General features: G+C 52.5%; 48 protein-coding genes (1 of these 48 running past the window's edge). 20 read left to right on the plus strand and 28 right to left on the minus strand.

The window, feature by feature from the left end; translation table 11 throughout:
• Positions 1–411: 411 nt before the first annotated feature.
• Positions 412–975, minus strand: coding sequence for a D-glycero-beta-D-manno-heptose 1,7-bisphosphate 7-phosphatase (gene gmhB, locus NXT09_RS06455; RefSeq protein ID WP_268579199.1), 564 nt, complete (start codon positions 973–975; stop codon positions 412–414).
• A gap of 180 nt (positions 976–1,155) precedes the next feature.
• Here gmhB and metN point away from each other — a divergent pair, with 180 nt between their 5' ends.
• The 6 genes from metN (at position 1,156) to proS (ending at position 6,819) form a co-directional block, all read left to right on the plus strand.
• Positions 1,156–2,187: a methionine ABC transporter ATP-binding protein MetN gene (metN, locus tag NXT09_RS06460; RefSeq protein WP_268579200.1), complete on the plus strand. Its 1,032-nt coding sequence runs from the start codon at positions 1,156–1,158 to the stop codon at positions 2,185–2,187.
• A complete protein-coding gene (locus tag NXT09_RS06465; RefSeq protein WP_205551377.1) occupies positions 2,180–2,833 on the plus strand; it encodes a methionine ABC transporter permease MetI in 654 nt (217 codons plus the stop codon). Before metN ends, NXT09_RS06465 begins: the two co-directional genes overlap by 8 nt.
• 64 nt (positions 2,834–2,897) lie before the next feature.
• Complete coding sequence (locus NXT09_RS06470) at positions 2,898–3,713, plus strand: MetQ/NlpA family lipoprotein (protein WP_039272834.1); 816 nt, start codon at positions 2,898–2,900, stop codon at positions 3,711–3,713.
• 118 nt (positions 3,714–3,831) lie between these two features.
• Positions 3,832–4,242, plus strand: a complete 411-nt coding sequence (rcsF, locus tag NXT09_RS06475) for an envelope stress sensor lipoprotein RcsF (protein WP_039361185.1) — start codon at positions 3,832–3,834, stop codon at positions 4,240–4,242.
• Positions 4,239–4,955: a tRNA (N6-threonylcarbamoyladenosine(37)-N6)-methyltransferase TrmO gene (gene tsaA / locus NXT09_RS06480; protein WP_268579201.1), complete on the plus strand. Its 717-nt coding sequence runs from the start codon at positions 4,239–4,241 to the stop codon at positions 4,953–4,955. The genes rcsF and tsaA overlap by 4 nt, the downstream gene beginning before the upstream one ends.
• A 145-nt stretch (positions 4,956–5,100) precedes the next feature.
• Positions 5,101–6,819, plus strand: coding sequence for a proline--tRNA ligase (proS, locus tag NXT09_RS06485; protein ID WP_268579202.1), 1,719 nt, complete (start codon positions 5,101–5,103; stop codon positions 6,817–6,819).
• A gap of 105 nt (positions 6,820–6,924) precedes the next feature.
• Here the strand turns inward: proS and rpoS are convergent, their stop codons facing one another.
• From rpoS to ftsB, 7 genes are all read right to left on the minus strand, one after another.
• Positions 6,925–7,917, minus strand: a complete 993-nt coding sequence (gene rpoS / locus NXT09_RS06490; protein WP_010299820.1) for an RNA polymerase sigma factor RpoS — start codon at positions 7,915–7,917, stop codon at positions 6,925–6,927.
• A gap of 53 nt (positions 7,918–7,970) precedes the next feature.
• Positions 7,971–8,993: a murein hydrolase activator NlpD gene (gene nlpD / locus NXT09_RS06495; protein ID WP_205551381.1), complete on the minus strand. Its 1,023-nt coding sequence runs from the start codon at positions 8,991–8,993 to the stop codon at positions 7,971–7,973.
• A gap of 483 nt (positions 8,994–9,476) precedes the next feature.
• Positions 9,477–10,103 (minus strand): protein-L-isoaspartate(D-aspartate) O-methyltransferase, encoded by a 627-nt coding sequence (locus tag NXT09_RS06500; protein WP_039470279.1) that lies wholly within the window; start codon positions 10,101–10,103, stop codon positions 9,477–9,479.
• A 139-nt stretch (positions 10,104–10,242) separates the two neighbouring features.
• Positions 10,243–11,289, minus strand: coding sequence for a tRNA pseudouridine(13) synthase TruD (gene truD, locus NXT09_RS06505; protein ID WP_268579405.1), 1,047 nt, complete (start codon positions 11,287–11,289; stop codon positions 10,243–10,245).
• Positions 11,290–11,378: 89 nt separating this feature from the next.
• Positions 11,379–11,876, minus strand: a complete 498-nt coding sequence (gene ispF / locus NXT09_RS06510) for a 2-C-methyl-D-erythritol 2,4-cyclodiphosphate synthase (RefSeq protein WP_005973491.1) — start codon at positions 11,874–11,876, stop codon at positions 11,379–11,381.
• A gap of 53 nt (positions 11,877–11,929) precedes the next feature.
• Positions 11,930–12,643, minus strand: a complete 714-nt coding sequence (gene ispD, locus NXT09_RS06515; RefSeq protein WP_010681586.1) for a 2-C-methyl-D-erythritol 4-phosphate cytidylyltransferase — start codon at positions 12,641–12,643, stop codon at positions 11,930–11,932.
• A gap of 3 nt (positions 12,644–12,646) precedes the next feature.
• Positions 12,647–12,982, minus strand: a complete 336-nt coding sequence (gene ftsB, locus NXT09_RS06520; RefSeq protein WP_010299850.1) for a cell division protein FtsB — start codon at positions 12,980–12,982, stop codon at positions 12,647–12,649.
• Between the two features lie 331 nt (positions 12,983–13,313).
• On the opposite strand from ftsB, the gene NXT09_RS06525 reads away from it, so the two are divergent.
• From NXT09_RS06525 to NXT09_RS06535, 3 genes are all read left to right on the plus strand, one after another.
• On the plus strand, positions 13,314–14,099 hold the full coding sequence (locus NXT09_RS06525) for a basic amino acid ABC transporter substrate-binding protein (protein WP_268579203.1): 786 nt from the start codon (positions 13,314–13,316) through the stop codon (positions 14,097–14,099).
• Between the two features lie 133 nt (positions 14,100–14,232).
• Complete coding sequence (locus NXT09_RS06530) at positions 14,233–14,997, plus strand: amino acid ABC transporter permease (RefSeq protein WP_014916460.1); 765 nt, start codon at positions 14,233–14,235, stop codon at positions 14,995–14,997.
• Positions 14,984–15,706: an amino acid ABC transporter ATP-binding protein gene (locus tag NXT09_RS06535; protein WP_205551822.1), complete on the plus strand. Its 723-nt coding sequence runs from the start codon at positions 14,984–14,986 to the stop codon at positions 15,704–15,706. The genes NXT09_RS06530 and NXT09_RS06535 overlap by 14 nt, the downstream gene beginning before the upstream one ends.
• 51 nt (positions 15,707–15,757) lie before the next feature.
• Here NXT09_RS06535 and NXT09_RS06540 read toward each other — a convergent pair whose 3' ends face one another.
• The 5 genes from NXT09_RS06540 to cysG form a co-directional block, all read right to left on the minus strand.
• A complete protein-coding gene (locus tag NXT09_RS06540; RefSeq protein WP_029368162.1) occupies positions 15,758–16,093 on the minus strand; it encodes a DUF3561 family protein in 336 nt (111 codons plus the stop codon).
• Between the two features lie 55 nt (positions 16,094–16,148).
• On the minus strand, positions 16,149–16,829 hold the full coding sequence (cysC, locus tag NXT09_RS06545; protein WP_268579204.1) for an adenylyl-sulfate kinase: 681 nt from the start codon (positions 16,827–16,829) through the stop codon (positions 16,149–16,151).
• Positions 16,768–18,195 (minus strand): sulfate adenylyltransferase subunit CysN, encoded by a 1,428-nt coding sequence (gene cysN, locus NXT09_RS06550; protein WP_039285240.1) that lies wholly within the window; start codon positions 18,193–18,195, stop codon positions 16,768–16,770. Before cysN ends, cysC begins: the two co-directional genes overlap by 62 nt.
• A gap of 74 nt (positions 18,196–18,269) precedes the next feature.
• A complete protein-coding gene (gene cysD / locus NXT09_RS06555; protein WP_205551390.1) occupies positions 18,270–19,178 on the minus strand; it encodes a sulfate adenylyltransferase subunit CysD in 909 nt (302 codons plus the stop codon).
• A gap of 9 nt (positions 19,179–19,187) precedes the next feature.
• The gene (gene cysG / locus NXT09_RS06560; RefSeq protein ID WP_268579205.1) at positions 19,188–20,630 is read right to left on the minus strand and encodes a siroheme synthase CysG; all 1,443 of its coding nucleotides are present in this window, start codon (positions 20,628–20,630) and stop codon (positions 19,188–19,190) included.
• Positions 20,631–21,055: 425 nt separating this feature from the next.
• Between cysG and NXT09_RS06565 the strand changes: the two genes are divergently transcribed.
• The 3 genes from NXT09_RS06565 (at position 21,056) to adhP (ending at position 24,902) form a co-directional block, all read left to right on the plus strand.
• Complete coding sequence (locus NXT09_RS06565; RefSeq protein ID WP_268579206.1) at positions 21,056–22,435, plus strand: aldehyde dehydrogenase family protein; 1,380 nt, start codon at positions 21,056–21,058, stop codon at positions 22,433–22,435.
• Between the two features lie 241 nt (positions 22,436–22,676).
• Entirely contained in the window at positions 22,677–23,711 is a 1,035-nt protein-coding gene (gene eutR, locus NXT09_RS06570) for an HTH-type transcriptional regulator EutR (protein WP_268579207.1), read from the plus strand.
• A 153-nt stretch (positions 23,712–23,864) separates the two neighbouring features.
• Positions 23,865–24,902: an alcohol dehydrogenase AdhP gene (gene adhP, locus NXT09_RS06575; RefSeq protein WP_268579208.1), complete on the plus strand. Its 1,038-nt coding sequence runs from the start codon at positions 23,865–23,867 to the stop codon at positions 24,900–24,902.
• A gap of 164 nt (positions 24,903–25,066) precedes the next feature.
• Here the strand turns inward: adhP and NXT09_RS06580 are convergent, their stop codons facing one another.
• The 4 genes from NXT09_RS06580 to NXT09_RS06595 all read right to left on the minus strand — a co-directional run bounded on the left by NXT09_RS06580 (position 25,067) and on the right by NXT09_RS06595 (position 31,390).
• Positions 25,067–25,801 carry a phosphoadenylyl-sulfate reductase gene (locus tag NXT09_RS06580; protein WP_268579209.1) on the minus strand — a complete coding sequence of 245 codons (735 nt, stop codon included), beginning with the start codon at positions 25,799–25,801 and terminating at the stop codon, positions 25,067–25,069.
• A 12-nt stretch (positions 25,802–25,813) separates the two neighbouring features.
• Positions 25,814–27,547 (minus strand): assimilatory sulfite reductase (NADPH) hemoprotein subunit, encoded by a 1,734-nt coding sequence (gene cysI / locus NXT09_RS06585; RefSeq protein WP_205551403.1) that lies wholly within the window; start codon positions 27,545–27,547, stop codon positions 25,814–25,816.
• A complete protein-coding gene (cysJ, locus tag NXT09_RS06590) occupies positions 27,547–29,376 on the minus strand; it encodes an NADPH-dependent assimilatory sulfite reductase flavoprotein subunit (protein WP_268579210.1) in 1,830 nt (609 codons plus the stop codon). Before cysJ ends, cysI begins: the two co-directional genes overlap by 1 nt.
• A 289-nt stretch (positions 29,377–29,665) precedes the next feature.
• Positions 29,666–31,390 carry a PilZ domain-containing protein gene (locus NXT09_RS06595; RefSeq protein ID WP_268579211.1) on the minus strand — a complete coding sequence of 575 codons (1,725 nt, stop codon included), beginning with the start codon at positions 31,388–31,390 and terminating at the stop codon, positions 29,666–29,668.
• A gap of 543 nt (positions 31,391–31,933) precedes the next feature.
• Here NXT09_RS06595 and NXT09_RS06600 point away from each other — a divergent pair.
• Both NXT09_RS06600 and NXT09_RS06605 read left to right on the plus strand, forming a co-directional pair.
• The gene (locus NXT09_RS06600) at positions 31,934–32,674 is read left to right on the plus strand and encodes an EAL domain-containing protein (RefSeq protein WP_268579212.1); all 741 of its coding nucleotides are present in this window, start codon (positions 31,934–31,936) and stop codon (positions 32,672–32,674) included.
• A gap of 214 nt (positions 32,675–32,888) precedes the next feature.
• Positions 32,889–34,568 carry a hypothetical protein gene (locus NXT09_RS06605; protein WP_268579406.1) on the plus strand — a complete coding sequence of 560 codons (1,680 nt, stop codon included), beginning with the start codon at positions 32,889–32,891 and terminating at the stop codon, positions 34,566–34,568.
• 55 nt (positions 34,569–34,623) lie between these two features.
• Here the strand turns inward: NXT09_RS06605 and NXT09_RS06610 are convergent, their stop codons facing one another.
• On the minus strand, positions 34,624–35,916 hold the full coding sequence (locus NXT09_RS06610; protein ID WP_268579213.1) for an ABC transporter substrate-binding protein: 1,293 nt from the start codon (positions 35,914–35,916) through the stop codon (positions 34,624–34,626).
• A gap of 574 nt (positions 35,917–36,490) precedes the next feature.
• On the opposite strand from NXT09_RS06610, the gene NXT09_RS06615 reads away from it, so the two are divergent.
• Both NXT09_RS06615 and queD read left to right on the plus strand, forming a co-directional pair.
• A complete protein-coding gene (locus NXT09_RS06615; RefSeq protein ID WP_268579214.1) occupies positions 36,491–37,825 on the plus strand; it encodes a glycoside hydrolase family 28 protein in 1,335 nt (444 codons plus the stop codon).
• 82 nt (positions 37,826–37,907) lie between these two features.
• The gene (queD, locus tag NXT09_RS06620) at positions 37,908–38,270 is read left to right on the plus strand and encodes a 6-carboxytetrahydropterin synthase QueD (RefSeq protein ID WP_010309068.1); all 363 of its coding nucleotides are present in this window, start codon (positions 37,908–37,910) and stop codon (positions 38,268–38,270) included.
• An 84-nt stretch (positions 38,271–38,354) separates the two neighbouring features.
• Here queD and queE read toward each other — a convergent pair whose 3' ends face one another.
• Positions 38,355–39,026, minus strand: coding sequence for a 7-carboxy-7-deazaguanine synthase QueE (gene queE, locus NXT09_RS06625; protein ID WP_095701958.1), 672 nt, complete (start codon positions 39,024–39,026; stop codon positions 38,355–38,357).
• A 203-nt stretch (positions 39,027–39,229) separates the two neighbouring features.
• Between queE and NXT09_RS06630 the strand changes: the two genes are divergently transcribed.
• Both NXT09_RS06630 and NXT09_RS06635 read left to right on the plus strand, forming a co-directional pair.
• A complete protein-coding gene (locus NXT09_RS06630; RefSeq protein ID WP_268579215.1) occupies positions 39,230–40,213 on the plus strand; it encodes an MBL fold metallo-hydrolase in 984 nt (327 codons plus the stop codon).
• An 8-nt stretch (positions 40,214–40,221) separates the two neighbouring features.
• The gene (locus NXT09_RS06635) at positions 40,222–40,968 is read left to right on the plus strand and encodes an SDR family oxidoreductase (protein WP_268579216.1); all 747 of its coding nucleotides are present in this window, start codon (positions 40,222–40,224) and stop codon (positions 40,966–40,968) included.
• Positions 40,969–41,339: 371 nt separating this feature from the next.
• Here NXT09_RS06635 and bglB read toward each other — a convergent pair whose 3' ends face one another.
• The 3 genes from bglB to NXT09_RS06650 all read right to left on the minus strand — a co-directional run bounded on the left by bglB (position 41,340) and on the right by NXT09_RS06650 (position 45,274).
• The gene (gene bglB, locus NXT09_RS06640) at positions 41,340–42,479 is read right to left on the minus strand and encodes a beta-galactosidase BglB (protein ID WP_205551418.1); all 1,140 of its coding nucleotides are present in this window, start codon (positions 42,477–42,479) and stop codon (positions 41,340–41,342) included.
• 43 nt (positions 42,480–42,522) lie between these two features.
• A complete protein-coding gene (locus NXT09_RS06645; protein WP_039530748.1) occupies positions 42,523–44,082 on the minus strand; it encodes an MFS transporter in 1,560 nt (519 codons plus the stop codon).
• 301 nt (positions 44,083–44,383) lie between these two features.
• On the minus strand, positions 44,384–45,274 hold the full coding sequence (locus tag NXT09_RS06650; RefSeq protein WP_039486189.1) for a LysR family transcriptional regulator: 891 nt from the start codon (positions 45,272–45,274) through the stop codon (positions 44,384–44,386).
• A gap of 169 nt (positions 45,275–45,443) precedes the next feature.
• Between NXT09_RS06650 and NXT09_RS06655 the strand changes: the two genes are divergently transcribed.
• The gene (locus NXT09_RS06655) at positions 45,444–46,862 is read left to right on the plus strand and encodes a coniferyl aldehyde dehydrogenase (protein ID WP_268579217.1); all 1,419 of its coding nucleotides are present in this window, start codon (positions 45,444–45,446) and stop codon (positions 46,860–46,862) included.
• Positions 46,863–46,908: 46 nt separating this feature from the next.
• Positions 46,909–47,586 (plus strand): type 1 glutamine amidotransferase domain-containing protein, encoded by a 678-nt coding sequence (locus tag NXT09_RS06660; protein WP_268579218.1) that lies wholly within the window; start codon positions 46,909–46,911, stop codon positions 47,584–47,586.
• A 354-nt stretch (positions 47,587–47,940) separates the two neighbouring features.
• On the opposite strand, the gene NXT09_RS06665 is transcribed toward NXT09_RS06660, so the two are convergent.
• From NXT09_RS06665 to relA, 6 genes are all read right to left on the minus strand, one after another.
• The gene (locus tag NXT09_RS06665) at positions 47,941–49,017 is read right to left on the minus strand and encodes an ABC transporter substrate-binding protein (RefSeq protein WP_268579219.1); all 1,077 of its coding nucleotides are present in this window, start codon (positions 49,015–49,017) and stop codon (positions 47,941–47,943) included.
• A gap of 5 nt (positions 49,018–49,022) precedes the next feature.
• Positions 49,023–51,218: a TonB-dependent receptor gene (locus NXT09_RS06670; RefSeq protein ID WP_268579220.1), complete on the minus strand. Its 2,196-nt coding sequence runs from the start codon at positions 51,216–51,218 to the stop codon at positions 49,023–49,025.
• A gap of 380 nt (positions 51,219–51,598) precedes the next feature.
• Positions 51,599–52,894: a phosphopyruvate hydratase gene (gene eno, locus NXT09_RS06675; protein ID WP_010305823.1), complete on the minus strand. Its 1,296-nt coding sequence runs from the start codon at positions 52,892–52,894 to the stop codon at positions 51,599–51,601.
• 98 nt (positions 52,895–52,992) lie between these two features.
• Positions 52,993–54,630 carry a glutamine hydrolyzing CTP synthase gene (pyrG, locus tag NXT09_RS06680; protein ID WP_010305827.1) on the minus strand — a complete coding sequence of 546 codons (1,638 nt, stop codon included), beginning with the start codon at positions 54,628–54,630 and terminating at the stop codon, positions 52,993–52,995.
• 226 nt (positions 54,631–54,856) lie between these two features.
• A complete protein-coding gene (gene mazG, locus NXT09_RS06685) occupies positions 54,857–55,669 on the minus strand; it encodes a nucleoside triphosphate pyrophosphohydrolase (RefSeq protein ID WP_268579221.1) in 813 nt (270 codons plus the stop codon).
• Positions 55,670–56,129: 460 nt separating this feature from the next.
• A protein-coding gene (gene relA, locus NXT09_RS06690; protein WP_240583672.1) for a GTP diphosphokinase crosses the window boundary here: on the minus strand, positions 56,130–57,671 show its 3' portion. Its footprint extends 693 nt past the window's final position; 1,542 of the gene's 2,235 nt are visible here — the last part of the coding sequence; its start codon lies beyond the right edge, outside the window — the gene reads right to left on this strand; its stop codon occupies positions 56,130–56,132.

The following is a 57,671-nucleotide window of genomic DNA, read 5'->3' on the forward strand; positions in this document are numbered from 1 at the left end:
AATCTGAGCCATGATCAAACTCTTCAATTTAAGATTTGTTTGATTTGCTGAACTCGTCAGCGATGCTCAAAGAATTAGTAACTGTTTATTCGTAATGAATTTACTGTTGTTCACTCTTCAAGACTTTTTATATCGTTAAGATACGGTCTTGTGAGTGCCCACACAGATTGTCTGATTAAATTGTTAAAGAGCAGTGCGTTGTGGCCTTAACCACTTCGCGAGGTGGCGTATATTACGCTTTTCACCTTCAGAGTCAACGCTTATTTTAACGTGTTTTCTCTTCCTTTATCGACCCGGTTGTGTGTTCACAGCGCCGTGTCGATGGAGGCGCATTATAGGGAGCCGATTCAGAAGCGCAAGCAAATCTCGTAAACTTTTTTCTGTTTGCGCATCTTTCATGCGTTCCGCTTGTTAACTGCGCGTTTTTATCCATTTTGGCAGGTCTGCGAGGCTTTCCAGCACACCATCGGCCAGTGCCTCGCCGTGTTCAGTGACGGGTTTACCGGTACGAACCAGCAGTTTTTTTCCTATACCAGCGCCAATCGCAGCCTGAATATCCTCTAATTTGTCTCCCACCATATAAGAAGCTGCCATATCAATGTTCAACTCACGCTGTGCGGAAAGCAGCATGCCCGGCTCAGGCTTACGGCAATCACAGCTCTGGCGATACTCATCTTCCCCAGCTTCAGGGTGATGCGGACAAAAATAGATGCCATCCAGATCAACACCACGATCGGCCAGTGACCAGTCCATCCACTCCGTCAGTTGCATAAACTGATCTTCTGTAAACTTACCGCGGGCGATGCCGGACTGATTCGTCACCACAACCAGCGCGAACCCCATGCTTTTCAACTCACGCATGGCATCAATGACGCCATCAATAAATTGAAAATGGTCAATGTCATGAACATAACCGTGATCGACATTGATCGTGCCGTCACGATCAAGAAAAACTGCTGGAACGCTTTGTGCCACTGACTTTGCTCCTGAATGCCTAAATTACACAGTAGTATCGCATGTTTTCACGCATAGGGAGAATGCAGAGCCATGACAATCCCGATTGACTTAGACGTCTAGACGCCCTAACATCCGTTTCATATTCTGTTAATACAGAAACTGATTTATCCAGCCATAGGCACTCACGATAAAAAACATATGATTGAACTTTCTAATATTACTAAGGTTTTTCAGCAAAACGGGCGAACAATTACCGCGCTTGCTGATGTCAGCCTTCATGTTCCCACCGGGCAAATTTATGGCGTTATCGGCGCATCGGGCGCAGGTAAAAGTACACTAATCCGCTGCGTCAATTTATTGGAACGTCCGACAGAAGGGAAAGTTCTGGTTGATGGGCAAGAGCTGACCCAGCTATCAGATAGCCAGCTGACGCGCGCACGCCGTCAAATCGGCATGATTTTCCAACACTTCAACCTGCTCGCTTCGCGCACCGTTTTTGGCAACATTTCACTACCGCTGGAATTGGATAACACGCCGAAAGCCGACATCACTAAACGAGTCAATGAGTTGTTGGAGTTGGTTGGACTGGCAGATAAGCATGATGTCTACCCAGCCAATTTGTCCGGCGGACAAAAGCAGCGTGTCGCTATTGCCCGTGCGCTGGCTAGCAATCCTAAAGTTCTGCTGTGTGACGAAGCAACCAGCGCGTTGGATCCTGCAACAACCCGTTCGATTCTTGAGTTACTGAAAGACATCAATCGCCGCCTTGGTCTAACCATCCTTCTTATTACCCATGAGATGGATGTAGTGAAACGCATTTGCGATCAGGTTGCGGTGATCAGCGACGGACGTCTCATCGAGCAGGACACCGTAAGCGAAGTCTTCTCACACCCGAAAACGCCGCTGGCGCAGAAATTCATTCAGTCAACGTTACACCTGGACATCCCTGACGATTACCTCGCCCGTCTGTCCCCTGACTCTCTCCCGGATACCACGCCATTATTACGGATGGAGTTTACGGGTAAATCGGTGGATGCTCCGCTGCTGTCCGAGGTTGCTCGACGCTTTAACGTCAACAACAACATTATCAGTGCCCAGATGGATTATGCCGGTGGCGTCAAGTTCGGCATCATGCTGGCAGAAATGCACGGCAACGATGCGGATATCCAAGCCGCAATCCAATTCCTGCAGGAAAGTCACGTTACAATTGAGGTTCTGGGTTATGTCTGAAGCAATGATGTGGTTAATGGCTAAGGGAGTATGGGAAACCATCGCGATGACGTTCGTTTCTGGTTTCTTTGGCTTTGTGCTTGGCTTACCCGTGGGCGTATTGTTGTATACCACGCGTCCGGGGCAAATCATCGCCAACCCAAAACTCTACCGGACCGTTTCTGCACTGGTAAACATCTTCCGCTCGATTCCGTTCATTATTTTGCTGGTGTGGATGATTCCTTTTACCCGCATCATTGTCGGAACCTCGATTGGTCTGCAAGCGGCTATCGTTCCTCTCACCGTCGGTGCCGCACCGTTTATTGCTCGCATGGTGGAAAATGCGCTGCTTGAAATTCCTACCGGCCTGATCGAAGCTGCCCGTGCGATGGGCGCAACGCCAATGCAAATCATCAGAAAAATATTACTGCCGGAAGCATTACCGGGACTCATTAATGCCGCAACTATCACGCTAATCACACTCGTAGGCTATTCTGCTATGGGTGGAGCCGTGGGCGCAGGCGGCTTAGGTCAAATTGGTTATCAGTATGGTTATATTGGTTATAACGCGACGGTCATGAATACGGTATTAATATTACTGGTTGTTTTGGTTTACCTGATTCAATTCTGCGGCGACAGGGCAGTAAAAGCTGTCACACACAAGTAGTCATCACAATACGCATTTGCCATACAGGCATCTGCCAAGAGAATAATTAATTAGGGGTAAGGATATGGCGATTAAACTGAAATCTATTGCGACCATTGGCGCACTTATTGGTGCTCTGGCGCTAGCGGGATGTGGTCAGGAAGAAAAGAATCCTAATCATATTAAAGTCGGCGTTATTGTTGGTGCAGAGCAGCAAGTGGCGGAAATTGCGCAGAAAGTGGCGAAAGACAAATACGGCCTGGACGTTGAATTGGTCACATTCAACGACTACGTTTTGCCAAATGAAGCCCTGAGCAAAGGCGACATCGACCTGAATGCCTTCCAGCACAAACCTTATCTGGATCAGCAGATCAAAGATCGTGGTTATAAGCTGGTTTCTGTCGGCAACAGCTTTGTTTACCCAATCGCGGGTTACTCCAAAAAAATCAAATCGCTGAATGAGCTGCAAGATGGTGCTCAAGTTGCACTGCCAAACGACCCGACCAACCTGGGCCGTTCTCTGCTGCTGCTGCAAAAAGTCGGCTTGATTAAACTGAAAGACAACGTTGGTCTGCTGCCAACCGTACTGGATGTGACCGAAAACCCGAAAAATATCAAACTGGTTGAGCTGGAAGCACCACAGCTGCCACGTTCTTTAGATGACGCACAAATCGCGCTGGCTGTAATCAACACCACTTACGCTAGCCAGATTAACCTGACGCCGACCAAAGACGGCCTGTTTGTTGAAGAGAAAGACTCTCCGTATGTAAACCTGCTGGTTTCACGCGAAGACAACAAAGACGCTGAAAACGTGAAGAAATTCGTTCAGGCTTATCAATCTGATGAAGTGAATGACGCAGCAAATAAAATCTTTAATGGCGGCGCAGTGAAAGGCTGGTAATCCCACCCTAACGCGTTTAATTAAAAGATATCTGTAAGACGGGCTACGGCCCGTCTTGTTATTTATGCAATTGCTTGCTTCAATACCCGCTCTTTGAGAAAAAGCAGAGGAATCCTTAATGCGTGCTGTTCCCTTTATATTGTTGGCCATGTCGCTAACAGGCTGTTCTTTATTTCAGAAGCCACCGGCACCGACACCTCAACCCGCTATTGAAACCAAAACTGTAGAACCTGCGCCTAAACCGAAGCCTGTGGCTCGCCCAACGCCAGCGGTGTTATATAAAAGTGCAGAAGAATTAGTCGGTAAACCTTTCCGTGATATGGGCGAAGTTTCAGGCTCCTCGTGTCAGGTTAGCGCTCAGGACTCTCCCCCTAACGCGGCAAATGCGCGTAAAAGAATGCAAAACCGCGCAACGGCAATGAAAGCGAATGCGGTTTTACTGCATGAATGCCAAACCGTCAGCGGCGTAGCGGGTTGCTACAGCCAGGTCGTTTGCCAAGGCACTGCGCTGAAAGTTTCTGCACAATGAGTCAATTTGTTTTCAATCAGATCGGGATTATCCGCTCACCGTATAAAGAAAAGTTTGCCATTCCGCGGCAGCCGGGTCTGATTGAAGACGGAGGCGGAGAGCTTCAGCTATTACCGCCGTACAATCAGGCGGACTGTGTGCGGGGGTTGGAAGACTTCAGCCATATTTGGATATTGTTCATCTTTCATCAAACGATGGAAGGCGGGTGGCGTCCGACAGTTCGACCACCGCGTCTGGGAGGAAACACACGTACGGGCGTTTTCGCTACACGTTCCACCTTCCGTCCCAATCCTGTTGGCATGTCGCTGGTTGAATTAAAAGGGATCCGAACAAAAGGCGATGCGATCACGCTCGACTTAGGCAGTCTTGATCTGGTCGATGGCACACCGGTCGTCGATATCAAACCTTATCTACCCTTTGCAGAAAGCCATCCTCAGGCGCGAGCGGGCTTTGCCCAAATGGCACCCGATGCCGCGATGCCAGTCACTTTTTCCCCCCTTGCAGAAAGCCAGATTGCAGAACACCAAAAGAAATATCCCCAGTTAAAACGCTTTATCTCGCAGGTATTGGCACAGGATCCGCGTCCTGCCTACCGTAAAGGGGAAAGCACTACACGGGAATACGCCGTTTTACTATTGGAATTCAATGTGCGCTGGCGCGTATGCGAAGAACAAACCGAAGTGTTAAGTCTCGACCCGTCGCACACGTGTTAATACACGAACCGCAGCAATATATTCTAAAATTGTCCCTGCTCTCTTTTGACACGTCGCCCACGCTGGTAAACTAAGCCACTTTTTATGTGCCTTCGGCTGCGCGGCAGCCCTATGCTATTTGTCGTTCTAACGGAACTAAAACCCCATGCGTACTAGCCAATACATGCTCTCCACACTCAAGGAGACGCCAGCCGATGCAGAAGTCATCAGCCATCAGTTGATGCTCCGGGCAGGAATGATTCGTAAACTGGCCTCAGGCCTTTACACCTGGTTGCCAACCGGTTTACGTGTTTTGAGAAAAGTTGAAAATATCGTGCGCGAAGAGATGAACAACGCTGGCGCGATTGAAGTTTCCATGCCCGTTGTTCAGCCTGCCGATTTATGGGTGGAAAGTGGACGTTGGGATCAATATGGCCCGGAACTGCTGCGCTTTGTCGATCGTGGTGAGCGCCCATTTGTGCTCGGCCCAACACATGAAGAGGTCATTACTGACCTGATTCGTAATGAAATCAGCTCTTATAAGCAGCTGCCGCTGAATTTCTTCCAGATTCAAACCAAATTCCGCGATGAAGTGCGCCCGCGTTTTGGCGTGATGCGTTCACGTGAATTCCTGATGAAAGACGCCTACTCTTTCCATACTTCACAGGAATCGTTGCAGGTTACCTACGACGCGATGTACGCCGCTTACAGCCAGATTTTCAGCCGTATGGATCTGGATTTCAGAGCCGTTCAGGCGGATACCGGTTCTATCGGCGGTAACGCATCCCATGAGTTTCAGGTACTGGCGACCAGCGGTGAAGACGATATCGTTTTCTCAACGGAATCCGACTACGCAGCAAACATTGAACTGGCAGAAGCGGTTGCGCCGAAGTTAGGCCGCGCTGAAGCGACAGAAGAGTTGCGTCTGGTTGATACGCCAAATGCCAAGACCATCGCCGAGCTGGTTGAGCAGTTTAAGCTGCCGGTAGAAAAAACCGTGAAGACGCTGCTGGTTAAAGCAACGGAAGAAAGCGGCCATAAACTGGTTGCGCTGCTGGTTCGTGGCGATCACGAACTGAACGAAATCAAAGCAGAGAAAATTGCTCAGGTTGCCAGCCCGCTGACATTCGCAACGGAAGAAGAAATTCGTGCCACCATCGGCGCAGGCCCAGGTTCACTTGGCCCGGTCAAGCTGACGATCCCTGTTGTTGTCGATCGTACCGTTGCGGCGATGAGCGATTTCAGCGCTGGCGCGAACATTGATGGCAAACACTATTTTGGTATCAACTGGGAACGTGACGTTACGCTGCCGCAGGTTGCAGATATCCGTAACGTAGTTGAAGGCGACATCAGTCCAGACGGCAAAGGCACACTGCAAATTAAACGCGGTATCGAAGTGGGCCATATTTTCCAACTGGGCAGCAAGTATTCTGAAGCGCTGAAAGCGACAGTTCAAGGTGAAGACGGCCGCAACCAGACGCTGACGATGGGTTGCTACGGTATTGGTGTGACGCGCGTTGTCGCAGCGGCGATTGAACAGAATCATGACGAACGCGGCATCATCTGGCCAGATGCGATTGCACCTTTCCACGTTGCTATTCTGCCAATGAACATGCACAAGTCTTTCCGCGTGAAGGAAGTGGCTGAGGATATCTACCAGCAGTTGCGCGCTAAAGGTATTGAAGTTCTGCTTGATGACCGTAAAGAGCGTCCAGGCGTGATGTTCGCCGATATGGAGTTGATTGGCGTGCCGCATACCATCGTCATTGGCGATCGCAATCTGGATAGCGAAGAGATTGAATATAAGAACCGTCGGGTCGGTGAAAAGCAAATGATTAAAACCAGCGAAATCGTCGATTTCCTGCTGGCGAATATCGTCCGCTAATCGCCGTCGGACCGCCCTTTCACGCGAAAGGGCGAATACGGACATAAAAAAATGGTGGGTTTCCCCACCATTTTTTATTTCAAGACATCAGTAACGCGTCACGAATTATTCACGAAACAGTTCTTCAATGCTCAACCCCTGAACCTGCAAAATTTCCCGCAGGCGACGTAAGCCTTCAACCTGAATCTGGCGAACACGTTCACGCGTTAAACCGATTTCACGACCCACATCTTCCAGCGTAGCCGCTTCGTACCCTAGCAGGCCGAAACGACGCGCCAACACCTCACGCTGTTTGGCATTAAGCTCAAACAACCATTTAACGATATTCTGCTTCATATCGTTATCCTGAGTGGTGTCTTCAGGTCCGTTATCTTTTTCGTCTGCCAGAATATCCAGCAGCGCTTTTTCCGAATCACCACCCAGCGGGGTATCGACGGAAGTAATACGTTCATTCAGACGCAGCATGCGGTTGACGTCATCAACGGGCTTATCAAGCTGTTCGGCAATTTCTTCCGCACTCGGCTCGTGATCCAGTTTATGAGACAGTTCGCGCGCGGTGCGCAGATAAACGTTAAGTTCTTTGACAATATGAATCGGCAAACGGATGGTTCGGGTTTGATTCATGATCGCCCGTTCTATCGTTTGTCGAATCCACCAGGTTGCATAGGTTGAAAAACGGAATCCTCTTTCTGGATCGAATTTTTCAACCGCACGGATCAGGCCAAGGTTCCCCTCTTCAATCAGGTCCAGCAGCGCCAGACCACGATTGTTGTAACGGCGGGCAATTTTCACCACCAGCCGCAGGTTACTCTCGATCATCCGGCGGCGCGATGGGACATCGCCACGCAACGCGCGTCGGGCAAAATAAACTTCTTCTTCTGCGGTTAAAAGCGGCGAATAGCCGATCTCTCCTAAATAGAGCTGTGTTGCGTCAAGGACACGCTGTGGGACCCCTTGCGATAATAGCTCGTCTTCCGCCGAGTCATTATCATTGGTATCTTCCTCTGCCAGCGCTTTATCGTCAAAAACGTCAAGTCCATTTTCTTCGAAATCGGTATCTTCATGTAACTCGTTAACTTTCAGCGTACTTTGGCTCATAAGTGGCTCCTACCCGTGATCCCTTGGCAGAATACCGAAATACTCTGCCCGATTTATCGCTGCGGCAGAAAACGCAGCGGGTTTACGGATTTCCCCTTGTAACGAATTTCAAAGTGCAAGCGAACTGAGCTGGTGCCCGTACTGCCCATCGTAGCGATTTTTTGTCCTGCCGTGACGTCTTGTTGCTCACGGACTAGCATCGTATCGTTATGGGCATAGGCACTGAGGTAGTCATCATTATGTTTGATGATTATCAGATTTCCGTAACCACGTAGCGCATTACCCGCGTACACCACGCGCCCACTGGCGGTTGCGGTGATCGGTTGCCCACGTGAGCCGGCGATATCAATCCCTTTATTTCCCCCCTCGGAAGCGGAGAAACTATCTATGACTTTCCCATCGGTAGGCCAACGCCAACTGCCGACAGCAGCCGTATTGCTGCTGGCAACAGCCGCTGGTGCGGAAACAGGAGCGGTTGTTGGTGCCCCTGTTGTAGGTAACATCTTACCTACATTCTGTTTACCCTGATTACCAGAATACGCATTAGTTGACTGAGAATCAACCGATGTAGTTTGTATTTGCGCACTTGATGGTGGCGTTGGTACACCACTTCGGGTGGCATCAGTTGTTGCCAGCATTCCACCACCGCTCATCAGGCCGCCGCCCGAAGCGTTGTTACCAGAGCCGCTGCCTAAGCTCAGTGATTGCCCCACATTCAGGCTATACGGCTCAGGAATATTGTTGCGCTGCGCCAGATCCCGGTAGTCATTACCGGTAATCCACGCGATATAAAACAGGGTATCGCCCCGTTTAACAGTGTAGGAATTGCCGCCGCTGTAGCTGCCTTTCGGAATATTGCCGTAGCTGCGGTTGTAAACAATGCGTCCATCGGACGTTGTTGCAACGCTTTCACCCGCCGTTGAAATGCGTGATGGTGGCGCAGATAACATTCCCCCTCGGTTGCCCGTATTTCCGTCAACGCTGCTAATCGGTGCGGATTTGGAATTATTGTTGGTACATCCCGCCAATCCTAAGACAATCACCGTACAAGCAGCAATGTGACGCAAATTCATCATTCGGCTTCCCATGCGCCTTACTCCCCTATAACTATAGCGTTCAAAAAAGTAACTATATCCGTCATACTTCAAGCTGCATGTACGTTGGCTTCTCTTACTCACCCCAGTCACTTACTGATGTAAGCTCCTGAGGGTTCGTGCGCTTGCCGCCTGCCTGCAACTCGAATTATTTAGGCTATATAACATTCAAAAAACAGTAATGCTCAGAACTCAATTCGGACATCTCTGCCTCGCATCTGCTCTCGCTTAACTGGCCGTGGCTCAACTGCCCGTAGCGTAAGTGATTGTAGCGTAACCGGTATCCGGTGATTTATTCGTTAGTTGGAACGAGAAAGATCGCTACTTCACCATCGCTGGCGCATAAGCAAAACGAGAAAGGCACCACGATGATTAGATGCTAACAATATCAACAAGTTCGCACTATAAAACAGTTGTGTTGAAATTTTAAAGACTTAACAACAAATGCATACCAACGCCACGGTATCAGGCTAATTCCCCTTTGACCAGCGGAACAAACCGAACAGCTTCAACCGTTTGAATAATAAATTCGCCAGCATGGCGTTGAACAACTTGTAAGTATTGTGACTGTTCACCGACGGGCAACACCATCACCCCGCCTTCATCAAGCTGTTCCATCAGCGCTCGGGGAATTTCCGGCGGTGCAGCAGTCACGATGATGGCATCAAACGGCCCGCGCGATGCCCAGCCCTGCCACCCATCGCCATGACGGGTAGAAACATTATGCAGATCAAGCTGCTTTAAGCGACGTTTAGCCTGCCATTGCAGCCCTTTGATGCGCTCAACCGAGCAAACGTGCCGCACCAAATGCGCGAGAATTGCCGTTTGATAACCCGACCCAGTGCCAATCTCCAGCACGCGGGATTCGGGCGTCAGGCTGAGCAGTTCCGTCATCTTCGCAACGATATAGGGCTGCGAAATCGTCTGGCCGGAACCAATAGGCAGAGCGGTATTTTCATACGCTTTATGCTCGAAAGCCTCATCAACAAAACGTTCTCTGGGTACGGCTTCTATCGCCTTCAGCAGACGCTCGTCCTGAATGCCCTGTTGGCGCAGCTGCGCCAACAACGTTTCTATACGCTTGTTTACCATTCCCCGCCGACCTCAGCTCTGGTTAACCTCGTCACCAATACAGCAATTTTCCCGCACAGGGGTAAACCAGCCGCCGCTATTGCACGGCTGCCGGCATTATTCTCTTCAACCATTTTCTGCAAAAACGTAGCGCAGTACATCAGGCACCGAGATCGGTATCCTGTTGTGAATGCAGCAATTCACGCACCACGCTGGTCGCAAAACTGCCCGCAGGTAGCCAGAATTTCACTTCCACAGTCGCATCGTCCTGCCATTCCCAGTGCATCTGCTGCGGATACAGCAACACCGCACGCCGGGCAGGTTCGACCCGCTCACGCTTAATCAAAGACCACAGCGTGTCTTGTCCGACCAAAGCCTGTTCTTCAAATACCCGTGCGTCGTCCTGCGTACCCAGTTCACCATCACCAGGCAGCGGCGCAGTAATCTGGAGTTCGCCCGCATCAAGGCGCGCCTGTAAAACGTCTAATTCGTCAGACTTAGCAACAAACCAGCTGCCACGCCCGGTTAGCTGCAATGCATCACCACACAAAACAGTTTTCGCCTGCTGCCCCGCGAGTCGTGCACTGGCAACCTGATTAAACATCGCACTGCGGCTGGCGGAAAGATAAAAACTCCGCTTACTGCGTTCTTTTACCCGAATCTCGTTATTTGCCCAAAGACGAGCCTGCTCAAGATTATTTCCGTTACGCCCGAAACGCTGGCTGCCGAAATAATTAGGCGCGCCGTTCGCGGCAATCAGCGCCAAACGAGCGTCGACCTCGTTTCGGTCGCTGACCTGACGCAGCACCAACGTAAAATGGTTACCCCGCAGCGTGCCGATCCGCAGCTTGCGACGATGGCGAGTCACCTCAAGCACATCACAGCCTTCAAGCGCCAGCAAGGAGAAATCTGGCGTCTCTTTTCCCGGCATGTGCAGGCAGAACCACTGTTCGGTGACAGCATGACGATCTTTCAGGCCCGCATAGCTGACGGCACGCAGCGGTAGACGAACAAATTTCGCCAGCATCTCGGCCACAAATTGCGTATTGCAACCGCGCTTGCGCACGCGCACCAATACTTGCTCACCGTCACCATCTGGCTGAAACCCCAGATCTTCCACCACCAGAAAATCTTCAGCAGTGGATTTCAATGAACCCGTAGCCTGTGGTTCACCGTGCAACCAGACGAGTTGTTCGCTATTTTCCATCATTATCCTACAACGTGCATGACCGGATGACGCACGGCCACAACATTGTTTTTATACTGTTAATTTTCTATGACTGATAAGACAATCGCTTACCACGCAACAATTTCGCCCGTTTCTTTTTTCACCAGCAGGGCAACGGCTTCGCAGGCAATGCCTTCGCCGCGACCAGTAAAGCCTAACTGTTCTGTCGTGGTCGCTTTCACATTGACGTCGTCCATATGACACTGCAAATCTTCCGCCAGATTCACGCGCATTTGCGGGATATGCGGTGCCATTTTCGGTGCCTGCGCAATAATCGTGACGTCCAGATTGCCTAACTGGTAGCCTTTTTCATTGATACGACGCCAGGCTTCACGCAGCAGGCCACGGCTGTCCGCGCCTTTAAAGGCCGGATCGGTATCAGGGAACAGCTTACCAATGTCACCCAGCGCGGCGGCTCCTAAAAGCGCATCGGTTACCGCATGCAGCACCACATCCCCATCGGAATGGGCCAGCAGGCCTTGAGTATAAGGAATTCGCACGCCACCGATCACCAGCGGACCTTCTCCACCGAACTTATGGACATCAAAACCGTGACCGATACGCATCGCGCGTTCTCCTTATCTGTATTTAACGAATAAATTTAGCGAATAAAATGAGGTTACTGCAAACTGGTTAAATAGAATTCGGCTAATGCCAAATCCTCTGGACGAGTGACTTTGATATTATCCGAGCGTCCGCTGATAATTTGCGGGCGATAGCCACAGTATTCCAACGCGGAGGCTTCATCTGTGACGGCAACGCCATCCTGAAGCGCCCGTTGCAGGCACTGTTTCAACAGCGCCGCAGGAAAAAGCTGCGGCGTCAGCGCATGCCATAAATCGTTACGTTCTACCGTGCGATCGATAAACCCGTCCGTGCCACGCTTCATGGTATCACGAACCGGCGCGGCCAGAATTCCACCAACGTCACTCTGCTCGACAATCGCCAGCAGGCGCGTCAGATCGTCCTGATGCAGACACGGACGCGCCGCGTCATGCACTAACGCCCATGCACTATCGGCAACGGCAGACAGCCCAGCCAGCACGGAATCCGCACGCTGCTGCCCGCCCGTCACGGCACAAATACGGGGATCGTTGGCAATCGCCAGGGTATGAAAGAAGGCGTCATCAGGACTGATAACGACGACGACACGCTGCACGCGTGAATGGCGTAAAAGCGCGTCGATAGTATGTTCAAGAATGGTTTTATGGCCGGTCGCATCATTGCCAATCGTCAGATACTGCTTAGGACGATCGTTTTGCATCCGGCTGCCGTTACCCGCGGCGGGCAAAACGGCAACAATGTCAGGCGGGGAAAGACGTGGTGTCTGCATGCGTCAACGTTGTGTGTTGTTGGATGAAGCGTTATTAGATGACGTCGTATTCGCGTTACGATGGTTCGATTCTGGCACCAGACGATAGAAGCTTTCACCGGGTTTAATCATACCCAGCTCATTACGTGCGCGCTCTTCAATCGCTTCCTGTCCGCCATTGAGGTCGTCAATTTCAGCAAACAGCTGTTCGTTACGGTCTTTTAATTTGGCATTGTTCCCCTGCTGGACAACAACATCATCTTTCACCCGCACATAATCATGAATGCCATTCTTGCCCAGCCACAGTGAGTACTGAAGCCAGCCAAGCAATATCAATAATAACAGCGTAAGCTTTCCCATCCCGCCCCCTGAAAAACCGCCTAATCATCCCATAACTTTTGTTTCGACTCCACTGTGTCCGGCAGTGGGAGGCAATATTCACTCTGCCGCGTGCCCAAATGGGGATATTTCGGGCAGAAGAGCACGCCAAACGCGTACCCCCGACACACTCACGTCGTCCATTCATCCTCTCGTACTTTCTATTCGTCAGAAGATGCAAGAACATCGCGTCCGCCTGGCTAAAACCGTCCATAGGAAAAACGTCAGTTGAACCATTAATGCTATCTGTGTATTTTTATGCATACAAAGTGCATAAAAAAAGAAAATTTTACATTTAAACCAGGAGAAAACCATGTTCAAAAAATTGTTATTCGTTGGTGCGCTCTTCACCACCGCACTATCCACTACCGTATTCCCCACCAGCGTCTTCGCTGCGGAACCCACTTACGTTGTTGGCTCTGGCGGAACCTATCGTCCCTTTGAATTTGAAAACGCGCAGAAAGAGCTGGAAGGCTTTGATATTGATATTATTAAAGCGATCGCCAAGGCGGAGAATTTTAATATCAAGCTGATCAATACGCCGTGGGAAGGGATCTTCGCGACCCTTAACTCCGGCGACCGCGACATTATCATTTCCGGTATCACGATTACCGACAAACGTAAGCAAATGGTCGATTTCTCCGCACCGTATTTCCCAGCCGAGCAGTCCATCGTGGTGCCTAAAGGCTCAACGATCGACTCGATTGCTGCGCTGAAAGATCACAAAGTCGGTGTCGTGAACTCCAGTACCGCCGATATCGTGGTCTCCGATGTATTAGGCAAAAACAGTACATCGATTAAGCGCTTTGATAACACCCCGTTAATGTTACAAGAGCTGTATGAAGATGGTGTGGGCGCAGCGGTTGGCGACGTAGGCGTGGTGAAGTTTTACATTAAGACTCACCCTGAAAAACAGTTCAATCTGGTTTCCGATGCCAAATTCGAACGCCAGTATTTCGGGATCGCTGTCGCGAAAGGCAACGATCAGCTGCGCGCGAAGATTAACTCTGGGCTGAAAAAAATCGTTGCTGATGGCACCTACGCCAAGATCTATCAAACCTGGTTTGATAACAACGTTCCGACCTTACCCGCAGAATAACGCCTGCAAGATACTGCGCACCTCTCCAGGCCTCCACCGCCTCACACGAGACGTCGCATCAACCGGACAGCTAGCCTGTCCGGTTTAATTTAGAATAATCATTACGTTAGCCTATTCAAAAAAGGAAACGATCTTGACGGGATTTCGTTGGGAGATCATTCAGGAATATGCCCCGCTGTTTATGGAAGGCACCTGGATGACCATCAAATGTACCATTATCTGTGTCATTCTTGGCACCTGCTGGGGATTAACACTCGGATTAGGCCGCTTAGCGCAGGCGCCGCACGGGCCGTGGAAATATATCCTGCACTACGGCGTGCAATGGCCAGTACGCATCTACATCAGCGCCTTCCGCGGCACGCCGCTGTTTGTACAAATCATGGTGGTGCACTTCGCGCTGGTGCCGCTATTCATCAACCCACGTGATGGATTGCTGGTGACCAGCAATATTATGTCGGTCGATTTTGCCCGCACGCTACGCTCAGATTACGGCGCGTTCCTCTCTTGCGTCGTGGCGATTACGCTGAATGCGGGTGCCTATGTCTCCGAGATATTCCGCGCCGGTATTCAGTCGATCGATCGCGGTCAGATGGAAGCGTCACGCTCTCTCGGAATGAGCTATGGCCGCACTATGCGGAAAGTCATTCTGCCGCAGGCTTTTCGCCGCATGCTGCCGCCGCTGGGCAACAACGCCATCGCGATTGTGAAAGATTCATCGCTGGCTTCGGCAATCGGATTGGCGGATCTCGCCTATGCCGCACGTACGGTGTCAGGGGCTTACGCCACGTACTGGGAACCCTACCTGACGATCTCTATCGTTTATTGGGTTATTACTTTCCTGCTTTCGCTGCTGGTGCGGCACATGGAAACGAGGTTTGGCAAAAGTGATTCACGTTAAAAACCTGCAAAAACAGTTTGGTGATACGCATGTCCTGCGCGGTATTTCTTGCGACATCGCGCCTCAGGAAGTGCTCTGCCTGATTGGTCCATCCGGTTCAGGAAAAAGTACCTTTCTGCGCTGCATCAACGCACTGGAGACGCTATCGGCAGGCGAGATTACGGTCAACGGTTTTGCCATTCACGATCAGAAAACCAATATCAATCGCGTGCGCGAAAGCGTGGGGATGGTGTTCCAGCGCTTTAATCTGTTTCCGCACATGACGGTGTTGGAAAACATAATTATGGCACCGATGGATGTGAAAAAATTGCCGCGCGCACAGGCCGTTGAACGGGCTAAAGCGTTGCTCAGCAAGGTCGGCCTGCTGGATAAAATCGATGCCTGGCCGAATAGCCTGTCCGGCGGACAGCAGCAGCGTGTCGCGATTGCCCGCGCGTTAGCGATGGAACCCGCGATCATGTTGTTCGATGAACCGACATCCGCGTTGGACCCGGAGCTGGTTGGCGAAGTGTTAGCAGTCATGAAAACGCTGGCGAATGAAGGCATGACGATGGTCATCGTGACCCATGAAATGGCATTTGCCAGAGAAGTGGCCGATAGAGTGATCTTTATCGATCAGGGGATTATTCAGGAACAGGGAACGCCAGACGCAATCTTTACTCATCCGAGTAACCCGCGCACGCAGGCTTTCCTGAGCAAGATACTGTAAATACGGTAGACCTGGGCTGTCAGCGTCTTCCTCGCTGGCAGCCTTTTTCTTTTACCACCCCGTCAGAAAAGAAAATACCAGCCAAAACAGGCAGACCACCGTCAGCCCTGTCGCAAAAAGCGTATAAAAAAGATAGCCTCTCAGCAGGAAGCTAAACCCGACACCAACCAGCACTGAAAACGGCATCAGCGCCAGAAAAAACGGCCAGGTGTAGAGCATGAAGAAAAACGTGGTATTAGAGCCGTATACCAGAAAAGGGATAGTAAAGGCCAACCAATAAAAGGAGAACCCCGTTACCGCACCCATAAACAGGTAGGAAACGCCGTCATCTTCTTCTTGTTGCGCTGGCCGAGTCTTGCTAATCGTTAACTGCGTGGCATTTTGCATAATCTTTCCCATTCGTCCCCTCATCACCCTCTAGCGCGGTGAAAAAAGCGGGATATCAGAGCTTGATAATAGCTCTCTTGCCGAGCAGATCTAACAATTGGTCTGTCAAATTTGTTACTAATTGTTCGCCATCCAGATGACTATCTGGCGCCTCTGGCGCTTCATACGCCGAGTCGATCCCGGTGAAATTACGCAGCTCTCCGGCACGGGCTTTTTTATACAGCCCCTTAGGATCGCGCGCTTCACAGGTCGCTAACGGCGTATCCACGAAGACTTCGATGAACTGCCCTTCGCCCAGTAAATCCTGCACCATTTTACGCTCGGCGCGGTGCGGCGAGATAAACGCGGTCAGGACCACCAAACCGGCATCTACCATCAGTTTGGCGACTTCGCCCACGCGGCGGATGTTTTCGCGCCGATCGTCGTCGGTGAAGCCTAAATCGCGGCACAACCCGTGCCGCACATTGTCGCCATCCAGCAGATAGGTGCTGACGCCACGTTGATGTAGCGCCTGCTCCAGCGTCCCCGCCAGCGTGGATTTACCGGATCCAGACAACCCGGTAAACCAGATAACGACGCCCTGATGACCATGCAACTTCTCGCGCGACTCTCGGGTGACATCGTGCGCATGCCAGACGACGTTATCGTCAGTCGGTTCATCGCGTAAAGACACGTTACTTGCCTCCCAGCAGATCGCGCGCACCCCAATGTGGGAAGTGGCGACGTACCAGCGCATTCAGTTCCAGCTCAAACGCGCTGTGTGCGCCCGGCTCCTGATACACCTGCTCGATAGGCTCCCGCACCAGACCAGCACCGACCGTGACATTGCTCAGACGGTCGATAAAGATCATCCCGCCCGTCACCGCGTTATGCTGATAGTTATCCAACACCAGCGGCTCATCAAAAATCAGCTCAACCGAACCGATACCATTCAGCGGCAGGTTCTCCGCTACGCGCTGCGTCAGCGTATTGATCTCAACCTGATACTGAATATTCTCGACCCGAGCGCGCGTTTTCTTACCACCAATCTTGATGTCGTAGCTCTGTCCCGGCACCAGCGGCTGCTCCGCCATCCAGACGACATCCACCAGCGCATGCTGCACCGCTTTCAGCGATTCGCTACTGTCGATCAGCAGATCACCACGGCTGATATCCACCTCATCCGCCAGCACCAGCGTAATTGCTTCACCCGCCTGCGCCTGCGGTAAATCGCCGTCAAAGGTCACAATACGGCTGACGGTGGATTCTACGCCGGATGGCAGCACTTTAACCCGTTGCCCAACGCGGATGATGCCGGATGCCAGCGTGCCCGCGTAGCCACGGAAATCCAGATTCGGGCGATTCACATACTGCACCGGGAAGCGCATCGGCTGCTCCAGCGTACGCTGTGCCACATTGACCGTTTCCAGCACGTCCAGCAGCGTCGGCCCGGTATACCAGCCCATCGTCGTACTTGGCGTTGCGACATTGTCGCCATCCAGCGCGGAAATCGGCACAAAGGTGATATTCAGGTCGGCAGGCAGCTGCTGAGCAAAATCCAGATAATCCTGCTTAAACTGCTCAAACACCGTTTGCTGATAATCCACTAAATCCATTTTGTTCACCGCCACCACCAGATCGCGAATCCCCAGCAGGGTCGCAATGAAGCTGTGACGACGGGTTTGATCCAGGACGCCTTTGCGAGCGTCAATCAACAGAATTGCCAGTTCGCAGGTTGATGCGCCGGTCGCCATGTTGCGGGTGTACTGCTCGTGTCCCGGCGTATCGGCGATGATGAATTTGCGTTTTTCCGTGGAAAAATAGCGGTAGGCCACGTCAATCGTGATGCCCTGCTCACGCTCGGCCTGAAGCCCATCGACCAGCAGAGCCAGATCCAGCTTTTCGCCCTGCGTACCCAGACGCTTGCTGTCATTGTGCAGGGTACTAAGCTGATCTTCATAAATCTGACGCGTGTCGTGCAGCAAACGGCCAATCAGCGTACTTTTTCCATCGTCGACGCTACCGCAGGTCAGGAAACGCAACAGCGTTTTATCCTGCTGCGCGTGTAAATACGCTTCCACACCGCCCTGCTCGGCGATCTGCTGTGCAATCGCATTGTTGATGACGACTGCATCTTTCTCAGCCGCATTGTCTGCCGCTGTGTCTTTTAAAGAAATTTGGCTCATTCGACGATTCCTCAGAAATACCCTTGACGCTTTTTCAGCTCCATTGAACCGGCCTGGTCGCGGTCAATTACCCTTCCCTGACGCTCACTGGTCGTGGAAACCAGCATCTCTTCGATGATTTCCGGCAGTGTCTGCGCATGCGAGGCGACCGCGCCCGTCAGCGGCCAGCAGCCCAACGTGCGGAAGCGCACCATGCGCTGTTCGATCACTTCACCGGGTTGCAGATCGATGCGATCGTCATCCACCATCAGCAACATGCCATCACGTTCCACCACCGGACGCGGGGCAGCCAGATACAGCGGAACAATATCGATGTTTTCCAGATAGATGTATTGCCAGATATCCAGCTCGGTCCAGTTAGAGAGCGGGAAAACGCGGATGCTCTCGCCTTTGTTAATCTGGCCGTTGTAGTTATGCCACAGCTCTGGGCGCTGATTCTTCGGATCCCAGCGGTGGAAACGGTCGCGGAAGGAGTAAATACGCTCTTTAGCACGCGATTTCTCTTCATCGCGGCGCGCCCCGCCAAACGCGGCATCAAAACCGTATTTATCCAGCGCCTGCTTCAGCCCTTCCGTTTTCATGATGTCGGTGTGCTTGGCGCTGCCGTGCACAAAGGGGTTAATCCCCAGCGCTTCACCCTGCGGGTTGCGGTGCACCAGCAGTTCACAGCCGTAGGCCTTCGCCGTCCGGTCGCGGAATTCGTACATTTCACGAAATTTCCAGCCGGTATCAACGTGCAGCAGCGGGAAAGGCAGCGATCCTGGATAGAACGCCTTGCGCGCCAGATGCAGCATCACCGAAGAGTCTTTGCCGATGGAGTACATCATCACCGGATTACTGAACTCGGCCGCCACTTCGCGGATGATGTGAATGCTTTCGGCTTCAAGCTGCCGTAAATGCGTGAGTCGTTTCTCGTCCATACCCTTTCCTTAAGCCAAGTTTACTACCGCTGGGCGGCTGTCTTGCGGCACCGTCGGCGTTGTCTGACCAAACCAGGCAATCTGATGGTGCAAATCCACCACCTCGCCAATCACCAGCAGCGCCGGTGTCGGCGCTTGCCGTGCCAAATGTTCTAACTGTTGCAGCGTGCCAATTTGCACCTGCTGATCGTGTCGGGTACCGCGACTGATCACGGCAACAGGCGTCTGCGATGAACGACCATGCGCGATTAGCTGCTGCGAAATTTCCGCAGCCTTCATCGTTCCCATGTAAATCGCCAGCGTCTGACGGCCACGCGCCAGCGTTGACCAGTCCAACTCGTCGCCATCCGGGCGACAGTGTCCGGTAATAAAAAGTACGCTCTGCGCGTAGTCACGGTGCGTTAACGGGATTCCCGCATACGCCGTGACGCCCGCCGCAGCCGTCACGCCGGGCACCACCTGAAACGTGATGCCAGCCTGCGCCACCGCTTGCAGCTCTTCACCGCCGCGGCCAAAAATAAAGGGGTCACCGCCTTTCAGGCGCACGACCCGTTTTCCTTCCTGCGCCAGCTTCACCAGTAGCTGATTAATCTCATCCTGTGGCAACGAATGCGCGCTGGCGCGTTTGCCAACGCAGATACGTTCGGCGTCGCGGCGCACCAAATCCAGCACCTCGGGGCTGACCAGATGGTCATACAGCACCACGTCCGCCTGCTGCATCACCTGTAACCCACGCAGTGTCAGCAGTCCGGCATCGCCGGGGCCTGCGCCAACCAGTGCGACTTCACCGCGTGCGGCCGCTGGCTGCTGCTGTTCCTCTTGCTGATGCACCAGCTGCTGTTGCAATTCCTCTTCAGCCTGTGCCAGTTGACCTGCGGACACCAGCGACGCAAAGCGTCCGACAAACAGCCGCTCCCAAAAGCGACGGCGTGCCGGCATCGAATGCAGTCGGGTTTTAATTCTGTCGCGCCAGCTTCCGGCGATGTCCGCCATCGTGCCCAGGCTAGCGGGCAGTAAGGATTCCAGCTTTTCACGCAGCAGACGCGCCAGCACCGGTGCCTGTCCACCCGAGGAAATGGCCACCACCAGCGGAGAGCGATCGACAATCGAGGGGAAAATAAACGAGCACTTCGGCTGATCGTCCACCACGTTCACCAGCAAATGACGCTGATTCGCCGCCTCAAATACCGCGGCATTCAGCTCGGCGTCGTCCGTGGCCGCAATCACCAAAAACACGCCGGATAACAGTTCCGGTGTAAAAGAGTGCGCCAGCCATTCCACCTGCCCGGCCTGATGCTGCGCCGCCAACGGTTCCGCCAGCGCCTGCGCGACAATTTTTATCTCCGCACCCGCGCGTTGCAGCAGATCGATTTTGCGCGTAGCAACCTCGCCGCCGCCAACAACCAGTACCGGACGCTGACGAAGATCGGCAAATAAAGGGAGATAGTTCACAGTCGCCTTAACTAAGCAAAAAAATAGATAATGCGACTATACGGTGCGGACAGAACACTTATGAAATGCCGAATTGGAATGACAAGTTCCGTAATGGAATAACAGTAAAATAAATCCGACTACTCACACATCCTCGTCAGCTATCGACCTTACACCGACATTTGTTCAAAAGAGTTTATGACGCATGTCAAAGTTGCGGACAGTTTGCCGATTTTTGATATTTGCTTTTCCAGATTCATTGCAACATGCCAGTAGCCCCGCGGGTAGCAAAAAGCCATTAACGAGAAGAGGTTCACACGATTCGTTCAAGCGTTGACTGAACAGAATGGATCAAGATTCCTCGTGGTATGGACGCGAATCTGTTGTGGTCATGCCACGACAAACGTCAAGCCAAATTAGCTTATTAATAGAAGAGGATTGCGCGTATGGAACAATCAACACTCGAGCTCAACGCCCCGGCACGCCCTATTACTGACTTTGATGCACAATATGGGATCTTTGCCTCTCTGGACGATGCCGTCTCTGCCGCAACGCACGCGCAAAAGCGGCTGGATAACGTCATTGTGCGGCAAAACGTTATTGCGGCCATCCGTCAGGCTGGCGAACGCTATGCGCAGGTTCTGGCCGAAATGGCCGTGGAAGAAACCGGCATGGGGCGCGTGGCGGATAAATATGCCAAAAATGTTTCACAGGCACGTAGTACGCCCGGAACCGAGAGCCTGTCGGCAAAAGTCGTAACAGGGGACAACGGCCTCACGCTGATTGAAAACGCACCATGGGGCGTCGTGGCATCCGTCACGCCGTCAACCAATCCGGCCGCCACCGTTATCAATAACACCATAAGTATGATTGCCGCAGGCAACAGTATCGTTTTTGCTCCACATCCCTCGGCAAAGAAAGTATCGCTCTACACGATCAGCCTGTTGAATAAAGCCATTGTTGCCGCAGGTGGCCCAGAGAACCTGTTAGTGACGGTGGCTGAGCCTAATATTGAAACTGCACAGCGGCTATTCCGGCACCCCGGTATCAGCCTGCTGGTTGTTACCGGCGGCGAAGCCGTCGTGGAAGCAGCCCGCAAACATACAGACAAACGTTTGATTGCTGCTGGTGCGGGAAATCCACCGGTAGTTGTTGATGAGACGGCAAATATCGAACGTGCCGCACGTGATATTGTTCGTGGCGCATCGTTTGATAACAACATTATCTGTGTCGATGAGAAAGTGGCAATCGTGGTCAACAGCATCGCCGATGAGTTATTGTCGGAAATGCAATACCACCAGGCTGTATTACTCACTCGCCAACAAACCGAGCAACTTCAGTCATTGTTACTCACCGATATTGATGAGCATGGGAACGGTCGTCCACATCGCGATTGGGTAGGACGCGACGCGGCAAAAATTGCGGCAGCCATTGGCCTGGATGTTAGCGAACACACTCGCCTGCTACTGGCGGAAACGGACGCGAATCACCCGTTCGCCGTAACCGAAATGATGATGCCGGTTCTGCCCATTGTTCGTGTGCGGGATGTAGAGGAAGCCATCGAGCTTGCCATCCATCTGGAAGGCGGACGTCGTCATACCGCCGCCATGCACTCGACAAATATTAATAACCTGCACAAGATGGCGAATGCGATCAACACCAGCATCTTTGTGAAAAATGGCCCCTGTATTGCGGGATTAGGATTGGGCGGCGAAGGGTGTACGTCGATGACCATTTCCACGCCGACGGGCGAAGGTGTGACATCTGCACGCACTTTTGTGCGAATTCGACGCTGTGTGATGGTTGATATGTTCAGGATCGTTTAATTTTATCAGAACCATACCCTAAATAATTCGAGTTGCCGCGGCCCTTAAGGGCGAGGCCCACGATAGGCCGAGTATTTAAAGGCAGCCAACGCACAAGCAGCTTGAAGTATGACGGGTATACAGCCATCGCCGTGAATAACAGGCAGGAGCGCGTTATAGCGACGATGGCTTGCAAACATGCTGGGTATCACAATGTTGGATGTCACCATAGAGTAAAGCTTTTTCTGGGAGGAAAATGCCTATGAGAACCGAGAATACCCCACCACTGCATCAGCTTGATGCCAGGGTCACTCCTCCAGAAAAACGATTGTCTTCTCAGGAGCAGTACATCCATCAGTATTCCACACAGGATGTTTATGCCCAGTCCTGTACGATCACAGCCTGGCAGCAGTTGTACGATCAGGTTTCACCCGGCCATTTCCGCGGCGAACTTCAGGAATTGCTGTTAGATGGCATTCAGCTTTGTCACGAATACACGAACCTCGCGCTCCGCCAATCTTGTATGGTATGGCCCGGTTCATTCTGGTTCGGCGTCCCTTCGACACAAGAGAGTATGGGATTTATTGATGCCCAACCGCTGGATGAATACAGCATCGCGGTTAGCCCCGGCGGCAAAGAGTTTGAATTAAGCACACCCGACGAGTTTTCCATTTTGGGCGTTGTTATCTCACACGATGTGCTTAATCAGTATATTGGCGCACTTAGCGATCCAGAATGGCTGACTCAGAGGTTGAATCAGGGCGCAACGCTGCAAATAGAACACGACAAAAAAGCCACGCTGTGTTCATTTATTCGTCAGGCTCTCTGGTATAGCTGCCATTTTCCCCACGTGATGAAAACACGTAATGCAGAAAAAGTGCTGAAACATAACCTACTGACTACGCTCATTTCCTTTCTGGAAAACGTTCAATCGCCCTCTGAATATGCGCAAAGTCATCACCATCGCAAATTGATTTCTTTTGTACGTGAGTATGTGTTGAGCCAGACATCAGAGCCTGTCACCGTGCTCGATCTCTGCCGCCAGTTACACGTCAGTCGCCGAACATTACAGAACGCCTTCCACAACGTGGTAGGCATTGGTCCCAATGCCTGGCTAAAAATCATCCGTCTCAACGCGGTTCGTCGCGAACTCATCAGCCCAATATCGCCGCAGCGTACGGTTCAAGATGCCGCCATGCAATGGGGATTCTGGCACCTGGGCCAGTTTGCCAGAGATTATCAAAAGCTCTTTAACGAGAAGCCATCGTTAACGCTACGACGGCGCTTACAACACTAGCTACTTATCTTTTCTCTATCCGTATAACGAGTCTTTCTGTGATGCCATCCAGCATCACAAGGTCAAACTCGTCTTAATTTTTCGCCGTCGCCTCACAAGAGGCATGTTTCATCGTCAGCTTATTGATATGTGAAATACAAACAGGAGTCAGTTATGAAAGCAGTTGTCGCCGGTAAAGGTGGAAAAGCCGAAATTATTGAAAAAGCATTACGCGAACCCGGACACGGCGAAGCGTTGCTCGCCATGGAATACTGCGGTGTCTGTCATACGGATCTACACGTCAAAAATGGCGATTATGGTGATAAAACGGGGGTCATTCTCGGCCATGAAGGCATTGGCATCGTTAAAGCCATTGGGCCCGGTGTCACCTCACTCAAACCGGGCGATCGTGCCAGCGTGGCCTGGTTCTATCAAGGATGTGGATACTGTGAATACTGTGTCGGCGGCAATGAAACGCTATGCCGTGGCGTCAAAAATGCCGGTTATACCGTCGATGGCGGTATGGCTGAGGAATGTATTGTCGTCGCAGATTATGCGGTCAAGGTTCCCGATGGATTGGATCCGGCTGCGGCCAGCAGTATTACCTGCGCGGGTGTAACAACCTACAAAGCGGTCAAAGTTTCCACCGTTAAACCCGGCCAGTGGATTGTTATTTATGGCCTCGGCGGGTTAGGGAATCTGGCATTGCAATACGCAAAAAATGTCTTTAACGCCAACGTTATCGCCGTGGATGTTAACGATGCACAACTGGCCTTTGCAAAAGAGATGGGTGCAGATTTAGTCATCAACCCAGCGAAAGAAAACGCGGCGGATATTATTCAGGAAAAAGTGGGCGGTGCGCATGCTGCCGTCGTCACTGCCGTCGCGCGGGCGGCGTTTAATTCTGCCATTGATGCGGTACGCGCTGGTGCGCGGGTGGTTGCCATCGGCCTGCCTCCCGAAAGCATGGATCTGTACATTCCGCGTCTGGTGCTCGATGGCATTCAGGTCATCGGTTCACTGGTAGGGACACGTCAGGATTTACAGGAAGCGTTCCAGTTTGCTCAGGAAGGGAAAGTCGTCCCTAAAGTGACGCTACGCCCAATGACCGACGTCAACGCCATTTTTGAAGAAATGGAGCAAGGAAAAATCAAAGGCCGGATGGTCATTGATTTACGTAGCAGTAGCCTGGCGGCGTTAAATCACAGTTAACCCAGCTCTCAATAACTTACATTCAGGGCAGTGCATTGGCGCATCCAACTATGCATAACCCATTTTATGCATAACCCATTTGCTGTATGTGACCGCGATTCAGGGCGCGCAGCACAACCCTTAACCCCAGAAGTAAAAAACCGGGCGATGCCCGGTTTTCTGTTTTACCCTTCGTGCAGCCCGCATTCGCGTTTCAGGCCGAAGAAACGAGTTTCTTCTTCGGCCATACCCGGCTCCCATTTGCGGGTGGTGTGCGTATCGCCAACTGACAGATAGCCCTGTTCCCACAGCGGGTGGTAGCTCAGGCCGTTTTCTTTCAGGTACTGGTACACCGTTCGGTTATCCCAGTCGATAATCGGCAGGAATTTGAAGACGCCGCGCTGAATCGCCAGCACCGGTAATTCGCCCCGACTACCGGACTGCTCACGACGCAGGCCAGCAAACCATGTTTTCGCCTTTAACTCGCTCAGCGCCCGATTCATCGGCTCGACTTTATTCAGCAGGTTGTAGCGCTCAATGCCTTCCACACCCTGCTCCCACAGCTTGCCGTAGCGCGCCTCTTGCCAGGCCGGGGATTCCGCAGCGCGATACACTTGCAGATTCAGCGTCAACTGTTCCGTCAGTGCATCAATAAACTGATAGGTTTCAGGAAACAGATAGCCCGTATCCGTGAGGATAACCGGAATATCCGGCCGCTGTTGCGTCACCAGATGCAGCGATACCGCCGCCTGAATACCGAAACTGGACGACAACACATAGTCGCCCGGCAGATTCTCCAGCGCCCAGCTCACTCTTTCCTGCGCCGATAGCTGTTCAAGCTGACCATTCACGACAGTCAATTCTGCCGCCTGTTCCGCTTTCGGTAACGCGTTGAGCGCCTCAAGATTAAATTCGGCCATCAGGCTCTCCTGTCAGTCATAAAAATCGCGAGCGGGATCCAGCACCGGTTTAATGATGTTGGTACGAATCACGAAATCCCCAAAGCCTTCATTCCGCTGGCGATCTTGCGCCCACAGCCCGATAAGCCGATCCATTTCTGCAAGGATCTCGGTTTCATTAATGTTCTCGCGATACATACGCGGAATGCGTGTCCCCTCGCGATTCCCACCAAGGTGCAGGTTATAACGCCCCACCGCTTTGCCCACCAGACCGATTTCCGCCAGCATCGCGCGGCCGCAGCCGTTCGGGCAACCCGTCACGCGCAGAACAATGTGCTCATCGCCCACACCGTGCTGCTGCATGATGTCTTCCACTTTCGTGACAAACTCTGGCAGGAAACGCTCGGCTTCCGCCATCGCCAGCGGACAGGTCGGGAACGACACACAGGCCATCGAATTCTTGCGCTGCTCGCTGACGCCGTCATCAATCAGGCCGTGCTCACGCGCCAGCGCATCAATCTTCGCTTTACTACGCGCAGGAACGCCCGCGATGATCAAATTCTGGTTCGCCGTTAAGCGGAAATCCCCTTTGTGGATCTTGGCAATTTCAGCCAGACCGGTTTTCAGCGGACGGCCCGGATAATCCAGAACACGACCGTTTTCGATAAACAGCGTCAGATGCCATTTATTGTCGATGCCTTTTACCCAGCCGATGCGATCGCCACGTCCGGTGAATTCATAAGGGCGCACCGCTTCAAATTTCACACCGGCACGCGCTTCTACTTCCTGTTTGAAGTTGTCTACACCTACGCGCTCCAGCGTGTATTTGGTTTTCGCGTTTTTACGGTTGGTCCGGTTACCCCAATCGCGCTGCGTGGTCACCACCGCTTCCGCGATTGCCAGCGTATGTTCAATGGAAATGTAGCCCAGCTCACTGGCGGTACGCGGGTAAGTTTCTTTGTCGCCGTGCGCGATAGAGAGCCCGCCGCCCACCAGCACGTTGAAGCCCACCAGACGGCCGTTATCGGCAATCGCAACGAAGTTGAGATCGTTCGCATGCAGATCGATATCATTCTGCGGCGGGATCACGACCGTGGTTTTGAACTTACGCGGCAGATACGTTGAACCTAAAATCGGTTCTTCATCCGTCGTGGCGACTTTCTCCTGATCCATCCAGATCTCAGCATAGGCACGCGTGCGCGGCAGCAGATGCTCAGAAATCTTTTTCGCCCACTCATACGCCTGCTGATGCAGTTCGGATTCTATCGGGTTGGACGTACACAGCACGTTACGGTTCATGTCATTCGCCGTCGCCAGCGCGTCCAGCCCGATGCTATTCAGCATCTGGTGTACCGGTTTCACGTTCGATTTGAGAATACCGTGATACTGGAACGTCTGGCGGTTCGTGATGCGAATGCTGCCGTAGATCGTATTTTCAGTCGCAAATTTGTCTATCCGCAGCCACTGCTCTGGCGTCATCACGCCACCGGGCAGACGGCAGCGCAGCAGCATCGCATGGCGCGGCTCCAGTTTCTGCTCGGCACGTTCGGCGCGAATATCGCGGTCATCCTGCTGATACATACCGTGGAAGCGGATCAGCAGAAAGTTATCGCCCCTGAAGCCACCGGTCAGACCATCGTTCAGGTCTTCAGCAATCGTACCGCGCAGAAAGTTACTTTCTGTCTTCATGCGCTCTGCGTCAGCGAGTTTCCCTTCTACGACCAAGGGACCGGGGTGTTTTTCACTGAAAACGTATTTTTCACTCATTAGTACACATCTCGCTGATAACGGCGCTCAAGGCGCAGATCGCTTAAAAACTCATCGGCCTGTTCACTGTCCATGCCGCCATGCTCAACTATCACGTCCAGCAGTGCCCGCTCGACGTCTTTCGCCATACGGTTGGCATCCCCACACACGTACAGGTGCGCGCCATCCTGAATCCAGCGCCAGACTTCCGCGCCTTTTTCCCGCAGTTTGTCCTGCACGTAAACTTTATGCGCCTGATCGCGCGACCAGGCCAGATCGATGTTGGTCAGCAGGCCATCTTTGACGTAGCGCTGCCATTCAACCTGATACAGAAAATCTTCCGTAAAGTGTGGATTACCAAAGAACAGCCAGTTTTTCCCCTCGGCCCCATCGGCATCACGTTGCTGCATAAAGGCGCGGAACGGCGCGATTCCGGTGCCCGGCCCGATCATGATGACCGGTGCGTCGGAATTCGCAGGCAGACGGAAGTTATCGTTATGTTCTATGAAGACGCGGATTTCATCGTCCTCACTCAGCCTGTCGGCCAGATAGCTGGAAGCACCACCGGCGCGCTCGCGGCCTTCGTATTCGTAGCGCACCACACCAACGGTGATGTGCACTTCGCTTTCGACTTCCGCCTGCGAGGAGGCAATAGAATAAAGACGCGGCGTCAGCGGACGCAGCAGACCCAGCAGTTGTTCCGCCGTCAGCTCAGTCGGCGCTTGTCGCACCATATCCACCAGCGGTGTGCGCTGTGCGAACTGTTGAAGCGCAGGCTTATCGGCCAGCAGCGACAACAGCGTTTCATTACGCGACAGTGCTGCATATTTCTCGACAATCGGTGCCGTGTTCTGCGTCAGCTCAAAGTGGCTTTTCAGCGCCTGCGATAATGGCAGCGTCTTGCCGTCAACGCTGACGGACTCGTCGCCTTTCAGCCACAGCAGTTCCAACAATTCCTGAATCAGCGCAGGATCGTTATCGAACCACACGCCCAGCGCATCTCCCGGCTGATAACGCAAACCGGAATCGCCCAGATCGATCTCGATATGGCGAACATCCTTTTCGGAGTTACGCCCGGTCACTTTCTGGTTTACGGCAAACGTGGCATGCAGCGGTGAGGATTTGCTGTACGGGCTGCTGGTAATTTCATCCAGTGCACCCTGAGCGGCAATCTGCGCGACGGCTTCGCCTTGAACCGGCACCCGCGCCTGCAAAATATCAACCAGTTGGCGTCGCCACTGTTCGGCAAGCCCCTGATAATCGACATCAGCATCCACGCGATCCAGCAGGCGTTCAGCGCCTAATTCAGCCAGACGACTATCGAAATCTTTACCCGCCTTGCTGAAGAATTCGTAAGAGGTATCACCCAGACCAAACACGGCAAACGCGGTGTCTTTCATCTCCGGGGCTTTTTTGGACAGCAGGAACTTGTGCAGCGCGACGGCTTCTTCCGGCGGCTCCCCTTCCCCCTGCGTCGAGGCCACAATCAGCAGCAGTTTTTCCTGCCCGATTTGCTTGAATTTGTAATCGCCCGCATTGACCAGATTGACGGACAGCTTGGCTGCCAGCAGATCGTCACGCAGCTGTTCCGCCACCCGACGTGCATTGCCGGTCTGTGAGGCGGAAATCAGCGTAATCGTTTGTACTGGCACCGTGATTGCGGATACTGTCGTTGCCGTGGCGGCGATCGCCCCCGGCTGCACATTCCCTGGCTGCTGTACTAAACCCCAGAAATAGCCGGATAGCCAGGCCAGCTGCGTCGATGAGAAATCACCGGTTGCCGCCTGTAAACGCGTTAATTGCTCCACACTCAGCGGAAGCAATGAAGTGGGGGAAACCGGAGTAGTCATTGTGATTTCTGTTTCCTTGTGCCTGTGCTGTTAGCCAACGACGCTAATACAAAAACATGCAATAAAAAGATGGATGGAGGATAAGGGTAACGATCTGCATCTTAACAATTAAAGAAATGATGGAAATATTAAATAACCAAAATGACTAAATGGTTTTTCTGATAGTCCTTATTGCTTAAAGTGTTATGCCTGATAGCACGTGCGCTTCATGCCTGTTGCGGGAAAAATGTCGGTAGGATGTGGTGAGGAAGAAGGGCTGCTATGCAGCCCTCTGTGCAGACGATACTCGCTAAATTTTCAGGACCTTCATGCCGAAATCGTCAGGATGAACGATGTTTTCGAGCTTACCGACCTGCTGCAAGTCGCCATTAGAAACGACACTGCTGATATTGGTATCAGGAAAACGCAGGTTCTTGGTGAGATGCACCACGATAGGCTTACCCTTTTTATCAATATCCATCACCCACCCGAGGAAGCCTCCCGAATATTTCGCCAGACTGCCGATGGGATAGAGGCCGTAAATCTGCACGTATTTGACCAACACCGCCTTATCATAGGCCGCGTTAGCCTCATAGATTTTACGATAGGCGGCCAATGGCGTGCGGGGAGAAACACCATTACGCGCATGCCTGAGCTTATTAATCGCCTTAATCACAGAGACCAATCGGACTAACGGCGACAATTGTTCGGCGCGTTTGCCTTGCGGATAGCCGCTGCCGTCCAAACGCTCGTTGGCATTCTCAATCACATCGCGACAGGTGGGGGTTATCGACCAGCCGAGCTCACGTAACTTCGCGCACAGCACTTCCACATGACCGCTCAGGATCGCTTTCTGCGCCGGATTCATGTTGACCTTCAGCGACGGAAGACGGGCGTTAACCAGCAGCGGTTTACCCATCGTGTGCAGTAACGCGCCTAACACCGCCTCACGCACATGGGGATCGTGCGGATCGGCAATTAACAGCATGTCGGCCAATTTCCCCGCGACCTGTACCGCATGCCTAACCCAGTCCGCCTCATCGCGCAGGAACGACAGCGCATACAGAAAAGCCTTTCTCTCTTTTTTGACCATATACAGCAAGGTATCGACACAGTCATAAAAGATCTCAACCGGCAGTTGATTGCGCGTTTTGATGTACATAAGCCCAATCTGAAGCCGATGGGCAACTTCCATGACGCCCCGTTCCATGGGCGTCTGGCGGGTACGTTTCTCACGTTCCTGGCTTTCTCGCAGCAACAGATTTTTCTCCTTGGTGCCCGGAATGAACAACGGGGACGAATACACCATGCTGCCAGTTATGCCGGTTCGGTATGCCGCCTCTCTTTCCGACTCATTCGTATAATGAAGCAGGGCTTCAGACTGAGATGAAGACAAATGGATAAATTGGATGCCAACGGCCGCATAGCCATTATTTCCAAAGGGGCGTATATGGCGAATTTTTCCCTCGGCATAAAAGCTTTCTCCGTTAGGGAATTCAAGCGTAATGCCGGGGATATCTTGGCCCACTTCAATCGCAATACTCTCAACCAGATCGATTTCGACCAGACATCCACCGGTCGATAAATTACGCAGCGTTCCGGGCACATTCAGCGTGTGTAGATAAACTTCAATGCGAGCACGAGCCTGCATGCCAAGAATAAAGGGAATACGAATCGCCCCCCTGTTTTCAGTGACAAAAACAGATTCTGGCAAGCGACATTCCAGGCGATAAAACATACTGTCCGTCTTGAATAATTGGGTAGAAATATTACACAGACTGTAGGTTTCTCGTTCGATGTTATCCGTGCCCTTGAGCGCCTCCAGATCAAAATTCAAACCACCATCGGCAAGATATCTGTCGATATCCGAGCCAGAGTATTCCACATCTAACACGATACGGTTTTTATCCGGATTCAATTCCGCAACGTCTGCCTTTAATGCATATAGCATATCCTTGGCATAGATAGACATCACATAGGGATGTTGCAGTAATGCGCTAATCACTTTAGCGGGAGGAGGAGAAAAGTGTTCCACGATAAGATCTACCTATTAACGCGATGGTGATATACCCCAAAACCCAAAAAGGATTTCTCTTTTAATAGAAACAAATTTTTACACGAGATTAAATTTTTCACACACATTAAACACGGTAGAAAAACACTTATTCTTACTGAGTCAAACATTCCCCAGATTTAATTTATGCGTTCTTCTTCACTCCAGTACCATGACGAAACGACGAGCTTTATGTCGTTTATCATCCTAACAAGGATGTCATAAAGTCTCAACGGTCACACACACCGATCAAATTGGCTTAAATTTAAACAAAAACAACTTAACAGCCAATTAAACAAAAAATAGCAATATAAAAACTCATATAAATTAATAAATATGGAATAAAAAACCACCAACAACATAGATTTAAACGATCATTATTTTTCATTCAATAGACAAACACTATCAAATGGGGATTATTGATCATTTTAAACAATTTCCAAATATTCCAAATTGCTGTGTAGAATCCAGACGAGTAACGCTATGGAATGCCTATTTCTATGGAGAGGGTGAGTAATCAGTAAAATGAATACAACAACATTGAATATCGATGGAAAAATTCTTAGGCTGACCGCCGAGTTTCAGCCTATTATCCATCTCCCTCAAAATAAAATATTCCGCTATGAAGCCCTCGCCAGGTTTTATAACTCGGAAGGCGTTTTAACATCGACTCAGCAGACCATAGATAAAATTGAGGAATGTAAAGCAATCGATAAAGTGACAGACTTTATGTTTGATGTGGTCTGTCAGGTAATAAAAAACAAAAGTAGCATGACAATATCATTCAACCTGTCACATTTACTTTTTAATAATTCCGCCTATCTGGAAACGTTATACCAAAAATGCCTCATGCATGAGGTTAACCCGAAGAATATAGAAATAGAGATCAGTGAAAAAACGACCCGGCAGCAGCTAATAGATGGGATACCCTTTTTAAATCAGGCCAAGAAATATGGCTTTATGATTTCATTAGATGATTTCGGCGCAGGAAATCTACAAATAGACAGCCTGAGCTTGTTTGACTTCGATACCATAAAAATCGATCGCTCTATTATCGATGGCATCGGGAAAGAAGAGACCAAATCACAAAAACTCAAGGTCTTATTGAACAAACTCATTCCTCTTGGCGTAAACATTATCTGTGAAGGCGTTGAGAAGGCGACTGATTTGAATCGGTTAAATAAATATCACCCCATTGGGATTCAAGGATATATCTTCTATCGGCCACTCACATTCAGCCAATTAAGGCTGCTGGAAGGCTTTTAGCTAGCATCCTCGATTTTTCTGTCCTGCCTCTCGTGGGTTAACGCATCATAGTCAATCCGCGATACCCACTCCCACAATAAATGTCTCGCCAACAATGCTTTAGACGCTCGCGATTAGCGAACAGGCTCACATTTCTGGCGTTCACTCAGGGAATTTCTCCTTTGCGATAACACATCAATGCGATACTCACGCCAGTGGCAACGGGAGAAAAATGATGTGGCAACGACGCGCGCTGGAACTCAATACGCAGGATATTTGGCACTGGCAACAGGTCATCTCGGTCGTCGATTACGCCCGTGAACAGGGTTTCAATACGCTGGTGCTGGGCGCGGCGGATTTGCTGGATAAGCTAGTAACGCCGGAAGCCTACAATAACGCGCGTTTTGACGATCGCATCAGCAGCCAGCAGCGTTCACGCTGTGTTTACCTGAATCAGGTCGCGGCGCACTGCCGTGAACAGGGACTAGCGCTATATCTGCAATGCAAAGAGCTGTCGTTTCCCACAGATTTACTGCTCCATCACCCGGAATTGCTGGACGACAAACATAGCCTCCGCATGGATACCGATTTTTGGTGCGACTACCTTGCCGCCAAAGTCGAACTGCTGATGCAGCAGATCCCGCGGCTGAGCGGCCTGCTGCTGGCGATCTCCAACAGCGATAGCCTGCTGCGCTTTTCCGCCCCTTCCGGCGATGCGATCAACGGCGTCGTTCCCGTTACCACGCTCTGGCCGACCCACGCCGACAGCGAACAAATCTACCACCGCCTATTTTCCGCCGTCGCCCGCGTGATGCACTACCACCAGCGCCATCTGGTATTACGTGCGTTTCCCGCCAGCCATCAGGATATCGGTAATGTGCTGAACGCCATTCGTACTCTGCCAGAATCCGTCTCCGTCGCCATCAAAGTCACACCGGAACGCTTCTGGCCGGAGTTTCCCAATAACCCCGCACTGCTGGGCGTCAGCGGGCGTGAAGTCTGGGTTGAGTTGGATCTGGCTGGCGAAGAAGTCGGCTGGGGCAATCTCCCCTTCCTGCGCTACACCGAAGTTCAGGGGCGTCTGCTATGGTGTCGGGAGAAAAATCCCGCGATTGTCAGCGCGCTGTGCCGCATCAGTTGGGAAGGGGTGGATAATCACAGCGTGATCGGCACACTGAGCGAATTTACGCTGTTTGCCTGTTCCCGACTGCTGACTAACCAGACCGCAGCGGCAAACGAAAGCACGCTGTTCGCACAGTGGCTAATGGCGCGCTACCAATGGCAGCCGGACGATACGGTGCTGCACACGATGCTCGCCTTGTTGGATCAGGCTCATCAGGCCATTTCCCTGTCGCTGTACGCACGCCACCACGTTTTCCATCGCCACAGTCTGCTGCCGACCAGCTTTGGTCAGGCGATCTGGAGCCTGTACGGTCAGCTCAATCGCAACCACTGGCTACCGGGTTCCGGTCAGGATATTACGTTCGATCCGCAGCATGCAGAGCTGGCTTCGCAGAATCTCTATCACATTGCGAAAGAGAAAGATGCCGCCTGGCAGCTGGCGGAACAGTGCCAGCAGGCCGCACTGCAATTCTCCCGCGAACACGCGATGCCAGAAGCGCTTAACGTGCGCTGGCAGCAGGAATGGCGCGGTCTGACGCTGTATTGCCGCGCCTTTGTTCACGCGCAGAAAGCCTTCTTTACGCTGCACTACTGCAAACAAGTGGAGAACAACTGGACGCTGCGGGAAATCGCCAAAACCAATATTCAGGCGCTATACGGGATTGGGCATGAAATGGAGGATTTCTGCCTGCAACACCGGGATTACCCGGTGAGCCTACATGTGATGTTTGATGCCGGGCGTCCACGCGCGTTAGCCGATAGCCTGCAACAGCAGTTGGCTGAACTCACGTAACGCACCGGCAGTTACTACACGATCTTAATCAATAACGATCTTAGTCAGTCGCTTGCTAGCGAATAACCCGCTTCAGGATGCGATCGCCAGAGTTGCTGAAGTTTTTCGCCGATTCTTCCACGCTCTTTTTGCCATAGTCGAGCTGTTCGATGGTTTGCAGGATCAGGCTGGCCAGCTGTGGATCTTCAAGATACGAGGACACGGGCGTTTGCATCGGTTTTTCCAGCGCCATCGAGAGCCCGGCAACCGACAAATCGTTCATATCCAGCTTCTGCTTTTCTTCCAGCGCTTGTCTGGCGATACGGCTGAGCGGAATGCCGCGCTCGGTGCCCATCAGCAGCGCGCCTTCAGGATCGTTCATCAGATAATTCAACAACAGCGCCGCTTCTTTCGGGTGCTTGGTATTTTTGCTGATGGCAAACAGCATTGACGGTTTGAAGAACTGCCCGGAGTTATCCGATCCCGGCGTCATGATGTATGGCCCTAATTCGAGCTTACTGGGTGCCGCCAGCGGATCGGCGTATTTCTTCACAACCGAAATCCACAGGTGTGCCCCACCGTATTCCCCGTTAATCCAGGGGCGTGTTTCATACATCCCGACCTTGCCGAACGCGTTGTAATACTTCGAAGACGGCATCACATGCTCGTCGATCAAACGCTTATAGAAACGAAACGCCTCGATCCACTGCGCCTCGCTGTAGTTAAAGCGTTTGTTCTTTTCATCGATCATGCCGATCTGGTACTTCTGCGTCATGTAATAGTTAATCAGTTCCAGCATGCCTTCACCGCTGTCCTGTGCAGGTGAAGCAATGGGGAAATAGTTATCGCCCAGTTTCTCTTTAAACACCTTGCCCGCATGGAACAGCTCATCCCAGGTGGTCGGATAGGCCAGTTCGGCCTTCTTCCAGGTTTCCGTGTTGTAGTACATCACCAGCGCATTCAACGAGGTGGAAATCGCATTCACCTTACCGTCAATCGTCGCGGGTTTCAGTGCATCTTCGGGGAAATCCTGTAATTTCAGCGTATCGGTCAGCTTATTCAGGTCATAAAAGCCGGTGCCAGTCTTGGAAAAAATCGGCAGCCAGTTCCAGTTAACCTGCATGACATCCGGTTCTTCGCCGCTGGCGATCTGCGTCGTCAGGCGGGATAGGTGCCCGTCCCAACCGGTATATTCTGGTTTCACGCTGATGTGCGGATACTTTTTCTGAAATGCTTCCAGCGCACTCAAGGTCGCCTGATGGCGGCTGTTTCCTCCCCACCAGGAGAGGCGTAATTCCACAGGTTCAGCAGCCTGCGCGAACGAACAGAGCGCAGAGAAGGCGATGGCAATCAGTCCAGGTAATCTCATTTTTCCCCCAACGACATTATTATTGTGTTTGTGCGTGTGTCTGGCGTACTGGTGTGGCGTATGGATGAGAAAGCAGGTCGGGTACATAGCCGTGAATCAAACCATTTCTCGACCCTGACAAGATAGGCAGAACCCTTTTTATCGCGCTAGTCATCACGGCGGGAAAACGTCTGATTTGCGGGGCTGACGGAAGAAATGCTGATGGCTGCACCGCGTTAGCGGGCGTTTCAACCACGCGGTGTAAGCCCAATGTGACGCGGCAGGGAGGTGCCTCACATCATTAACCGACGCACCACACCAAAAAGAGATTTAATTCACAAATAAGAAACACAAAAACAACAAAACTACGCCATGTGCGCGGCGAAAGAGAAAAAACGGCGTAAAAGTGTGATGAAACACACACTGCATAACGCGCCGCATCGCCCTCTTCGTTATGCCTTTCACATTCTCTGATGCCGCGCGCCGCGCGCTGTGAAGCCCGCTCCAACCTCCGCAGATTTAACCACCACAGGCACAGCCAAAGGCCAGCAAACGTGCTGCAATCGGAGCAGGCTCGATCAGATAGGATAAAGCGATGAAGCACTCTATTCAGTCATACTCCCCCGCCGCCGACGGCATCACGCCGGATACCGCTATCTTTCAGCAGGCTATCGATCGGATTGCGGCACAGGGCGGCGGTACCCTGACGGTGGAACCGGGGCGCTATCTGTTAGGGGGATTACTGCTGCCTTCCAATTTTTGTCTGCAATTGGAGGCGGGGGCTGAGTTAATCGTCAGCGGTGACTATGAACAGTTTGCGCAGGCCACCACGATCAGCATGGCCGAACTGTCGCACCGGGCGTTTCTTTATGCTTACCAGCAGAGCAATATCACGATCTGCGGTCAGGGTAAGATTATGGGAAATGCCGACGCCTATTTCTCGGCGGAGCCCGACGATCAAGGCTATCGTCTGCCTGCACAACATCGCCCGCGTATTGTGGTCTTTGAGGATTGCGAACACGTCCGCCTGTGTGATTTTACGATTGAACACGCGCCGATGTGGACCGTGCATCTGGTCAGCTGTCGCCAAATCATCGTCGAACGTCTGACGATTGATAACGATCTGAGCATGGCAAATACCGATGCGCTGGATCTCGACAGCTGCCAGCAGGTGCAAATCAGCAATTGCTCGCTGAGCGCCGCCGACGATGCGCTGTGCATCAAAACCACTAATAAGCCGCCCCATCTGCAACGTAAGGTGCAGCAGGTCGTCGTCAGCAATTGCTTGTTACGATCCAAGAGCTGCGCCCTGAAGATCGGCACCGAAACCTTTGCCGATATTGAAGATATTTCCGTCAGCAACTGCGCCATTTACGATACCAACCGTGCGATCGGCCTGATCTCGCGCGATGGCGGCACGTTCCGACGCCTACAGTTCAGCAATATCACATTCCAGTGCGTCGCCGCGCATCCGTGCCACTGGGGCAAGGCCGATCCGATCTTTATCTCCGTGCGCTATCGCGATCCCGCCATCGAACCGGGCCGGATCGAAGCGGTACAATTTTCTCAGATCGCGGGGATCAGCGAGGGAGCGATTAACCTGCACAGCACCCCTGCAGGCTACATTCGTGATGTCCATTTCCATGCCGTGCATCTCGAACAGCGGCAGAGCGACTCACCGGAACAAGGCATGTACGATGTGCGTCCGCCCTGCAATCCAGAACGCCCGACGGGTATGGGGCTGGACAATGCCTATCGGGTCGATCCCACAACGGGACGTGCATTCGGCGTTGAGCACTACCCTGGCGGCATCCCCGCGCTCTTTGCCCGTGGCGTCCTGAACCTGACCACCAGCCACATGACGATCCACCGTCCCGATCCGCTGCCTTCCGGCTGGCATCATGCCGCGATCGTGCAGTTGGAAGAATAAGCACTTTCGGGTAGTATGCGACGGTTTTTTGCATACTATGTTCTGAGAGCTCCTTTTTCAGAACGAAACCGGGAACATCGCTATGGTCACTACACTCTTTAAAGATTTTCAGTTTGAAGCCGCGCATCATCTGCCTCACGTACCAGACGGCCACAAATGCGGGCGGCTGCATGGGCACTCTTTCATGGTGAGACTGGAAATTACCGGTGAAGTGGATCCGTATACCGGCTGGGTGATGGATTTCTCTGAGCTGAAAGCCGCGTTTAAACCTACATGGGAACGGTTGGATCATCACTATCTGAATGAGATCCCCGGTCTGGAAAACCCAACTAGCGAAGTGCTGGCACACTGGATCTGGCACCAGTTGAAGCCGACATTACCGCTGCTCAGCGCCGTGATGGTGAAAGAAACCTGCACCGCTGGCTGCGTCTATAAAGGCGAGTAATAAAGCAGTGGTGGTGCTGTAGTCTGGCGTGAGCATCCCTCTCTCACGCCGCTACGATCGGCCGCTATTATCAGTAAATGAATATCAGGCGATATTCAGGTATTTATGTGTCTGCATAGACAGCCGCCAGTTGCGGGCGATACAGGTCTCGATACACAACTTGGTCGCATCGTCTTTCTGGCTGATCGGCTGTAGCGCTACGATGCGCGGCTTATCATCATCAAGCCGTGCCAGTAGCGCATCCAGCGCTTCAATGTCACGCTCACGCGCCACCGGATGTTTTATTTCATCCGCCCGTTGCAGCGCCTGATCGAGCACTTTCATACCGCCGCGCATATTCACTTTCGGCGATACCGTCACCCAGGTTTTTGGCGAACAGCGCACCTCATGAGTGCCGCTGGTTTCGATCTGGCAGCTGAAGCCCTGCTTTTCCAGCTGTAGCGTCAGCGGTGCCAAATCGTGGATGCAGGGTTCACCACCGGTGATCACAATGTGGCGTGCCGTGTAGCCTTGCTGCACCATCAGCGCCAGAATGTCGTCCGCGCTTGCCGCGCCCCAGGCATCGCTCTCTTCCGTTTTTACCAGCACCTGATCCAATGAGGTTTCCCGCTCTGCCAGTTTGTCCCAGGTATGTTTGGTATCGCACCAGCTACAGCCGACCGGGCAGCCTTGCAGGCGCACAAACACCGCCGGCACACCGGTAAAATAGCCTTCGCCCTGTAACGTCTGGAACATTTCATTAATCGGGTACTGCATGGTTTTCACTGTCTCGTTCACTTAAAAATGCATTATACCCTAAATCATTCGCGTTGCAGGACGTCAGCAATGCGCGGGCAAATCTGGCTGGAGCACACGACATCAGGGACAGTTGAGTAATTTGGCCGGTGCGTCAATAATCAATCTGTTGTTACAACTTCACCTGCTTTCATACGTTTCATTATTAACAAGGATAAGAATCAATGAAGTTATTGAAACCTCTCGCCCTATTACTCGTCTCCTGTGCCTTTGTGCCTGCATTTACTCAGGCGCAGGATATCGCGCAGATTAAAACCCAGCCGGGCTATTACCGCATGATGCTGGGCCAGTTCGAAATTACCGCGCTGTCTGACGGCACCAATACCATGCCGATGGATAAACTGTTACAGCGCACCCCGCCGGAAAAAATCACCGAACTGCTGGCAGAAAAAGCGCTGACACCGCAGGTGGAAACCTCTATCAACGCCTATCTGGTCAATACCGGCAAACACCTGATTCTAATCGACACGGGCAACGGTAAACAGAGCAATCCTACGGTCGGAAAAGTGCTGCCGAACCTGATTGCAGCGGGCTACAAACCTGAGCAGGTCGATACCGTGTTGATGACTCACCTGCACGGCGACCATTTTGGCGGTCTGGTGCAGGACAATAAGCTGAATTACCCAAATGCCACCGTATATGTCAGCCAGCCAGAAACCGATTTTTGGCTCAGCCCGGATAATCTGAAGAGTGCGCCAGAGAACAGAAAGGCCGCGTTCCAACGCGTGCAAAGTACCTTTGATGTTGTTCGCAAAGAGAACAAGCTGAAAACGTTCCCGGCTCAGCAAACAACACTCCTGCCCGGCATTACCGCCATTCCGAGTCCGGGACATACACCGGGGCACACATCTTTTCTGATTGAGAGCGAAGGCAAAAAGCTGCTGGCGTGGGGAGACATCATTCATGCGGAAGCGGTACAGATGAGCTTACCGACCACCACCATCAGCTTTGACTCCAATATGGATCAGGCGACGGAATCCCGTAATAAAGCGCTGGCTGACGCCGCCAGTCAGGGTTACTGGGTTGCGGGTGCTCACCTGCCCTTCCCCGGCATCGGCCATGTGGGTACGCGTCTGGAACGCAACGGCACCACCAACGGCTACCGCTGGCTTCCAGCGAACTACAGTGTGGCAGGACTAAAGAACTAGGTATCAGAGTGGAATCCATTACCTTGATTACTGGCGGTTCGCGCGGCATTGGCCGCGCAACCGCGTGCTATCTGGCCGGAAAAGGCCACAAGATTTGCATCGGCTACCGCACCCAGCAGGACAGTGCGAATAGCGCTCTCGAAGAGATTCGCGCAAGTGGCGGAACGGCCATCGCCGTTCAGGTCGATATCGCCGATGAAGAGCAGGTTATCGAGCTTTTTAAGCGGACGGATAAAGAACTTGGCTGCCTCACGGGTCTGGTGAATAACGCCGCGATGCTTAAACCTCAAGCCACCATTGAACAGCTTGATGCCGTGCGGCTTAACGACATTTTTGTGACCAACACGGTGGGCAGTTTTCTCTGTGCTCGGGAAGCGGTCAAACGTATGGCGTTCCGTCATGGCGGAAAAGGCGGGGCTATCGTCAACGTGTCATCCGCCGCAGCCCGGCTGGGTTCACCGCATGAATATATTGATTATGCGGCATCAAAAGGCGCGCTTGATACGCTGACGATTGGCTTATCGCTGGAAGTCGCCGATCAGGGCATTCGAGTTAACGCCGTGCGTCCCGGTTTTATTTATACCGATATGCATGCTGACGGCGGCGAACCGGCACGGGTCGATCGCATCAAGCATTCACTGCCGATGAAGCGAGGTGGTCACCCGATGGAGGTCGCACAAGCGATAGGCTGGCTGTTATCGGATGAGGCGTCCTATGTCACGGGGAATTTTATCGATCTGGCGGGTGGGAAATGAAACATCCCTCTTATCGTCACTAGCTTCTTATGCACAAACTCTGCGAATTATTATGGGTTTTGTCGTTATCCAGCGTAAAAATTATGCAGCGGTGGGCGTGACCGCCGAGTGAGCGGCATGGATGCCGCGAAAGTCAGTGCCGCGTCGGGAACGCGTCACTGACGGCTCGAATTGCGGTCATGAACACCGATGGCACCGCGCAGCGGCATAATTTAGCAGGAAGCCAGGGTTCACAGGGTGGCGGCGACTGAGCCTCCCTGTGTCGGGCGCGTATACGGTATCGCATATGAATAGCGGCGGTATCGCGCACGAAACGAGCCTCTTAGCCAGCATAACCGATATGACTAAGAGGCAACGCTCACGTTACCCCGTTACAGATATACCCGCAGATATTCCGCCAGACACAGGATCGCCATTGCCTGACCGTACGGCATGGAGGTCAGCGCGATATTGCGGTAGAAATCCAGATCGTTGCCCATCGCCGTGCCGAATGACACCTGTGTCAGTTCGCCGTCCTGATTGACGTGATTAATCACGCCGCGAATCGCTTTCTCCGCCACCTCAGCGTAGCTCGGGTCGACGTAGCGCTTACGCACCGCTTTTAAAATACCGTAGGCAAAACCGGCGGTTGCCGAGCTTTCAAGGTACGAATTCGGATCGTCGATCAGCGTGTGCCACAGGCCGCTGTCATCCTGATATTTCGCCAATGCTTCAATCTGGCTTTCCAGCACCTGCAACAGGAAGCGGCGCGTCGCGTTGTTTTCTGGCAGATCCAGCAGTTCGATAAATTCAGGAATAACAATTGTCAGCCAGCTGTTACCACGCGCCCAGCGTGCTTTGGCGTAGTTGTGCTGCCCCTCGAACGTCCAGCCGTGGAACCACAGGCCGCTTTCGCGATCCATCAGATATTGCACATGCAGCAGGAACTGATACGTGGCCTCTTCCACAAACTCCGGCCGGTTTAACAGCTTCCCGATTTTCGCCAGCGGCAGCACGCTCATCATCAGCGTGTCGTCCCATAGCTGCTGGTGGTTTTCATTGTTATAAACAATGTGCTGCAAGCCCTGCTTGTCCGTGCGCGGCATTTCGTACATCACCCACTCCGCCCAGCGCTCCAGATACGGCAACCAGCGCGCATCGCCCGTTTCTTCATAGCGATAAGCCAGCGTCAGGAACGGGCACACGGTGTTCACGTTCTTCGTCGGCGTACCTTCCGCCAGACGCTCGGTAAACCAGTCGTCGATGATGGCACGCATCTGCTCGTCGCCCGTCTGCTGGTAATACTGATAAATCCCGTACAGCCCGATGCCGTGCGTCCATTCCCATCCCGCCCAGCCTTTGGTATCAATTACCCGACCATCGTCCAGCCGTAACAAGAACTCACCGGTTTTATCCTCAATATTCACCAGATTGTCGGTGATACGGCAAATCAGCGCCTTCAGATCCTCACGGGAGATGAAGCGTTCTGGCTGACGTAAAAGCGGGCTATGTTTTACACTGAATACGGTCATAGTCATTCATCCAATTGAGTTATCAGTTAACAGTTCAATACAGTTACGGCTGCGTGGCGTGCGTGACCGGCTTGTCGCCTTTATGGCGGTTCAGGTAGCCGATGTTGTTATTGCCCCACAGCGATTCATACGGCATACCAGCCAGCATTTCGACCGTTGCCCGCGCCTGCGGCGTAATCTTCTCCGGCACAGGACGCCCGGCTTCACGCATTTTCAGCGTCTCTTCCCGCAGCACGCTGTGCGTTTGCAGGTTGAGTTTAAAGCGCAGAGAAACCAGGAAGCCCAGCGCCAGCACGCCGACGGTGCCGAAGCTCAAAATCATCAGAATGGTGTGGCTAACGCCCGGTGCCTGTACGCTCTGGCCGGACACAAAGCCGGAGAGCTGTAACACAACGCCTACCAGCATCACCGCACCGGCCTGAGAGGCTTTACGAGTCAGCGTCATAATCCCAGCGAAGATCCCTTCGCGACGCTGCGCAGTGATCACCTCATCCACATCCGCGATGTAAGTGTAGGTGTTCCACGGCACGTAGTTGATCCCGCCGCGCCCGATACCAGCCAGCGCAGAAATCAACAGCAGCAGAGAGAAGGTGTCGTGCAGGCCGCTGTACCACAAGACGGCGTAGGAAAGCGCACTCACGCCAAACAGGCACACGACCAAACGATAAGACGGAGCCGGTCCAAAACGGATACACAGCGGAATCATGCCGATCACCGCAATGAATTGCAGAATCGCCATCGTTCCCATCAGGTTAGACGCCATCGTCGGGCTTTGCATCAGCACAAAGACCACGTAATAGGTGAACACGGCGTTAAACACGTCCTGCGCGATATACCCGCCCAGATACATCCCAAGATGCTGACGGAAAATGCGAATACGCAACGTGGAAACCAGTTCGACGTTCAACCGTTTCAGGCTTTGGCCTAACGTCAGAGACTGGCGCTCTTTCTCCGCCCGCAGCGATGCTTCCGACATCTGATCGCGCGGCCGTTCCCAGGTAAAGAAATAGACCAGCGTCAGCACCAGCGCACAGATAACGGAGAACACCAGACTCGAATAGAAGAAGGAAATAGCGTTGTCTTTACCAAAGTAACCCAGCAGGATGCCTGGCAGGAACGCGGCCAAAATCGCAGACAGCTGCGCCAGCGCGATGCGAGCGCCGGAGAATTTGGTCTTCTGTTTGAAATCGTCGGTCATTTCCGGCACCAGCGTTTCATACGGCACCAGCACCATCGTATAGACGATATCAAACAGCAGGTACGTCAGCAGATAGTACCAATAGCTCATATCCCCGACCCACATGAAGCTGTAGCTGAACACGAAGGGAATACCGAGCAGAATAAAGAACTTGCGGCGGCCAAAGCGTTTGCCCAGCCAGGTTGAACCGAAGTTATCAGTCAGGAAGCCCATCAGCGGGCTGACGACGGCATCAAGCACACGCGCCATCGCAAAAATAAACGTTGCCTCAATCGGCGTTAAGCCACAGAACGTGGTGTAAAAATAGAGTAACCAAGCGGCCGTCAGCGCCGTTGTACCAGCACCAAGAAAGTCCCCTGAACCGTAGGCTAAATAGTTAGCCAAACCGATCTTACGCGTTTTCATCGCCATCCTTCCCCGAACATTTTTAATTATGAAGGTGTCACGCTGATACGGTAGCGCCCGGCGATCGTGAAAACCTTTGCGCTTTTGCCACCACGCGCCCCACGCTGGCAGCACAGGGAAGATTGGTGCGATCCGCTTCAAAGATTTTATAAAAAGCCATTTTAACTGAACGAAACCAGCAGTTCGTTTATGGCGATCACAGGATAGAAGATAAGAAGCCAACAGGAAGAAAGGCAGCGTCGCCAACGGACGTTGCCTCGTGATGTCTTGAAAAATGGCGCTTTTTTAGCAGAGACTAGCGCTATTCAGCGTGCTGTAATCGCCACAGAAAGGTTTGCCGCGCGTGGGCTAAGCGCGGCTGGCGCAGTGCACCCGGTACCCAGGCCAGATAGTAATCCAGCTGCGTTGTGCCGACAGGAGGCGGAATAATGGCAAGCTCCCCCGTATCCAGCAGGTCCTGACATAAATACACCGGCATCACTGTCCAGCCAAATCCACTGGTCAGCACGCGGCGCAGCGCACGCAGATCCTGACTCACCACGGCGGGCACCAGCCCCTTCTCCTCCATGCGGTTCTTCTTCAACCAGTGATCGATCAGAGGAAACTCAAGGTCATACGCCAGCATCGGTTCCTGCGCCAGCGCCTGCGGCAGATCGCCCGTCTGCAATAGCCGTTCGACAATCGCGGGAGCCGCCACCGCCTGTAGTGTCGCACTCTTTAACAAATCGCTTTTCAGCCGCTTATCCGTCACCGGGTGTGCCGTTATACCCAAATCACAGTGCCCTTCCAGCAGCATCTGTTTAATCAAATCGCCGTCACCGGTATGCATATGCACCCGCACGCCCGCTTCAAGCAGCGGCAATAGCTGCTCCGACACCACTTCAGCCATGAAATCCGCATGACCAATGATATGCAACGTCCCTGAGACGTCCATTGACCTCGCGCGGGCAGACGCCAGCGCTGCCTCGGCCTCATCGAGCTTGTCCCCCAGATCCGCAGCTAAGTCGTCTGCCGCCGACGTTGGCGTCACACCATTTGCCTGACGCTCAAAGAGACGCCGCCCCACCGCCACCTCCAGCCCGGCAATGTGCTGCGACACCGCCGGCTGAGTCAGATTGAGCGCGCGCGACGCTCCGCTAATCGAGCGCTGCCGATAGACTTCCACAAATGTGCGTAGACGAATGAGTGACATACAGTACCTATAGAGACTGAGATATAAAATTATTTATACCCCTCGAATAATAATCTTGTTGGCGGACGGATCAACCCCTGCCGTATCCTTTACCCCATCTTGAGTGACCCGGAAACCCCGGCTAACTTTCTGTTTTCTCTGGTAATCGACGACTAAAAGGGGACAAAACATGTCGACACAACAATCCAAAAAGGATTTACAAGCCATCCTGAATACGATGAAGCGTGCTCACATTGCATCTGGCCCAGCCGATGCCGCGCTGCGTCAAGATCGCTTACAGCGCAGCATCAACCTACTCCGTGAAAACCATGCGGCGCTCGCGCAGGCCATGAGTGATGATTTCGGCCATCGCAGCCTGTATCACTCGTTCGCTGCCGACATCGGCATCACGCTGAAAATACTTCAGAACGCCATCGACAACGTTGAACGCTGGATGCAGCCAGAATCCGTGGATGAACCGGCTCCCGGCATGCAGGCGTGGATTCAGCATCAACCGCTGGGCGTGATTGGCGTGATCAGCCCGTGGAACTTCCCGGTAAACCTGTCATTCGGCCCGCTGGCTGACATTTTTGCCGCCGGTAATACCGCGATTCTGAAACCGTCAGAACTCACACCGCGTACGTCTGAACTACTGGCAGAACTGATTGCCCACTATTTTGATCCGCTGGAATTGGCCGTGGTGCTGGGGGATGCAGAAATTGGTCAGGCATTCAGCGAACTGCCGTTCGATCATCTGGTCTTTACCGGCAGCACCGCCGTTGGGAAACACGTGATGCGCGCCGCAGCAGAGAATCTGGTGCCGGTCACGCTGGAGCTGGGCGGCAAATCACCGGTCGTGATTGATCGCAGCGCAAACATCACCGAAGCCGTTGAACGCACGCTGACGGTGAAAACCTTCAACGCCGGGCAAATCTGCCTATCACCGGACTACGTTCTACTGCCCGAAGGCCAAGAGCAGGCTTTCCGCGATGCGGCGAAAGCGTTTATGCAGAAAAGTTTCCCGACGCTACAGGCGAACCCGGATTACACGTCTATCATTGCTGACAAGCATTATGATCGCCTGATTCGTATTCTGAAAGAGGCTGAGCAGCAAGGCGCGATCGTCGTCAGTCTGGCACCGGAAGGCGAAGCGTCCTACGATGCGAAAAGCCGCAAAATTGCTCCGCATCTGGTGTTCGGCGTACATGATGATATGACGATCATGCAGGAAGAAATTTTTGGCCCGCTGCTGCCGATTAAAACCTATCAGGCGGCAGAAGAACCGATTAACTACATCAACGCGCATCCACGCCCGCTGGCGGCGTATCTGTTCAGCAACGATGACGCTATGCAGCAGCGTTTCGCTGCCAGAACGACATCAGGCGCGCTGGTTATCAACGATGTGATGACGCACGTGTCTATCGACACACTTCCATTCGGTGGCGTCGGCGCATCCGGCATCGGCGCATATCACGGCGTTCACGGATTCCGCCGTTTCAGCCATGCCAAACCGATTGTCATACAAAGTGAAGATGGCGCGTCTAACCTGACACTGCGTGCGCCTTACCATGAAAAACAAGACGCGATCGTTGCCGTCCTGAAAGGGTAATCGGCAGCTTTCACCCAATCATCCTGCAACCATAGAGAGAAAAATAATGAAAATTTTAATGGTCCTGACTTCTCACGACAAACTGGGCAACACAGGCAATAAAACCGGCTTCTGGCTGGAAGAGTTTGCCGCCCCTTATTACACCTTTAAAGATGCAGGTGCCGAGCTGGTGCTCGCCTCCCCTGCTGGCGGCCAGCCGCCTCTCGACCCGAAAAGCGATCTGGCCGATTTTCAAACTGAACTGACGCATCGCTTTAAAGCGGACCCAGCTGCGCAGCAGGAACTGGCCAATACGGTAAAACTCGATACCGTCAACGAACAGGATTTCGATGCGGTCTTCTATCCTGGCGGTCACGGCCCGCTGTGGGATCTGGCAGAATCGCCAGTCTCTATCGCGCTCATCGAAGCCTTTGTACACGCCAACAAGCCGACCGGGTTTGTCTGCCACGCGCCAGGCGTACTGATTCACGTGAAAGCAGAAAATGGCGACGCGCTGATTAAAGGCCGCAAAGTGACAGGCTTCACCAACGGTGAAGAAGAAGCGGTTCAGTTGACGGACGTCGTACCTTTCCTGATTGAGGATGAGTTCAAGAAACTCGGCGGCCTGTATGAAAAAGGCCCTGACTGGGCACCGTACCTCGTTGAAGACGGCAAGCTGATCACCGGTCAGAACCCGGCAAGCTCGGAAGTGGTTGCTAAAGCGATTCTCAAGCAGCTGGCTTAATCCGCGCTATCCCCTCATTTGTCTGTGTCTAAAAAACAGGGCCGCATCACGATGCGGCCCTGTCATTAAATGAAGCTATCCTACGATACTCTAAATAATTCGAGATGCGTGACAAAACGTTAGCGTTTTGAACAACGCTACGCGTTGACCCTTTAGGGCAAGGCCCATTTATGGCCTTGTAACGCGGCAACTGCACGACAAATCGGTTAGAACCGATTTGAACAGCGCTAGCGCTGGCCCGAAGGGTGAGCTTCATTTATGAAGCTCATTAATCCCCAGGAGCTTACTCAAGTAAGTGACTGGGGTGAGTAAAGGCAACCAACGCACAAGCAGCTTGAAGTATGACGAGTATCATCAGGGTGGAGATAATATTGTATCCACCTGCTGCGCGGTTAAATCGATACCGTAAAAGCGCTGATAGAAATCATGCGTCTCTTTTGCCATATCAATGTGCTGCATCTGCTGCGGATACAGCGTTTTTGCCAGCCAAAGAAACTGCAACGCCTGCTCCGACGTTTCTCGACACCACCAGAACATCCCTAGCGGATTCGCATAAACGCGCCCCTGTTTTACCGCACGTAGCTGCTGCCACTGCGCATCCTGCCGAATCGCCTTCGCATCGTCAGCCCGCATCGTAATAATCACATCGGGATCGGCCTGAAAAATCTGCTCAAGCGACACGGGTGCCGTTGTCACGCCAGAACGGCTAAACCACGGCTCCGCCACGTTGATCGCGCCGCCCAGATCCATCCAGTCCTGATTCAACGAAGGACGCCCCGATGTCGTTAGCGGATCGCCAACCGCATGGTAGACCTTCACACGCTGCTGTGACGAAATATTTTGGATCACCTCCGTCACGCGCCTGACGTTATCCTGATAGTAGGCGGCAAAATCCTGCGCCCGACGCGATGCGTCCGGCCCCAGAACCTCACCGGTAATCAGCGTGCGTTCGACCATTGCCGCCAGCGAGTTATAACGGAGCGGTACAATAGCAATCCCCGCTTTACTCAGCGCTTCCGCTTCAGCAACCGGCACGCTGTCCGACACGAAAAAGACCTGAGCACGACGAGAAATCAGCGCTTCCGTATTAATTCCCATGTTTCCGCTATGAGCGACCAGCGATGCCTGCGTAATGGACGGCACAAACTGGCGGAACAGCGGCATATCGCGCACGAGTTTCGTCGTCCCGACAATACGATCGCCATAGCCCAGCATCGCCAGTATCGAGTTTTGCGCATTCCACGAGGTGGCAACCCGCTCAACCGTCGCGGGCACCGTCACAGTGCGATCGCCGTAATAGTGAATCGTCCGCGTAGCGGGTTCAGGCGTTTCCGCCTGAACCAGATGCACGCCAGAGAAACTCACCGCCAACAACACTAACGCATTGAGCAAATACTCGCGATACCGCGTGGTAAGGTTACGTTTCAACATCACACTCACCAGTCAACGGTCAGAGAAGCGCGAATTTCACGTGGTTCGCCGACAAACGCATTGGCACCGCCGTTAATACCGTCCGTGCTGCCAGGGAATATCGAAGCCCAGTAACGTTCATTGGTGACGTTATTGAGTGCAACACGAAATGCCGCAGGCTTATCGTACAGTTTGAAGCCGTAGCGTGTGCCCAAATCCAGCGTAAAGTAGCTACCCGCCCAGGTTGTGTTGGTGTCATTGGCCGCACGTTTACCGGTGTAGTGAAGATTCGCGATATAGACCAGATTAGGCGTAGACGGATGGCTGTATTCCGTCAGCAGATTGGCCTGAATCTTCGGCACCCCGACCACTCTCTTGTCACGCGTTGCAGCTAATTCGGTGTCCTTCAGCTTGGGATCCAATAACGTCATGCTGCCGTAAAGGTGCAAGCCGGAAAGCACTTCACCATCCGCCATCAATTCCAGACCTGTATTGACCTGATTACCCTGCTCTTTGAATACGTTATCTGAGGCGACATACGCGAAGGGACGTTCCAGACGGAAAATAGCCGCGTTCAGGTTCATCCCATCCCACTGCGATTTCACACCCGCTTCATATTGCGTACTGCGATAAGGCTTCAGCGTCTGCCCTTTATTCACCACATAATCATCTGTTGGCGCAGTGCCGCCCTGTTCCAGTGAATCAGCATAGGCGACATAGGTCATCACGTTAGGCAAGGGCTTATACATCAATGACACAGTCGGACTGGTGCCAGTATCGCGTGTCACTCCACCATCAGAGCCAAAACTGCGTGAGGTGATCCAACTTTGGCTCACCACGCCCATCGCCGACCAGCGTTCGTTGAACGTAACGGTATCGCCAGCGGTGATAGCCTGCTGACTGGTACGGCTGGATTTATAGCGACCCGATCCCAGATAGAAACGCCCATCGCTAGGATCGGTATAACTACGCGGTGAATCAATGGTGCTGTTTCCCAACGGGAAGCGCTTGCTATTCCCCAGTCCGTTATAGATTGTCCATTGGTATCCGGTGGTGCTGAATACCACATCATGAGAAGGCCCGTTCGTATCAATATGGCCGTTCAGTTGCAACGTATTGCTCAATACCTTAAAGCGTCCAGCGGTATAAGGCTGCGTCAGAGAGGTACTCACAGTGCCCTGATTGTTAGTAATCGCATTCGACAGCGAGCGCATACCACGATCGGCAGTTTGATAACCCACCCCGCCCGAGGCATACCAGTTATTGTTGAAGTAGTGCTTCAGGCGTGTGCTGGCGGTTTTCGTCACCAGATCGAGTCCCGCAAAGCTCTGCCCGTATCCCTGTTTTGTCACGTCCGGTGCACTAGGTAACTGAATCGTCGGACCATAGGAAAAGCCACTGGCATAACCCATTTTTCTGAAGCGATACTCGCTGGCGTTAACTTCCAGCACCGTGTCGGGTGAGAGATTCCAGTCAAACGCGACGCTGGCGAGTTGCCGTCTCAGCGTGCTGTTGCTGATACTCCCCTCGCCTTCATCGTGCAGCAGGTTGATGCGATAGCCGAACTGGTTTTCATCACCCAGATGTCCACCGAGATCGGCATGGCCCATCGCAGCGCCTTTACCGGAATAGCCTGCGGTAAAGCGGTTCAGCGTTTGTGCCGTGGGCCTTTTCTGCGTGAAGTTAAACTGGCCGGACGGGCTGGCAGGCCCATACAGTGCGCCAGTCAGGCTGTTAATCACATCCAGCCGCTCCAGCATTTCGACTGGGAATGCCGTGGTAGAAATAATGTTTAACCCATCCAACCGGCTGTTCGCCAGCACATCGCCTTGCATGCCACGGCTTTGCGGGCGGCCAACGTCAATGCCCCCTCGCGCTTGCATCTGGCTGGACGCGCTGTATTTCAGGAGGTCGTTAACGTTCTTCGCCTGCTGATTGGCAATCATGGCTTCCGTCACGGTCGTGGTCGAATACGGCGTATCTAACCGTGAGCGTTTCCCCAGCGGCCCGATCTCCACATCATCGGTCGTCATACCTGCGCCAGCCAGATTCGCATTCGCCTCACTACGTTCCGCTTTGACGACCATAACATCGGCCGCTTTTGCCTTTTCGTTGACCTTGCTTGTTGTCGGTTCGGCGCTCAATACAGGTGGAACAACCACCATCAATGCTGGCAATAACCACTGTGCTTTTTTTCTATTATTTTTTCTTGGGGCTTTCATCTGCTATGTCCCTGTTGGTCAATATTATGTCAATAATCGATATGTAAATTTTTATATATCGCTGCATACTATACAGACATGACAAAAAGAAAATAAGGCGAGTCATAGAGGGATTTATTTTATAAAGCGTTGAATTTTAAAAATTAAAATATAAAAACGGGGAGTATAACCGATACCACAAAGTGGGCAGCGGATATTCAGGAAAAGGAAGGAACAGAGCGTTTTTCAACGTTGCATCGCAACGGATAGAGGGGTGACGAACAGGGATGTCTGCCATAAAAAAATCCAGAAACATTTTCACGCTTCTGGATTTTTAGGGTTAATCACGTTGGTGTAGATCAGGCCGCGTTCTCAGCGAGCTGATGACGCCAGAGACGTAATTATTGGCCTTTAACTTCTTTCAGGCCATTGAACGGTGCAGCATCACCCAGCGCTTCTTCGATACGAATCAGCTGGTTGTATTTAGCAACACGGTCAGAACGGCTCATAGAACCGGTTTTGATCTGACCTGCTGCGGTACCAACAGCCAGGTCAGCGATGGTTGCATCTTCAGTTTCGCCTGAACGGTGAGAGATAACAGCCGTGTAGCCTGCATCTTTCGCCATTTTAATTGCAGCCAGCGTTTCGGTCAGAGAACCGATCTGGTTGAATTTGATCAGGATGGAGTTAGCGATGCCTTTCTCGATACCTTCTTTCAGGATCTTGGTGTTGGTTACGAACAGATCGTCACCAACCAGCTGGATTTTGTCGCCCAGAACTTTGGTCTGGTAAGCGAAGCCAGCCCAATCAGATTCGTCCAGACCGTCTTCGATAGAGACGATTGGGTACTGTTTGGTCAGATCTTCCAGGAAGTGAGTGAATTCTTCAGAGGTGAACGCTTTGTTGCCTTCGCCAGCCAGAACGTATTTACCGTCTTTGTAGAATTCAGACGCTGCACAGTCCATCGCCAGGGTGATGTCTTTGCCCAGCTCGTAGCCTGCTGCTTTTACCGCTTCTGCGATAACGGCCAGCGCTTCGGCGTTGGAACCCAGGTTTGGCGCATAGCCACCTTCGTCACCAACAGCCGTGCCCATACCTTTGGATTTCAGAACTTTAGCCAGGGTGTGGAACACTTCAGAACCCATACGGATGGCTTCTTTCAGCGTTTTAGCGCCAACAGGCTGAATCATGAACTCTTGGATATCAACGTTGTTATCCGCGTGCTCGCCGCCGTTGATGATGTTCATCATTGGCAGTGGCATAGAGTATTTACCTGGGGTGCCGTTCAGTTCAGCGATGTGAGCATACAGCGGCAGACCTTTTGACGCAGCTGCTGCTTTAGCGGCAGCCAGAGAAACGGCCAGAATAGCGTTAGCACCGAACTGAGATTTGTTGTCAGTACCGTCCAGGTCGATCATGATCTTGTCGATGTTCGCCTGATCTTTCGCGTCTTTACCCAGTACAGCCTGAGCAATCGGGCCGTTAACAGCAGCAACGGCTTTCGTTACGCCTTTGCCCAGAAAACGGGATTTGTCACCGTCACGCAGTTCCAGTGCTTCGCGAGAGCCAGTAGAAGCTCCTGATGGCGCAGCAGCCAGACCTACAAAACCACCTTCCAGATGAACTTCCGCTTCAACAGTTGGGTTTCCGCGTGAGTCGATGATTTCACGGCCGATGACTTTAACAATTTTGGACATTAGATTTTCCTCAGTACAAGTTAAACTAAAACTTTAGATAGAACTAAAACCCTAGACGAACAACGCGCGATAGCGATCGCGCGTTGCTGATATAACTCTTACTTCACCTGACGCTTCTGGTACGCGCCAGCGGCTTTCACAAAGCCGGCAAACAGGGGATGTCCATCTCGCGGCGTTGACGTGAATTCCGGGTGGAATTGACAGGCAACGAACCAGGGATGATCGGGTAATTCAACAATCTCCACCAGTTTGCGGTCGGCGGAAAGACCAGCAACCCGTAATCCCGCCGCTTCAATCTGTTTCAACAGCATGTTGTTAACTTCATAACGATGACGGTGACGTTCGATAATCGTCTGCTCACCGTACATCTGACGCACCAGACTGCCTTCGGTCAGATGGCATTGCTGCCCGCCAACGCGCATGGTGCCGCCCAGATCGCTAGCTTCATCACGGACTTCAACATTGCCGTTCTCATCACGCCATTCGGTGATCAGCGCAACCACCGGATACTTACAGTCTGGCATAAACTCCGTTGAGTTTGCGCCTTCCATTCCGGCAACGTTACGGGCAAATTCCATTAATGCGACCTGCATCCCCAGGCAAATGCCCAGATAAGGGATATTGTTCTCACGGGCGTAGCGCGCCGACATGATTTTCCCTTCGACGCCACGATAGCCAAAACCGCCGGGAATCAGGATAGCGTCTAAATCTTTCAATACTTCGACACCACGGGTTTCAACATCCTGTGAGTCGATCAGCTTGATATTTACCGTCAAACGGTTCTTCAACCCGCCGTGTTTCAGGGCTTCAATCACGGATTTGTAGGCATCCGGCAGCGCAACATATTTGCCGACCATACCGATAGTGACTTCACCGCCCGGATTCGCTTCTTCATACACAACCTGTTCCCATTCTGACAGGTTCGCTTCGGGACAGTTCAAGCTGAATCGTTTACAAATATAATCGTCCAGCCCCTGTGATTTCAATAGCGACGGGATTTTATAAATCGAATCAATGTCTTTAAGGGAGATTACTGCTTTTTCTGGCACATTACAGAATAAAGCAATTTTTGCACGCTCATTGGCCGGCACGGTACGGTCGGAACGGCAAATCAGCACGTCGGGCTGAATACCTATGGAAAGCAGTTCTTTAACGGAGTGCTGCGTCGGCTTGGTTTTCACTTCGCCCGCCGCCGCCAGATACGGCACCAGCGTCAGGTGCATAAACAGCGTGTGTTCGCGGCCCACTTGCACCGCCATCTGCCGAATCGCTTCAAGGAACGGCAAAGATTCGATATCGCCGACGGTACCGCCGATTTCGACCAGAACGACATCGTGGCCTTCGCCACCTTCAATGATGCGCTCTTTAATCGCGTTGGTGATATGTGGAATCACCTGAATAGTCGCGCCCAGATAGTCACCACGACGCTCTTTGCGCAGGACATCAGAGTAGATACGGCCAGTGGTGAAGTTGTTGCGGCGCGACATTTTAGTGCGGATGAAACGCTCGTAGTGACCCAAGTCCAGATCGGTTTCGGCGCCGTCTTCGGTGACAAACACTTCACCGTGCTGCGTCGGGCTCATCGTGCCCGGATCCACGTTGATGTACGGGTCCAGTTTCATGATGGTAACGTTGAGGCCACGGGCTTCAAGAATAGCCGCCAGAGAGGCTGCGGCAATGCCTTTACCCAGAGAGGAAACGACCCCGCCGGTCACAAAAATATAATTAGTTGTCATGCTGAACCTGAGAGTTTAGGTTTAAAGACGATGGAGGTACCAAGACGGGAAAGTAGTATACCTGAACCTGATGAACGCCACAAATGTTCGTTTTACACAATGTGGCGATTCCAACACACTCGAAGGCGAGGTAAAACCGCCCTTACCACAACCAATAATTACCTTTAATAACAATGCAATAAACTCATTAAAATCGATAAAAATACGGTTTGTGATTAAAAATGGATTAATGGCCTATTTCCTGTTTTTTCACCTGCTGCCATGCGGCTTCCATTTCATCCAGCGTCGCCTGTTCCAGCGTTTTTCCCGATGCCGTAACGATTTGTTCTACCTCACGAAAACGACGAGTGAACTTGCGATTTGCCGCCTGCAATGCATTCTCAGCCTTGTGCCCCAGGTGACGAGAGAGATTGACTGTAGCGAACAATAAATCACCAATCTCTTCACCTAATTTTTCTTCATCGACAACGGCTTGCCGCGCTTCGTGCATCACCTCGTCGATCTCTTCATACACTTTGTCGAGCACCGGGCCCAGGCTGTCCCAATCGAAGCCCACAGACGAACAACGCTGCTGAATTTTCTGCGCTTTCATCAACGCAGGCAACGCATCAGGAATGTCATCCAACGGCGAATGACGATCTTTCTCCGCACGCTCCTGCGCTTTGGTCTGCTCCCAGTTTGCCAGCACGGCATCGCTGTCCGTCAGCGTCAGGTCGCCGAAAATGTGCGGGTGGCGGCGTTCCAGCTTGTCGCTGATGGCGTTACACACATCGGAGAAATCGAACAGGCCCTTTTCCTGCGCCATTTGCGCGTAAAACACCACCTGAAACAGCAAATCCCCTAGCTCACCGCGCAAATCATCGAAATCCTGACGGCTGATGGCATCCAGCACTTCATACGTTTCTTCCAGCGTATAGGGCGCGATAGTGTCAAAGGTCTGTTTCTTGTCCCACGGGCAGCCATTTTCGGGATCGCGCAGGGTTTTCATGATGGCGAGCAGGCGCTCGACGGGGGGTATATTCGTCAAAGGTACGGTCATAATATTCCTGAAAAAATTTGTGTAAAAATAGCAAAACACGGCAGCCAACTTCGGCTAAAAAGCGCCAAGACATCACTATTTTCATTTCAACGGCGTAGAAAATTGTGCTGAGATGCACATGACCGCCGAGTGAGCCGCATGGATGCGGCGAAAACCTGTGCCGCGTAGGACAAAAACGTCAAAAACGTTTTTGAACAGCACTTGTGCTGGCCCGAAGGGCGAGCCCCATTTATGGGCGAGTAAACGCGTCACAGGTGGCTCGACAGCGGACATGTTCATCGAAGGAACCGCAACGCGGCACAATTCTCGCCAAAAGCCTGGGTTCTGAGGGATGCGGCGTCTGAGCATCCCTCAGTCGGGCGTGGCAATGGTGCCACAAAGAACATTACAGCTAATCACGCACGAAACCTTTCACCACACCCGCACAAGGTTTTCAACTGGCTGATGGTGAAATCAATATTTACGCTCCTTGCTGGCGCCGCGCGTCGATCACATCCGGCAGTTGGTTGAGTTTCGCCAGAATGCGGCTTAGCACCTGCAGGTTGTAGATCTCGATATCCATATCAATCGTGGCCAGTTGCTGCTTGGTGTCGCTACGGCTGGCGACACCCAGTACATTGACCTTCTCATTCGCCAGAATCGTGGTGATATCCCGCAGCAGCCCGCTACGATCGTTGGCAATCACCCTCACCACCAGTGAGTAGCCGCTGGAGTAGCTTTCACCCCAGACAGCATCGACAATGCGTTCCGGCGAGCTGGCGCGCAGTTCGTCCAGCTGTTCACAATCGGCACGGTGAATCGAAATTCCCCGTCCGCGCGTGATAAATCCGGTGATCTCATCGCCCGGAATCGGCTGGCAGCAGCGGGCAATGTGGTGCATCAGATTGCCGACACCTTCTACCACCACGCGGCCGTTGTCTTTCGTGTTGCGTGCCGCTGGCTGATGCGATTTTTGCGTCAGCTGACGCAGCGCTTCACGATCCAGCTCTTCTGCGCTCGGCTGTTTTAACTGCGATTGCAGGAAATTCACCATCTGGTTCAGGCGAACATCACCGCCGCCGATAGCAGCCAGTAATTCATCCAGCGAATTCACGTTGTAACGTGGCAGCAGCAGTTTTTCGGCTGCTTTCAGGCTGACACCCAGATGTGCCAGTTCGTCATCCAGGATCTGTCGACCCGCCAAAATGTTCTTGTCGCGATCTTGCTTACGGAACCAGTTCTGAATCTTCGAACGTCCGCGACTGGTGGTGATATACCCCAGATTCGGGTTCAGCCAGTCACGGCTCGGGTTCGGTTGCTTCTGGGTGATGATTTCAATCTGATCGCCCATTTGCAGTTGGTAGGTAAACGGCACGATGCGTCCGCCGATTTTCGCCCCGATGCAGCGGTGCCCGATATCACTGTGGATGTGATAGGCAAAATCCAACGGCGTGGAGCCTGTGGGGAGATCCACCACATCGCCTTTCGGCGTAAAGACATAAACCCGATCGTCAAACACCTGGCTGCGAACTTCGTCCAGGACGTCATTCGAATCCGCCATTTCTTCCTGCCAGGCAAGCAGTTTACGCAGCCAGGCAATGCGGCCTTCGTAGCCGGAACGTCCGCCCACGGAGGTGCCTTCTTTGTATTTCCAGTGTGCCGCCACGCCCAGTTCGGCATCTTCATGCATCTGCCGTGTACGAATCTGGATTTCGAGCGTTTTCCCGCCGGGCCCTAACACCACGGTGTGGATGGACTGATAACCGTTTGGTTTAGGGTTAGCGACATAGTCGTCGAACTCGTCCGGCAGATGGCGATAGTGGGTATGCACGATACCGAGCGCGCCGTAGCAGTCCTGCAAGCGCTCAACGACAATACGTACCGCACGCACATCGAACAGCTCATCGAACGACAGCGCCTTCTTCTGCATCTTGCGCCAGATGCTGTAGATATGCTTGGGACGACCGTAGATCTCCGCCTGCACGCCCTCTTCTTTCATCGCGTTGCGCAGCGTTTTGACAAA

It is taken from the genome of Pectobacterium jejuense, from assembly GCF_026800125.1.
Taxonomy (GTDB): domain Bacteria; phylum Pseudomonadota; class Gammaproteobacteria; order Enterobacterales; family Enterobacteriaceae; genus Pectobacterium; species Pectobacterium jejuense.

Excerpts from the sequence above, each read along its gene's own strand:
- metN (WP_268579200.1), top strand. The coding sequence starts at position 1,156 with ATGATTGAACTTTCTAATATTACTAAGGTTTTTCAGCAAAACGGGCGA.
- NXT09_RS06465 (WP_205551377.1), top strand. The coding sequence starts at position 2,180 with ATGTCTGAAGCAATGATGTGGTTAATGGCTAAGGGAGTATGGGAAACC.
- NXT09_RS06470 (WP_039272834.1), top strand. The coding sequence starts at position 2,898 with ATGGCGATTAAACTGAAATCTATTGCGACCATTGGCGCACTTATTGGT.
- rcsF (WP_039361185.1), top strand. The coding sequence starts at position 3,832 with ATGCGTGCTGTTCCCTTTATATTGTTGGCCATGTCGCTAACAGGCTGT.
- tsaA (WP_268579201.1), top strand. The coding sequence starts at position 4,239 with ATGAGTCAATTTGTTTTCAATCAGATCGGGATTATCCGCTCACCGTAT.
- proS (WP_268579202.1), top strand. The coding sequence starts at position 5,101 with ATGCGTACTAGCCAATACATGCTCTCCACACTCAAGGAGACGCCAGCC.
- rpoS (WP_010299820.1), bottom strand. The coding sequence starts at position 7,917 with ATGAGCCAAAGTACGCTGAAAGTTAACGAGTTACATGAAGATACCGAT.
- nlpD (WP_205551381.1), bottom strand. The coding sequence starts at position 8,993 with ATGATGAATTTGCGTCACATTGCTGCTTGTACGGTGATTGTCTTAGGA.
- NXT09_RS06500 (WP_039470279.1), bottom strand. The coding sequence starts at position 10,103 with ATGGTAAACAAGCGTATAGAAACGTTGTTGGCGCAGCTGCGCCAACAG.
- truD (WP_268579405.1), bottom strand. The coding sequence starts at position 11,289 with ATGGAAAATAGCGAACAACTCGTCTGGTTGCACGGTGAACCACAGGCT.
- ispF (WP_005973491.1), bottom strand. The coding sequence starts at position 11,876 with ATGCGTATCGGTCACGGTTTTGATGTCCATAAGTTCGGTGGAGAAGGT.
- ispD (WP_010681586.1), bottom strand. The coding sequence starts at position 12,643 with ATGCAGACACCACGTCTTTCCCCGCCTGACATTGTTGCCGTTTTGCCC.
- ftsB (WP_010299850.1), bottom strand. The coding sequence starts at position 12,982 with ATGGGAAAGCTTACGCTGTTATTATTGATATTGCTTGGCTGGCTTCAG.
- NXT09_RS06525 (WP_268579203.1), top strand. The coding sequence starts at position 13,314 with ATGTTCAAAAAATTGTTATTCGTTGGTGCGCTCTTCACCACCGCACTA.
- NXT09_RS06540 (WP_029368162.1), bottom strand. The coding sequence starts at position 16,093 with ATGCAAAATGCCACGCAGTTAACGATTAGCAAGACTCGGCCAGCGCAA.
- cysC (WP_268579204.1), bottom strand. The coding sequence starts at position 16,829 with ATGCGCTGGTACGTCGCCACTTCCCACATTGGGGTGCGCGCGATCTGC.
- cysD (WP_205551390.1), bottom strand. The coding sequence starts at position 19,178 with ATGGACGAGAAACGACTCACGCATTTACGGCAGCTTGAAGCCGAAAGC.
- NXT09_RS06565 (WP_268579206.1), top strand. The coding sequence starts at position 21,056 with ATGGAACAATCAACACTCGAGCTCAACGCCCCGGCACGCCCTATTACT.
- eutR (WP_268579207.1), top strand. The coding sequence starts at position 22,677 with ATGAGAACCGAGAATACCCCACCACTGCATCAGCTTGATGCCAGGGTC.
- adhP (WP_268579208.1), top strand. The coding sequence starts at position 23,865 with ATGAAAGCAGTTGTCGCCGGTAAAGGTGGAAAAGCCGAAATTATTGAA.
- NXT09_RS06580 (WP_268579209.1), bottom strand. The coding sequence starts at position 25,801 with ATGGCCGAATTTAATCTTGAGGCGCTCAACGCGTTACCGAAAGCGGAA.
- cysI (WP_205551403.1), bottom strand. The coding sequence starts at position 27,547 with ATGAGTGAAAAATACGTTTTCAGTGAAAAACACCCCGGTCCCTTGGTC.
- cysJ (WP_268579210.1), bottom strand. The coding sequence starts at position 29,376 with ATGACTACTCCGGTTTCCCCCACTTCATTGCTTCCGCTGAGTGTGGAG.
- NXT09_RS06600 (WP_268579212.1), top strand. The coding sequence starts at position 31,934 with ATGAATACAACAACATTGAATATCGATGGAAAAATTCTTAGGCTGACC.
- NXT09_RS06605 (WP_268579406.1), top strand. The coding sequence starts at position 32,889 with ATGTGGCAACGACGCGCGCTGGAACTCAATACGCAGGATATTTGGCAC.
- NXT09_RS06610 (WP_268579213.1), bottom strand. The coding sequence starts at position 35,916 with ATGAGATTACCTGGACTGATTGCCATCGCCTTCTCTGCGCTCTGTTCG.
- NXT09_RS06615 (WP_268579214.1), top strand. The coding sequence starts at position 36,491 with ATGAAGCACTCTATTCAGTCATACTCCCCCGCCGCCGACGGCATCACG.
- queD (WP_010309068.1), top strand. The coding sequence starts at position 37,908 with ATGGTCACTACACTCTTTAAAGATTTTCAGTTTGAAGCCGCGCATCAT.
- queE (WP_095701958.1), bottom strand. The coding sequence starts at position 39,026 with ATGCAGTACCCGATTAATGAAATGTTCCAGACGTTACAGGGCGAAGGC.
- NXT09_RS06630 (WP_268579215.1), top strand. The coding sequence starts at position 39,230 with ATGAAGTTATTGAAACCTCTCGCCCTATTACTCGTCTCCTGTGCCTTT.
- bglB (WP_205551418.1), bottom strand. The coding sequence starts at position 42,479 with ATGACCGTATTCAGTGTAAAACATAGCCCGCTTTTACGTCAGCCAGAA.
- NXT09_RS06645 (WP_039530748.1), bottom strand. The coding sequence starts at position 44,082 with ATGAAAACGCGTAAGATCGGTTTGGCTAACTATTTAGCCTACGGTTCA.
- NXT09_RS06650 (WP_039486189.1), bottom strand. The coding sequence starts at position 45,274 with ATGTCACTCATTCGTCTACGCACATTTGTGGAAGTCTATCGGCAGCGC.
- NXT09_RS06655 (WP_268579217.1), top strand. The coding sequence starts at position 45,444 with ATGTCGACACAACAATCCAAAAAGGATTTACAAGCCATCCTGAATACG.
- NXT09_RS06660 (WP_268579218.1), top strand. The coding sequence starts at position 46,909 with ATGAAAATTTTAATGGTCCTGACTTCTCACGACAAACTGGGCAACACA.
- NXT09_RS06665 (WP_268579219.1), bottom strand. The coding sequence starts at position 49,017 with ATGTTGAAACGTAACCTTACCACGCGGTATCGCGAGTATTTGCTCAAT.
- NXT09_RS06670 (WP_268579220.1), bottom strand. The coding sequence starts at position 51,218 with ATGAAAGCCCCAAGAAAAAATAATAGAAAAAAAGCACAGTGGTTATTG.
- eno (WP_010305823.1), bottom strand. The coding sequence starts at position 52,894 with ATGTCCAAAATTGTTAAAGTCATCGGCCGTGAAATCATCGACTCACGC.
- pyrG (WP_010305827.1), bottom strand. The coding sequence starts at position 54,630 with ATGACAACTAATTATATTTTTGTGACCGGCGGGGTCGTTTCCTCTCTG.
- mazG (WP_268579221.1), bottom strand. The coding sequence starts at position 55,669 with ATGACCGTACCTTTGACGAATATACCCCCCGTCGAGCGCCTGCTCGCC.